61 protein-coding genes (1 of these 61 running past the window's edge) are annotated in these 57,671 nt (G+C 36.3%); 4 read left to right on the forward strand and 57 right to left on the reverse strand.

Translation table 11 applies throughout. The features are described 5' to 3' along the window. Positions 1 to 174: 174 nt before the first annotated feature. The 7 genes from A5819_RS19125 to pfkB all read right to left on the reverse strand — a co-directional run bounded on the left by A5819_RS19125 (position 175) and on the right by pfkB (position 5,550). On the reverse strand, positions 175 to 315 hold the full coding sequence (locus A5819_RS19125) for a putative metal homeostasis protein (RefSeq protein WP_176271332.1): 141 nt from the start codon (positions 313 to 315) through the stop codon (positions 175 to 177). Between the two features lie 35 nt (positions 316 to 350). Beyond that, a complete protein-coding gene (rpsN, locus tag A5819_RS01135; RefSeq protein WP_086280857.1) occupies positions 351 to 620 on the reverse strand; it encodes a 30S ribosomal protein S14 in 270 nt (89 codons plus the stop codon). Positions 621 to 742: 122 nt separating this feature from the next. After that, positions 743 to 1,615: an AraC family transcriptional regulator gene (locus tag A5819_RS01140; protein WP_086280854.1), complete on the reverse strand. Its 873-nt coding sequence runs from the start codon at positions 1,613 to 1,615 to the stop codon at positions 743 to 745. Between the two features lie 119 nt (positions 1,616 to 1,734). Further along, a complete protein-coding gene (gene lacD, locus A5819_RS01145) occupies positions 1,735 to 2,712 on the reverse strand; it encodes a tagatose-bisphosphate aldolase (protein ID WP_086280851.1) in 978 nt (325 codons plus the stop codon). 9 nt (positions 2,713 to 2,721) lie between these two features. Further along, complete coding sequence (locus A5819_RS01150) at positions 2,722 to 3,177, reverse strand: PTS sugar transporter subunit IIA (protein ID WP_086280848.1); 456 nt, start codon at positions 3,175 to 3,177, stop codon at positions 2,722 to 2,724. 17 nt (positions 3,178 to 3,194) lie between these two features. Beyond that, on the reverse strand, positions 3,195 to 4,610 hold the full coding sequence (locus tag A5819_RS01155) for a PTS fructose transporter subunit IIC (RefSeq protein ID WP_086280845.1): 1,416 nt from the start codon (positions 4,608 to 4,610) through the stop codon (positions 3,195 to 3,197). A gap of 1 nt (position 4,611) precedes the next feature. Beyond that, positions 4,612 to 5,550: a 1-phosphofructokinase gene (gene pfkB / locus A5819_RS01160; protein ID WP_086280842.1), complete on the reverse strand. Its 939-nt coding sequence runs from the start codon at positions 5,548 to 5,550 to the stop codon at positions 4,612 to 4,614. A gap of 160 nt (positions 5,551 to 5,710) precedes the next feature. Here pfkB and A5819_RS01165 point away from each other — a divergent pair, with 160 nt between their 5' ends. Then, positions 5,711 to 6,454, forward strand: coding sequence for a MurR/RpiR family transcriptional regulator (locus A5819_RS01165; RefSeq protein WP_086280840.1), 744 nt, complete (start codon positions 5,711 to 5,713; stop codon positions 6,452 to 6,454). A 102-nt stretch (positions 6,455 to 6,556) separates the two neighbouring features. Here A5819_RS01165 and A5819_RS19130 read toward each other — a convergent pair whose 3' ends face one another. From A5819_RS19130 to A5819_RS01250, 18 genes are all read right to left on the reverse strand, one after another. Further along, a complete protein-coding gene (locus A5819_RS19130) occupies positions 6,557 to 6,712 on the reverse strand; it encodes a hypothetical protein (protein WP_176271333.1) in 156 nt (51 codons plus the stop codon). A gap of 181 nt (positions 6,713 to 6,893) precedes the next feature. Then, on the reverse strand, positions 6,894 to 7,895 hold the full coding sequence (locus A5819_RS01170) for a sulfate/molybdate ABC transporter ATP-binding protein (RefSeq protein WP_086280838.1): 1,002 nt from the start codon (positions 7,893 to 7,895) through the stop codon (positions 6,894 to 6,896). After that, positions 7,892 to 8,563 (reverse strand): molybdate ABC transporter permease subunit, encoded by a 672-nt coding sequence (gene modB, locus A5819_RS01175; protein ID WP_086280834.1) that lies wholly within the window; start codon positions 8,561 to 8,563, stop codon positions 7,892 to 7,894. Before modB ends, A5819_RS01170 begins: the two co-directional genes overlap by 4 nt. A 9-nt stretch (positions 8,564 to 8,572) precedes the next feature. Continuing rightward, entirely contained in the window at positions 8,573 to 9,391 is an 819-nt protein-coding gene (modA, locus tag A5819_RS01180; RefSeq protein WP_086280830.1) for a molybdate ABC transporter substrate-binding protein, read from the reverse strand. 200 nt (positions 9,392 to 9,591) lie between these two features. Then, the gene (locus tag A5819_RS01185; RefSeq protein ID WP_086280827.1) at positions 9,592 to 10,566 is read right to left on the reverse strand and encodes a molybdopterin-binding protein; all 975 of its coding nucleotides are present in this window, start codon (positions 10,564 to 10,566) and stop codon (positions 9,592 to 9,594) included. Between the two features lie 15 nt (positions 10,567 to 10,581). After that, positions 10,582 to 11,055 carry a molybdenum cofactor biosynthesis protein B gene (locus A5819_RS01190; RefSeq protein WP_086280824.1) on the reverse strand — a complete coding sequence of 158 codons (474 nt, stop codon included), beginning with the start codon at positions 11,053 to 11,055 and terminating at the stop codon, positions 10,582 to 10,584. After that, complete coding sequence (locus A5819_RS01195) at positions 11,048 to 11,482, reverse strand: MOSC domain-containing protein (protein ID WP_086280820.1); 435 nt, start codon at positions 11,480 to 11,482, stop codon at positions 11,048 to 11,050. The genes A5819_RS01190 and A5819_RS01195 overlap by 8 nt, the downstream gene beginning before the upstream one ends. A 5-nt stretch (positions 11,483 to 11,487) precedes the next feature. After that, positions 11,488 to 12,453: a GTP 3',8-cyclase MoaA gene (moaA, locus tag A5819_RS01200; RefSeq protein WP_086280817.1), complete on the reverse strand. Its 966-nt coding sequence runs from the start codon at positions 12,451 to 12,453 to the stop codon at positions 11,488 to 11,490. Positions 12,454 to 12,476: 23 nt separating this feature from the next. Then, complete coding sequence (gene moaC / locus A5819_RS01205; protein ID WP_086280814.1) at positions 12,477 to 12,977, reverse strand: cyclic pyranopterin monophosphate synthase MoaC; 501 nt, start codon at positions 12,975 to 12,977, stop codon at positions 12,477 to 12,479. 334 nt (positions 12,978 to 13,311) lie between these two features. Continuing rightward, complete coding sequence (locus tag A5819_RS01210) at positions 13,312 to 14,514, reverse strand: molybdopterin molybdotransferase MoeA (RefSeq protein ID WP_086280812.1); 1,203 nt, start codon at positions 14,512 to 14,514, stop codon at positions 13,312 to 13,314. A 15-nt stretch (positions 14,515 to 14,529) separates the two neighbouring features. Next, positions 14,530 to 17,250 carry a formate dehydrogenase subunit alpha gene (gene fdhF / locus A5819_RS01215; protein WP_086280809.1) on the reverse strand — a complete coding sequence of 907 codons (2,721 nt, stop codon included), beginning with the start codon at positions 17,248 to 17,250 and terminating at the stop codon, positions 14,530 to 14,532. A gap of 1 nt (position 17,251) precedes the next feature. Then, a complete protein-coding gene (locus A5819_RS01220; protein WP_176271334.1) occupies positions 17,252 to 18,550 on the reverse strand; it encodes an NADH-quinone oxidoreductase subunit F in 1,299 nt (432 codons plus the stop codon). 11 nt (positions 18,551 to 18,561) lie between these two features. Beyond that, positions 18,562 to 19,050: an NAD(P)H-dependent oxidoreductase subunit E gene (locus A5819_RS01225; RefSeq protein WP_086280806.1), complete on the reverse strand. Its 489-nt coding sequence runs from the start codon at positions 19,048 to 19,050 to the stop codon at positions 18,562 to 18,564. Then, a complete protein-coding gene (locus A5819_RS01230) occupies positions 19,047 to 19,640 on the reverse strand; it encodes a hypothetical protein (protein WP_254907182.1) in 594 nt (197 codons plus the stop codon). Before A5819_RS01230 ends, A5819_RS01225 begins: the two co-directional genes overlap by 4 nt. Further along, a complete protein-coding gene (locus A5819_RS01235; protein ID WP_086280800.1) occupies positions 19,618 to 20,427 on the reverse strand; it encodes a formate/nitrite transporter family protein in 810 nt (269 codons plus the stop codon). Before A5819_RS01235 ends, A5819_RS01230 begins: the two co-directional genes overlap by 23 nt. A 26-nt stretch (positions 20,428 to 20,453) precedes the next feature. After that, positions 20,454 to 21,029: a molybdenum cofactor guanylyltransferase gene (locus A5819_RS01240; protein WP_086280797.1), complete on the reverse strand. Its 576-nt coding sequence runs from the start codon at positions 21,027 to 21,029 to the stop codon at positions 20,454 to 20,456. Between the two features lie 224 nt (positions 21,030 to 21,253). Then, positions 21,254 to 22,579, reverse strand: a complete 1,326-nt coding sequence (locus A5819_RS01245; protein ID WP_086280794.1) for a DUF438 domain-containing protein — start codon at positions 22,577 to 22,579, stop codon at positions 21,254 to 21,256. 3 nt (positions 22,580 to 22,582) lie between these two features. After that, entirely contained in the window at positions 22,583 to 22,810 is a 228-nt protein-coding gene (locus tag A5819_RS01250; RefSeq protein WP_086280793.1) for a DUF1858 domain-containing protein, read from the reverse strand. Positions 22,811 to 23,031: 221 nt separating this feature from the next. On the opposite strand from A5819_RS01250, the gene A5819_RS01255 reads away from it, so the two are divergent. Beyond that, positions 23,032 to 23,730 carry a TIGR00266 family protein gene (locus tag A5819_RS01255; protein WP_086280790.1) on the forward strand — a complete coding sequence of 233 codons (699 nt, stop codon included), beginning with the start codon at positions 23,032 to 23,034 and terminating at the stop codon, positions 23,728 to 23,730. Positions 23,731 to 23,829: 99 nt separating this feature from the next. Here the strand turns inward: A5819_RS01255 and A5819_RS01260 are convergent, their stop codons facing one another. From A5819_RS01260 to A5819_RS01365, 22 genes are all read right to left on the reverse strand, one after another. Beyond that, a complete protein-coding gene (locus A5819_RS01260; RefSeq protein WP_086280787.1) occupies positions 23,830 to 24,777 on the reverse strand; it encodes a DUF975 family protein in 948 nt (315 codons plus the stop codon). Between the two features lie 176 nt (positions 24,778 to 24,953). After that, complete coding sequence (locus tag A5819_RS01265; protein WP_086280784.1) at positions 24,954 to 25,880, reverse strand: hypothetical protein; 927 nt, start codon at positions 25,878 to 25,880, stop codon at positions 24,954 to 24,956. Positions 25,881 to 26,346: 466 nt separating this feature from the next. Beyond that, positions 26,347 to 26,595: a hypothetical protein gene (locus tag A5819_RS01270; protein WP_086280780.1), complete on the reverse strand. Its 249-nt coding sequence runs from the start codon at positions 26,593 to 26,595 to the stop codon at positions 26,347 to 26,349. Beyond that, positions 26,592 to 27,134, reverse strand: coding sequence for a hypothetical protein (locus A5819_RS01275; protein WP_086280777.1), 543 nt, complete (start codon positions 27,132 to 27,134; stop codon positions 26,592 to 26,594). Before A5819_RS01275 ends, A5819_RS01270 begins: the two co-directional genes overlap by 4 nt. 712 nt (positions 27,135 to 27,846) lie before the next feature. Further along, positions 27,847 to 29,316: a sucrose-6-phosphate hydrolase gene (locus tag A5819_RS01280; protein WP_086280773.1), complete on the reverse strand. Its 1,470-nt coding sequence runs from the start codon at positions 29,314 to 29,316 to the stop codon at positions 27,847 to 27,849. Further along, a complete protein-coding gene (locus A5819_RS01285) occupies positions 29,313 to 30,749 on the reverse strand; it encodes a PTS transporter subunit EIIC (protein ID WP_086280770.1) in 1,437 nt (478 codons plus the stop codon). Before A5819_RS01285 ends, A5819_RS01280 begins: the two co-directional genes overlap by 4 nt. Further along, the gene (locus tag A5819_RS01290) at positions 30,739 to 32,418 is read right to left on the reverse strand and encodes an alpha-glucosidase (RefSeq protein ID WP_254907291.1); all 1,680 of its coding nucleotides are present in this window, start codon (positions 32,416 to 32,418) and stop codon (positions 30,739 to 30,741) included. Before A5819_RS01290 ends, A5819_RS01285 begins: the two co-directional genes overlap by 11 nt. A gap of 74 nt (positions 32,419 to 32,492) precedes the next feature. Further along, the gene (locus A5819_RS01295) at positions 32,493 to 33,491 is read right to left on the reverse strand and encodes a LacI family DNA-binding transcriptional regulator (protein WP_086280765.1); all 999 of its coding nucleotides are present in this window, start codon (positions 33,489 to 33,491) and stop codon (positions 32,493 to 32,495) included. 259 nt (positions 33,492 to 33,750) lie between these two features. Continuing rightward, positions 33,751 to 33,981 (reverse strand): hypothetical protein, encoded by a 231-nt coding sequence (locus A5819_RS19605; RefSeq protein ID WP_254907183.1) that lies wholly within the window; start codon positions 33,979 to 33,981, stop codon positions 33,751 to 33,753. A 178-nt stretch (positions 33,982 to 34,159) separates the two neighbouring features. After that, complete coding sequence (locus A5819_RS01305; protein ID WP_086280763.1) at positions 34,160 to 34,348, reverse strand: hypothetical protein; 189 nt, start codon at positions 34,346 to 34,348, stop codon at positions 34,160 to 34,162. 151 nt (positions 34,349 to 34,499) lie between these two features. Next, on the reverse strand, positions 34,500 to 35,180 hold the full coding sequence (locus tag A5819_RS01310; protein WP_086280761.1) for an amino acid ABC transporter permease: 681 nt from the start codon (positions 35,178 to 35,180) through the stop codon (positions 34,500 to 34,502). Next, positions 35,181 to 36,026 carry a transporter substrate-binding domain-containing protein gene (locus tag A5819_RS01315; protein WP_086280759.1) on the reverse strand — a complete coding sequence of 282 codons (846 nt, stop codon included), beginning with the start codon at positions 36,024 to 36,026 and terminating at the stop codon, positions 35,181 to 35,183. A gap of 15 nt (positions 36,027 to 36,041) precedes the next feature. Continuing rightward, positions 36,042 to 37,496, reverse strand: coding sequence for an amidase (locus A5819_RS01320; protein ID WP_086280757.1), 1,455 nt, complete (start codon positions 37,494 to 37,496; stop codon positions 36,042 to 36,044). A gap of 101 nt (positions 37,497 to 37,597) precedes the next feature. Beyond that, entirely contained in the window at positions 37,598 to 38,113 is a 516-nt protein-coding gene (locus A5819_RS01325) for a GNAT family N-acetyltransferase (protein ID WP_086280756.1), read from the reverse strand. 37 nt (positions 38,114 to 38,150) lie between these two features. Further along, on the reverse strand, positions 38,151 to 38,474 hold the full coding sequence (locus tag A5819_RS01330; protein ID WP_086280754.1) for a hypothetical protein: 324 nt from the start codon (positions 38,472 to 38,474) through the stop codon (positions 38,151 to 38,153). Between the two features lie 120 nt (positions 38,475 to 38,594). Beyond that, positions 38,595 to 39,074 (reverse strand): hypothetical protein, encoded by a 480-nt coding sequence (locus tag A5819_RS01335; RefSeq protein ID WP_086280752.1) that lies wholly within the window; start codon positions 39,072 to 39,074, stop codon positions 38,595 to 38,597. A 142-nt stretch (positions 39,075 to 39,216) separates the two neighbouring features. Continuing rightward, positions 39,217 to 39,990 (reverse strand): carbonic anhydrase, encoded by a 774-nt coding sequence (locus A5819_RS01340; RefSeq protein ID WP_086280749.1) that lies wholly within the window; start codon positions 39,988 to 39,990, stop codon positions 39,217 to 39,219. A 375-nt stretch (positions 39,991 to 40,365) separates the two neighbouring features. Continuing rightward, positions 40,366 to 41,091 carry a tyrosine-protein phosphatase gene (locus A5819_RS01345; RefSeq protein WP_086280747.1) on the reverse strand — a complete coding sequence of 242 codons (726 nt, stop codon included), beginning with the start codon at positions 41,089 to 41,091 and terminating at the stop codon, positions 40,366 to 40,368. A 17-nt stretch (positions 41,092 to 41,108) separates the two neighbouring features. After that, positions 41,109 to 41,888: an ABC transporter permease gene (locus A5819_RS01350; protein WP_086280745.1), complete on the reverse strand. Its 780-nt coding sequence runs from the start codon at positions 41,886 to 41,888 to the stop codon at positions 41,109 to 41,111. A gap of 14 nt (positions 41,889 to 41,902) precedes the next feature. Next, the gene (phnE, locus tag A5819_RS01355) at positions 41,903 to 42,694 is read right to left on the reverse strand and encodes a phosphonate ABC transporter, permease protein PhnE (protein ID WP_086280743.1); all 792 of its coding nucleotides are present in this window, start codon (positions 42,692 to 42,694) and stop codon (positions 41,903 to 41,905) included. Next, positions 42,687 to 43,499: a phosphonate ABC transporter ATP-binding protein gene (gene phnC, locus A5819_RS01360; protein ID WP_086280741.1), complete on the reverse strand. Its 813-nt coding sequence runs from the start codon at positions 43,497 to 43,499 to the stop codon at positions 42,687 to 42,689. The genes phnE and phnC overlap by 8 nt, the downstream gene beginning before the upstream one ends. Next, the gene (locus tag A5819_RS01365; RefSeq protein ID WP_254907184.1) at positions 43,499 to 44,413 is read right to left on the reverse strand and encodes a phosphate/phosphite/phosphonate ABC transporter substrate-binding protein; all 915 of its coding nucleotides are present in this window, start codon (positions 44,411 to 44,413) and stop codon (positions 43,499 to 43,501) included. Before A5819_RS01365 ends, phnC begins: the two co-directional genes overlap by 1 nt. Before the next feature lie 340 nt (positions 44,414 to 44,753). Here A5819_RS01365 and A5819_RS01370 point away from each other — a divergent pair, with 340 nt between their 5' ends. Then, a complete protein-coding gene (locus A5819_RS01370) occupies positions 44,754 to 45,314 on the forward strand; it encodes a hypothetical protein (protein ID WP_086280739.1) in 561 nt (186 codons plus the stop codon). Between the two features lie 166 nt (positions 45,315 to 45,480). Here A5819_RS01370 and A5819_RS01375 read toward each other — a convergent pair whose 3' ends face one another. Continuing rightward, entirely contained in the window at positions 45,481 to 45,612 is a 132-nt protein-coding gene (locus tag A5819_RS01375; protein WP_086280738.1) for a putative holin-like toxin, read from the reverse strand. Between the two features lie 1,171 nt (positions 45,613 to 46,783). Between A5819_RS01375 and A5819_RS01380 the strand changes: the two genes are divergently transcribed. Continuing rightward, on the forward strand, positions 46,784 to 47,068 hold the full coding sequence (locus A5819_RS01380; RefSeq protein WP_086280736.1) for a hypothetical protein: 285 nt from the start codon (positions 46,784 to 46,786) through the stop codon (positions 47,066 to 47,068). A 43-nt stretch (positions 47,069 to 47,111) separates the two neighbouring features. Here the strand turns inward: A5819_RS01380 and A5819_RS01385 are convergent, their stop codons facing one another. The 9 genes from A5819_RS01385 to A5819_RS01425 all read right to left on the reverse strand — a co-directional run. Then, positions 47,112 to 49,661 (reverse strand): helicase C-terminal domain-containing protein, encoded by a 2,550-nt coding sequence (locus A5819_RS01385; RefSeq protein ID WP_086353012.1) that lies wholly within the window; start codon positions 49,659 to 49,661, stop codon positions 47,112 to 47,114. Positions 49,662 to 49,689: 28 nt separating this feature from the next. After that, complete coding sequence (locus A5819_RS01390) at positions 49,690 to 50,019, reverse strand: nucleotide pyrophosphohydrolase (RefSeq protein WP_086280734.1); 330 nt, start codon at positions 50,017 to 50,019, stop codon at positions 49,690 to 49,692. Beyond that, positions 50,007 to 51,740, reverse strand: coding sequence for a DNA/RNA helicase domain-containing protein (locus A5819_RS01395; protein ID WP_086280729.1), 1,734 nt, complete (start codon positions 51,738 to 51,740; stop codon positions 50,007 to 50,009). Before A5819_RS01395 ends, A5819_RS01390 begins: the two co-directional genes overlap by 13 nt. A gap of 407 nt (positions 51,741 to 52,147) precedes the next feature. Further along, positions 52,148 to 52,606, reverse strand: coding sequence for a YrhA family protein (locus tag A5819_RS01400; RefSeq protein WP_010764281.1), 459 nt, complete (start codon positions 52,604 to 52,606; stop codon positions 52,148 to 52,150). A 12-nt stretch (positions 52,607 to 52,618) separates the two neighbouring features. Continuing rightward, positions 52,619 to 54,127 (reverse strand): T7SS effector LXG polymorphic toxin, encoded by a 1,509-nt coding sequence (locus tag A5819_RS01405; protein ID WP_086353013.1) that lies wholly within the window; start codon positions 54,125 to 54,127, stop codon positions 52,619 to 52,621. Between the two features lie 354 nt (positions 54,128 to 54,481). Next, positions 54,482 to 54,736: a DUF3130 family protein gene (locus tag A5819_RS01410; protein ID WP_086281421.1), complete on the reverse strand. Its 255-nt coding sequence runs from the start codon at positions 54,734 to 54,736 to the stop codon at positions 54,482 to 54,484. 113 nt (positions 54,737 to 54,849) lie between these two features. Then, complete coding sequence (locus tag A5819_RS01415) at positions 54,850 to 56,364, reverse strand: hypothetical protein (RefSeq protein ID WP_086280725.1); 1,515 nt, start codon at positions 56,362 to 56,364, stop codon at positions 54,850 to 54,852. A gap of 494 nt (positions 56,365 to 56,858) precedes the next feature. Next, positions 56,859 to 57,107, reverse strand: coding sequence for a helix-turn-helix transcriptional regulator (locus tag A5819_RS01420; protein ID WP_086280723.1), 249 nt, complete (start codon positions 57,105 to 57,107; stop codon positions 56,859 to 56,861). A gap of 484 nt (positions 57,108 to 57,591) precedes the next feature. Then, positions 57,592 to 57,671, reverse strand: the 3' end of a protein-coding gene (locus tag A5819_RS01425; RefSeq protein ID WP_086280721.1) for a DUF2200 domain-containing protein. It continues 277 nt past the right edge of the window; the window shows 80 of its 357 coding nt (coding positions 278–357); the start codon falls outside the window, past its right edge — the gene reads right to left on this strand; its stop codon occupies positions 57,592 to 57,594.

The raw sequence follows: 57,671 nt of genomic DNA on the forward strand, positions 1-57,671 counted from the left end.
ACTCTTGAATCACCAAACTCTTCACACAAAACTAATGTTAAGCAGTACATAACAAACAAAGAAAGAAAAGTTTCCTTACTCTTGAATCACCAAACACCTCACACAAAATAAAAAAAGCCCTTCCCTTCTATACAAAAGGAAGAACTTCACACTCTAATCCGATCCCTAAAACACTCAGCCAACAGTACCCGCAGCCATCGCACGATGTCTTTGCTCCCGCTTAGATTGCTGAATGATTTTTAACGCTCGTTTTCTTGTTTTGCGATTTGTACACTTCAATCGTCTCCGTGCACTTGAAAGATCTTGTTTTTCCATCAAATCACCTCATTACTAGTATTTATTAGTTACTGTTACCAACTTGCTTTATGCACGCCAGGAATTTTTCCTTGATGTGCTAAGGTTCTAAAATTGATTCGTGACATGCCAAATTTACGCATATATGCTCTTGGTCGTCCATCGATCAAATCACGATTTTTTAAGCGATTCGGGTTAGAATCTTTTGGCAATTTTGCCAATGCTTCGTAATCGTTATTTGCCTTTAATTCCATGCGTAGTTCCGCATATTTTTCGATCAAGTCTTGTTGTCGTTTTGCTTTGGCAATTTTTGATTTTTTAGCCATATTTTCTTTTCACCCTTCCTAAATCGTAATGATTACTTTTTGAGAGTAATAAGAATAACATTAACTAACAGAAAATACAAGTTTTTATTATTAAAAAAAGCCCTAAATTTTGGGCTTTTATACTATATTTCAAAAAAATTCTTCTGATATTTTAAAGGTGATATGCCAACCTGTTCTTTAAAAACATGGTGAAACGTCTTCACACTAGCAAATCCTGATTTTTCAGCTACCTCGATCATGGGTACTTTTTCATTTGCCAAAATAAACTTGGCTTGATTAATTCGATATTCCGTCAAAAAGCTCATAAAGGTCGTACCAGTATTCGCTTTGAAAAAGCGGGTGAAGTAATAGGAGCTAAAACCACTATACTTGGCAATTTCTTCTAGTGTTATCGATTCTTCATAATGATTTTCAACATACGTAAAGATCCGATCTAACTGCTCTAAATTTCCTTTGTAGTTAATTGTCGATGACTTAGCACCCTTTTTTACTTTTACCTGAGTTTGAGGTAACCTTCTGTAAAAGGTTGTAATCAGTTGAAATAGTAAATGAAACAATGCATAGTTTTTCCCTGGAGCATCTTTTTCAACTTCCTCGAATAACTGCTGCAATAGTTTTTTCATCTCCACTATTAATGACTTCGACCATTTTGAACTATGCTTTTCTCCAGTTTCAAATAGTTCGATCAAGGAACAATCCTTTGCTGATTTTACGTTTTTTTCATCAAATAAACTCAAGTCAAACTGATAAACAATTCGTTCACTATCTGGCGAAGCTAGAAAATAATGGGGTTCTCCACTGGCAAAAAAATAAATTTCCCCTTCTGAAACGGAAACAACGTCATCCCCTACACCGATGTTGACTGTTCCTCGTATTGAATAGATGATTTCAATTTCTTTATGCCAATGAGGATAAACAATTGTCATACCGTCATTGATAAAAGCTCTAAATAGGAGATTTCCTTCAAACTCTGGTCGTTCTAGGTATACGCTCATCTTTTGCCTCCAAGAATTTCTCTTCTCTTTTACTTTATCAAATTTTTGGTTTTTTACAACTGATTTTATTGAAAAAAACAATCCCTACTGAGTAGCAGATTGCCTTTTCCAAGTTCATTTTATCTGTTCATCCATGGTGTTGCTGTTTCTTTCAAGACACGATTTAATGATTCGATGTTCTCTTTCCCAACAGTTCTCATCCATTGCTCCGCTGCTATTTTTCCTTCTTGCGCAAACGGTATCACCCCATCTTTCCATGTTGCTCGACCGCATAATACGCCATTAAACGTTGAACCAGCCTCTTTTGCAAAGTACAACGTTTCTTGAAAACGTTTACTGCTAACACCTGCACTTAGAAAAATAAATGGCAGATTCGTTGCCTCACTTTGTTCTTTAAATAATTGCTTTGCTTCTTCTTTTGAAAAACAAACGTCTGAACCAAAACCTTCTACAAACGCCATATTCACAGGTACCTCTACTTTTAAAACATCCACATTATAGCGTGGTTTACTAAATTCTTTCATCATTTCAATGACTTTGTGCGGTTTGATTTTGGCATATTCTTTGCTTGATACATCCGTTATTTTTGCATCATAGGATACTAATTCTAAGAAAAATGGCAAACCTTCTGCATCACATTCCGAACCGATTCGTTCCATAAAAACTTGTTTTTGTTCATTGATCTCGCTTGGCTCATCTACATCATAATACAATAAAAATTTAACAGCATCTGCCTTAGCTTCTTTCAACCGTTTAACTGACCAATTACTTAATAGATCAGGCAAACGTCCCGGTTCACTAGCGTCATACCCTGTTTTTTCATAGGCAACCAGTAACCCTGCTTCTTGATCTCGCACTTTTGCTGCAGATAATCCGTATTCTGGATCTAAAAGAATCGCAGAAGCATAAGGTGTCAATTCACGAGAAACAATTTCTTTAAACGAGGTAATAGCCTCTTCTCCTACTTCTGTCACACTCGCTGTTTCGATCATTTTTTTTAATGAGCCTCGCTGGTCGATGGCAAGTGCTCCGATCAACCCGTCTTTGTTACTCATTCGTTTCATTGCTGCTAATTTAGATTCTGTCATTTTTTTCATAGTTTTTTACTACGCCTCCATTAATTGTTGATTTATATATTCTGCTATTTCTGTTTCTGAGTCTAGTTGTTTTATTTTTTGCTTAAACTCACTTTTCATCAATAAACGAGCCACTTTTGATAATAGTTTCAAGTGCGTCGTTCCAGCTTCTTGTTCGGGAATCAGTAAGGCTATGATCACTTCAGTAGGGATACCATCTAAACTATCCCAATCAATGGGATTCTTCGTTTTTACAATCAGCACACTTGCCTCAGTAATAGTTGGATTTTTGGCATGTGGTATGGCAAAACCGTCCATCATGCCTGTGCTTCCCTCTTTTTCACGATTATGAAAACTGGTTAGTACAGCTGAACTATCTGTGGTAAGCCGTAACTTTTGTGCAGATTCTGCTAAAAATTGTAAAGCACTCGCTTTTGTGTCCAATGCTATATTTATGAAAACGTTTGTTGCATTTACTAAAACCATTTCGCTTCAACCTCTTTCTATTGTTTAGATTGTTGCCTTTTTTTTTCAACTCTGCGTTTTTGAATCAGCCCCAGTAAAAATCCACCAACAAGTGAACCAGCTAAAATGGCTAATACCCAAAGCAACCCGTGTGTCACAACAGGTAAGACTAAGAATCCGCCATGTGGTGCAGGGACTTGAACTTTAAACATATAGGTCAAAACCGCAGCAATCGAAGAGCCTAACATCATCGTCGGCAATACTCTTAATGGATCTTTTGCTGCAAAAGGAATCGCCCCTTCTGTAATGTGAGTGGAACCTAAAATAAAGTTGACCAACCCAGCATTTTGTTCATTCGTATCAAAATACTTTCGGAAAAATAAAACAGCAAATCCTGTGATCAATGGCGGTGCAATACAGGCGGCCGAAACCCCTGCCATAAAGCTGGTATTTCCTTGTGCTAAAAGGGCTGTCCCTGTAACATACGCGGCTTTATTCACTGGGCCACCCATATCAAAGGCACACATGCATCCAACAATAACTCCTAAAACTAAAGGACTTGAGTTTTCAAAACCTGCTAGAAAATCCATCATACCTTCATTGATTGCTGACATCGGTCCTGCAATGCCATACATGATCAATCCAGTGATGGCAACACCTAAAACGGGATATAAAAAGATTGCTTTTAACCCATCTAATGATTTTGGCAAAACGTTGAATACTTTGACTAAGCCTAGAACAACATATCCAGCTAAGAAACCAGAAACGATTCCACCTAAAAATCCTGTTCCGCCATTAGTTGCCACTAATCCACCCACAAAGCCAACAACTAAACCTGGACGTTTGGCAATCCCTTCTGCAATATAGGCTGATAAAATTGGTACCATCATGCCCATTGCTAAACCACCGATTTCTTTTAAAGTTGCTGCAAATTGATTGAATTGCGTACTTTCTGGATCTGCTGAATAAATCCCCCATAAAAATGAGATAGCAATCAGCACCCCACCACTAACGACAAAAGGCAACATATGAGAAACACCGTTCATTAGATTCTTATAAATACTATGTCCGATACCTTTTCTTTCATTCTCTTTTTTCTCTAGTACAGCTACAGAAACGGATTTATCACCACCAAGAACTTTTCCTTTTCCTGCTAAAGCATCATCAATCAATTGACTAGCTTCTTTGATTCCTTTGCTGACGGAAACCTCAATCACCCGTTTTCCAGCAAATCGTTCCGCATGAACATCTTTATCTGCCGCAATAATGACCGCATCCGCTTCTTCGATTTCAGCTTGTGTTAATTCATTTTCCACACCGATTTGACCATGGGTTTCCACCTTGATCGTCACGCCTTTGGCTTTTGCAGCTTGCTCTAATGCTTCTTGTGCCATATACGTATGGGCGATCCCAGTAGGACAACCTGTTGCTGCGATCAATTGATACTTTGTCATATCAGATCTTCCCTTCTATTGTTTGAATTTGAATTTGTTTTTCTAACTCTTTGATGTCACTAAAATCAGTCAGTCCTTTTCTAAAAGCTGTTGAACTGCCAGCAGCAATACTATGTTTTAAGGTTTCATCTAATCTCTTTCCCCTCAGCAAACCACTAATGAAAGTAGCAAGTAACGTGTCGCCTGCACAAGCTGTGTTCACTACTTTTCCTGTCGGAGCATTTCCATAAATAAGATTCTCTTTATCAGCATAGAAGCAGCCTTTTCCGCCAAAGGATAGCAAGACTCGTTGTGCCCCTTGATCGATCAAACGCTGTAAGTATTCAGGACTTTCGTTTAATGAAATCTCTGTTTGGTCAAACCATCTCGCCAATTCTTCCTCATTTGGTTTTAGTAAATAAGGCTGATAGCTTAAACAATCCATTACGCTATTGTAACTACTATCTAAAATTAAGTTGACCTGATTTCTGTGAGCGATTTGACTAATTTTAACTAAAATCATTTCAGAAATCCCTTGAGGCAAACTACCTGAAACACATAGATAAGCCCCAGCTTCAATCGTTTCTATCATTCTTAATAACTCACTGATTTTTTCACTAGGAATCTTAGGTCCTTTATTGACTAGCTTATATTCTGTTTGTTCTTGATTGACTTGCGTAAAAACATTGATTCGAGTGTTCTCTGAAATATGAATAAATTCGGTTGCTATCTTTTTTTCGTAGAGAAATTCTTCAATATACCGACCTGTGAAACCACCACTAAATCCAATTGCAGTACTATCTATGTCTAATTTTTTTAGAATCAGTGATACATTTACTCCTTTCCCATTCGCTTGAATATCATCATCAAGCGTTCGATTGACAATGCTAGGCTCCATCGTTTCTGTTTCGATAAATAAATCGATTGCTAAATTCATCGTACAAGTATATAGTTGAACCATTTTGCTCCTCCTTTCTCACACTTGTATTATCGGATAGTTTACTATGTAAATGTTTTCATAATTATAATAATTACCTGAAAAACGATACAATCCTTATTTCTCTCTTATGAAAATGGTATGATAGGAAAAAGAATAGGAGCAGATTGGGGGATTTTTCATCATGGAAAAAGCATTAAGTGACTCAGAAAAGTATTTATGGAATTTTATCGACAATCATCTTGTTGATATCCCTAATTATTCCATTGTCAAATTAAGTGAAAAAGCCAATGTTTCTACCGCAACGATCGTTCGTGCCATGAAAAAGAAAGGATATGAAGGCTTTACTTCGTTTAAGCATTATCTAAAAGATCAATCAAATACGACAATCAATTTCTCTGGTGTTGAAAAAATCGATGCTGAAATCAAACGTGCGATCTTAAAAAATGAACAAGAAGTTATTCGTACAATCAATAGACTGGATAGCGGTAGTATTGAAGATGCCATTCAAAAAATCAAAGCAGCACAAAAAATCGTCATTTTTGCTCGTGGTTTTTCAGAATTGATTGCCCAAGAAATGACGGTTAAATTCCAACTTTTAGGAAAATATTGTGAGATGCATGCAGATCCCAATATCATTACGAGCATCAGTAAAAAAATGACGAAAAATGACATCGTCCTCTTGATTTCTTTAAATGGCGAAACAGCTGAGTTAGTCACCGCAGTAAAAAATTGTTTAAAAAATGAAGTCAGCACGATCACATTAACCGCTAATTCAAGCAGTTCGTTAGCACAATTATCTGAAATCGTCTTCACGGGATTTAAATCAGAAGGTTCTTATTTTCCAGAATATGAAGTTCGATCAAGATTACCACTTTCCGTTATGGCAAGAATTTTGCTTGATTCTTATGCCATCCGTACAAATTAAGACAAAAAAGGAGCGAGACAAAACAATAGTCTGCTTTGTCTCGCTCTCCAAGTTTGGATAAATACGTTTTTATCCACCTGCTTAAACTCATGGCACAATGTGTTACTTTATCTTATCTACTTTAGCTTTAATCTCCTCAGTAGAATATTGTTTGATCAGTCTCTTTACCTCCCCTTCAGCATTAAGAATACCCGTTTTTGTATAGCCTAAATTTTTAAGTGCTACAGTCAAATAATCAATAAAGTCACTCTCTTTCATCCCAACGAATAACCTCCTATTTATATTTTCCAACGATGAACATTTTTCTTAAAGCAAAAATAATTCAAAGTCAGCAACATTGTACTTCCACAGCTCCATACAAAAAGCACACTCCAAAGATTGATTTGTCCACTGCTTCTTTTCCAATTGATTTCCCCTCATTAAATAACATCTTGAACGCTTAGTTTAAAACCATGATGGCATCAGGTGACACACTGAATCTTTTGACTTTGCTCATTTCGATTTGTTTACTTCCCTTCCACCAAAGATCAAGGTCATTACATACAAACCAAGCGTTCTGTTCAAACGGAGTTTGCTGACTACTAACATAATCTACATCCAGTTGGTTGCCTTCAGCACCGTTTACCAATAAATCATGAGCTCGAATCCCGATATAACGACAAGTAACAGGCACCTCTGCTGTGACAATCATTGGCGTTTTCCACCCTTTAACTTGAACTGTATGAGCATCGATCCGTTTAATAGGAAAAATGTTTTTACAACCAGTCAAGCGAGCGGCAGCTTCAGTTTGTGGTTGCTTAAACAACTCAGTCGTTTGCCCCTTGATTAAACCTGCTTCTGTCATAATCAGGAGCTTAGGACATAGTCGATAAAGTTCATCTAGACTATGACTGACGATCAGGACATTTCCTTTAAAGTCGGCTAAATGGTTTTGTAATTCTAGTTGGAGCTCCTCTTTTAATGAGGCATCCAACGCTGAAAAAGGCTCATCCAATAACAATAATTCAGGCTGTGAGGCTAACATCCGAGCTAAAGCTACACGTTGTTTTTGTCCACCTGAAAGCTGTCTAGGGTAGCTATTTTTAACATTTTCTAAATGAAACATACATAACAACACCGTGATCAGGTTTTGATCTTTGGTCACACTGCTTAAATTTTTAAACACTGTAAAATGTGGAAAGAGCGCATACTGCTGAAACAACAGTCCTACTTTACGCTGTTGCGGTGGTAGATCGATCCTTTTTTCCTGATCAAAAAGCACTCGATCACCTAATTGAATCTTGCCTGAATCTGGCGTTTCGATTCCAGCAATGCATTTTAGAAGCATACTTTTGCCACAACCAGAAGCACCTAAGACTCCTAATGTGGTTGCTTCGATTTCAAAAGTGGCACTCAACTGATGATCACGCAATTTTTTTTGAATATCAACAAAAAGTTTCATCCATGTGTCCTCCGCGATTTTCTGCTGAATAGCTCCGTTAAAAATAAGATCAACAGACAAATAAGCACAATGATCGTCACATATTGTCGCGCTAATGACCAGTCACCTGCTGCAACCGCTGAGTATATAGCTAACGGCAACGTTCGAGTCTTTCCTGCAATATTGCCTGCTAGCATCGTTGTTGCCCCAAATTCACCTAGCCCACGAGCAAAAGCTAACACGCCTCCGGCTAAAAGCCCATTGATTGCCAAAGGAAACGCAATTTTAAAAAATATTTTTTTCTCCGAAAACCCTAACGTTTTAGCAGCAGCTAATAGATCAGGGTCAATTTGTTCAAACGCTGCGATCCCAGAACGATACATCAAAGGAAATGACACTGCAACTGCTGCAATCACTGTTGCTGCCCAAGAAAAAACTACCTTAACAGAAAAAAAATCCAATAAAAATTTACCTATTGGCTGTTGAACACCAAATATATCCAGTAAAAAGAAACCAAAAACAGTTGGTGGCAACACCAGTGGCAAGGTAAATAAACTGTTAAGCAGAATTTTAAGTCCTTGATTTTTCTGACGAAAAACAAGATAAGCAATCAAGGTTCCACTAAAAAAAGTAAAAAATATCGCTATGATCGCCGTTTGAAACGAAATAATGATTGGACTTAAATCCATCACATTCACCTACTTATTCATAATAAAACCTGTATCTTCAAAGTACTTAGCCACTTCTTTACTTTGCAAAAAGAGGATAAAGTCTTCTGCGCTTGCTTTTTCTTTCGATTTCTCAACTAAACCAATTGGGTAGATGATTGGATCATTCAGGGTATCTTCTGGTAAAACAGCTACAACTTTGACTTTATCCGTAGAAGCCGCGTCTGTAGCATAAACGAGACCAGCTTGAGCGCTTCCTTCAGCGACCCAATTTAACACTTCTGTTACATTCGTTCCAAAACTAGCATGCTCTTTGACCTCATCCCATAAACCCAACGCTTTCAAGCCTTTTTCAGCATACTGTCCTGCTGGAACACTTGCAGGGTCGCCTACTGCAACCATCTCAGCTTTTTTCAAATCACTAAACTCTTTCCAATCAACATCAGAAGAGCTTGGTACAATCATAACTAATTGATTTTGTAATAATGGAACAACACTTTTCTGATCCACTAAATTTTGTGAAACCAACGCATCCATTTGCTTAGTTGCAGCTGAAAAGAAAATATCCGCTTCTAATCCTTTTTCAATTTGTGTTTGTAATTTTCCAGAACTATCATAATTTCCTTCTACTGTCGTTCCAGGATTATTTTTCTCAAAAGCTGGTATGATTTGCTTTTCCATGACTGACTCTAAACTGGCTGCCGCTGCGATCAATAGGTGATGTTCCTCTTCTGAACTGCTAGAACTGGTTGAAATTGTTGCCTTCGTTTTTTGAGATGTACACGCGGTTAAAAATAGAAATGCTAATACCAGTAGACAAATACCCTTCACTTTGTAATGTTGTTTCATAATTTCTCCTCCTAAAAGTTAAAAGCGTATCGAGTTCTTTCAGACTTGACTGGAAAATAGGAAAATTTGATTGAGACGCTCTTTGTCTCACTCCATTTTTATCTTTTTCTCGAAACCTTCAATCCTTGGAGCTTTAGCTCTTAGGAATTGATGAGATCGAAGCAGAGCATAGTGCTAGCCTGTGCTGCTCGATAACTAATTTATAAATAGCCACCATACCCTAAGGCGTTGATTTCTTCTTTCGTGATTGTGTCTTGCGCAATGATCCTTGGCAATAGCAAATCAAATACCGTCCGTTCAGAAAACATCACACCGCCAGGCAACCCCATAATTGTTTTTCCATCTAAATAAGCTAACAACAACATTGAACCTGGTAAAACTGGTGTACCATAAAAAACAATCTTTGCTCCTGTTTGTTTTATTGCTAGTGGCGTGCGGTCATCTGGATCAACACTCATACCTCCAGTGCAAAAAATGAGCTCCGCTCCAGCTGCCAGCATCTTTTCAATCGCTTTTGTGATCTGTTGTGGATCATCATTGACAATTTCGTGAAAAGCAATCGTAGCATTTGGATAGTGAGATAATTTCTCCTTAACAACAGGGGTAAAAGAATCTTTGATCAATCCTTTGAATACTTCACTGCCCGTCGTCACGATTCCTACCTTTACTGGCTTAAAAGGGATTAAAGTTAAGATTTCTTTATGACCAATCAATTTTTCAGCTTGAAGCAAGTTTTCTGGTTCAATTTCTAACGGAATGATCCGTGTTCCTGCTACTTTTTGTCCAGCCTTAACCTTTTGATTATTTTTCAGTGTTGCAACTGCAACTTTTTCAATCGAGTTTAAGGCAAACAACCTGTCTTGATCGACTTTCAATAAGCCGTCTACTTCAGCTACTACTTCGATTTTCCCTTCTGAAATCGGTGTTGGTCGCATCTGTTCTCCAGCAATCAAATGATATAAAAAATCAGCTGCATCATTTTCGTGGATCAAGTTTGATTCATCTGATTTTAAAAATAAGTGCTCTTTTCCTAATGCCAGCAACACGGGAATATCTTCTTGTTTAACTTGATAGCCTTTTGAAAAAAGAGCTCCTTTAAACTCACCTTTTACGATTTTGGTAATATCCTGATACAAAATCAACCCTACTGCATCGACTGTCTTTACAACTTTCATCCTTGTTTCCTCCGCTTAATGCTCTGTTTTTCGATCGGTTAAAATATCTAAGGCATGAGGTAAAATCGGTAGTAAGTAACTTAGATTTTCAGTCACCCCTTTAGGACTTCCTGGTAAATTGATGATCAAAGTTTTCCCCCGCTGTACCGCAACACCTCGGCTCAACATGGCAAAGGGCGTTTTTTGAATACTTTTCATGCGCATTCCTTCACTAATACCTGGAATCTCTTTTTCTCCAATACTTAAGGTTGCTTCTGGTGTGATGTCTCGGACACCTAGACCAGTACCACCAGTCGTTAAGATCAAGTCGCAAGTTCTACACCATTCAATCAATAATGAGCTAAGCTCACGCACTTCATCTGGTAATATAGTTTGATTCACCAGTTCAAATTGATCTTGGATCAGCTCTTTTATGATCCGACCAGATTCATCTTCTCGTAGTCCCTGAGCCCCTTTATCACTTAATGTAATGATCCCTACTTTATACAACTTCTAGTTGATCTCCTTTTTTGATATGACCTTCTGCTACGACAACAGCAAAAATACCTTCTCTAGGCATAATACAATCGCCCACTCGTGCATAGATTTGACAATGTTTATGGCATTCTTTCCCAATTTGCGTCACGACTAATTCCGCCTGACCAATCCGAATTTGACTGCCAACAGGTAATACACGCAGGTCAATTCCTGATACAATAATATTTTCGCCAAAAGCACCATTGCCTACACGAGCTCCCCGCTCATTAAACTCGGTGATTTTTTCAAAAGATAACAAGCTGACTTGGCGATGCCAATTGCCGCCATGCGCATCATTTTCTAACCCAAAACCTTTGATTAAATCGACTTCTGGAATTTCTTTTTTCTGTGTCCCCCGTCGTTCACTAATATTGATCCCAATAATTTCTCCTACTGCCATACTCTTTACCCTCCAATTTGTGACATTAACCGAGAATCGCCCTGACTCTCTAAAAAATGATGTTTCGCAGGTTTACGTTGAATTGCTGAAAAAACCTGTTTTAACAGTAATTCTTCATCTTCTGCCTGCAAAGCGCCTTTTAAATCACAGCCATCGTCCATATGCAAGCAGGTTTTCAAACAGCCATCTGCTGTAATCCGGATTCGATCACATTCAGCACAAAAACAATGACCTAACGCGCTAATAAAGCCAATTTTCCCTTTAAAATCTGGTAATGAAAAATAACTAGCTGGTCCATTTCCTAAACGCTGTTCAAAGGGTCTCAGCTGGCCATAGTTTGATTCTAGTATAGAAAAGAGCTCTTCTTGTGTCTTTCCAGGACAGCCTTTGCCTAAACCGATCGGCATCAACTCAATAAAACGTACATGGATGGGGTTCATTTTAGCAAATGCTGCAATTTCGCAAATAGCCTCTTCTGTCAGCTCTCCTCTGGCAACTGTATTCACTTTAATATTCGGTAAACCTACCTCGATGGCTTTTTCCAAACCAGTTAATACTCGTTTTAACTCCCCTACTCGGGTAATTGCACGAAATTCGTCTGGATCTAATGTATCAATACTAATATTAAGTCCATCTAAATTCGCCTCTTTTAAAGCCTCAGCATATCTTTCCAACTGAATACCATTGGTTGTTAAGGTCACTTTTTCAATACCGTTGATAGCTTTTATCGACTTGATCAATGCGACAGTATCCCTGCGAGTCAAGGGTTCACCACCTGTGATTTTAACTTTTTTAATTCCTTGTTTAGCTAAACTCTTGATCAAAAATACTAGGTTATCAAAACTTAAAACCTCATTTTTTTTTAGAAAACACATTCCTGTTGCCGGCATACAGTACGTACACCTAAGATCACAACGATCTGTCACAGATAGCCGCACATAATCAATTTCACGATTAAAAGAATCCTTCATTTTAAGTCCGCCTTCCTACAACCTTATTCGTTGATCTCCTGATTTGTTGAAATAAAATGTCCGCTATTACCACCTGATTTTTCTAGTAAACAGACATTCATGATCTTCATCTCATGATCCATTGCCTTGCACATATCATAAATCGTTAGCAGGGCAATATTAGCGCCAGTCAAGGCTTCCATCTCAACACCTGTAACCCCCACTGTTTTTGTTAAACAACGAACGGATAAAATTTGAGCTGTCTTCCAGCTAAAATCGACCTCACATTTCGTTAAGGCTAAGACATGACAAAGTGGAATTAATTCAAATGTTTTTTTTGCCGCCATAATCCCTGCCACTCTAGCCACTTGCAGCACTTCACCTTTTTTTATCGTCTGATTTTTGATCCCTGATGCAACCTCTTGATTCATATGAATCTCTCCGTAAGCGACTGCGGTTCTTTCTGTTGCTGCTTTTTTTGAAACATCGACCATCCGAGCTTGTCCTTGTTCATTGATATGAGTAAATTGTAAAGTTTCTTTCATCTAAACACCTCGTAAAACGCTTTCATCATTCACTAAATTGTTAGTAGCGTTCGCTATCTTTTCCTTAAGTTTAGCACTCTGGCTAAAAAAAAACAATCTGATATAAATAAATTTTTTTAGCCCCAAAAACAAAGAGTGTGGGACAAAACTCTTTGATTCATGTCCCAGTCACTCAAAGTCCAAATAAACAGTGTGAAAAAATCAGGATCTTCAGCAATAAGCCAGCATGCACAAAAATTTGAAGAACAATTTTCATGAATGCTGGCTTATTGCTGTAAAACACAGCGAGGTACGGGCTGATGTTACACAGTACCTCCTTGTCATAACTAAATTGTTAAAATTTCCAATAATAAACTGTTACATAGTCTCCTTTTTTCAATAGCTTTTTAGCTGGTTGATCGATCATACAATTGGTTTCAAGAGTATTATGAAATACTGAAGAATAATGTAATTTTGCATTTAAAGACACCATACCATTTTCTTCATACGCCCGAATAAAGCGGCGAATATTAGAAGGCGTTAACTCTTCTAGTAATTGAACTTGACGTTGTTCTAGCTTTAACTCAGAGCAGTTTAAAAAATGAGCCAGCGCTGACCAATAAAATAGATGCAAATTGACCACAGCCGCAAAAGGATTGCCAGACAAGTTTAAAAGTAGTTTGTTTTGATAGCTACTTGCCATCATTGGTGTTCCTGGTTTCATATTTACAAAATGAAAGAGCGTCTCTCCACCTAAAGATTCGATAACTTGAGGAACATAGTCCTTTTCCCCCACTGAAACACCGCCTGTCGTGATCAATAGATCCACATCTGCCACTCTTTCACGAATGATCTCAGCAATCTCTTTAGGATCATCTGAACAATGCTCTTTGAAGATTATTTGACTGCCACTAGATTGAATGAACGAAGCTAGCGTATATAGATTGCTGTCATAGATTTTGCCTGAAGTGAGTGTTGCCCCTAAAGAAACTAACTCACTCCCAGTCGCTAAAATTCCGACTTTCATTGGCGCTAAGACTTGAATCATTTCAATTCCTTGGGCTGCTAAGATACCAACTACACGGCTATTGATCAATTGATATTTTGAAAAAATCTTTTGTTCAAGCCTCACATCTTCACCCACAACACCATAATTACGCCCCGCTTTGATTTCTCGGTAGATTTTGACCTCTGTTTGGCCATAATCGGTCCATTCTTGTTTGATCACCGCATCAAAAGGGGCTGGAATCGGTGCTCCTGTCATGATTCTAACAGCAGAACCAGATTCATTTACTCGATCTGGCTCTGAATCTCCAGCAAAAATCGAGTTACTGACGTTTAAACAAATTGGTTTTTCTAAACTTGCACCTTGTGTTTCTTCAGCAATAACGGCATAACCATCCATACCAGCTCTAGGAAAATGTGGTACAGCGATTTTAGCAAAGATATCTTCTGCGCAGACTCGTCCAACAGCTTTTAAAATAGAAACATGCTCCACTGCTTTTTGCTGAGCGAAAAATTGGTTGATTTTTATTCTTGCTGCTTCGACTTCAATCATTGAAACAACTCCCTTTTACCTGACAGGTGTAATATCAACAGCACATACTTTATATTCAGGAATGATTGCGATATCATCAAATTCAGCATTGGTCAATTCATTGACGTTTCCATCTGGAAAATGGAAAGTCATAAAGACTTCTTGTGGAAAAACGCGGTTTCCAACAGCCGCATAGGTTTCAATGGTTCCCCTTCTGGATTTCACGTTGACTTTGTCGCCTTCTTTGATGCCTAAACGCTTGGCATCCACTGTGTTGATTTCAATATAGGAACGATTCGCAAGCTGATTGATTCCTTCCGTTCGACCTGTCATTGCCCGGGTGTTGTAATGATAAAGCATTCGGCCTGTTGACATTAGATAAGGATAACTTTCATCAGGTAGTTCTCTAGATTTTTTATAGGGAATTGCCATAAATAATCCCTTACCTCGGGTAAACTCGCCAACATGCATGATTGGTGTACCTGGATCTTCTGGTGTGCGACAAGGCCACTGCAAACCACCGGTTACTTCTAATCGGTCATAATTGATTCCGCCAAAAGTTGGTGTAAGACTAGCAATTTCATCCATGATTTCTTTAGCCGAGTCATAATGGCTTGGGTAGCCAAGTCGGGTCATCACATCGCAGAAAATCGCATAATCTTCTCTCGCTTCACCTTTCGGTTCAACTGCTTTACGCACTCGTTGAACACGTCTTTCAGTATTCGTGAAGGTTCCATCTTTCTCAGCATAACTAATTCCTGGAAGCACTACATCTGCGTATGCCGCCGTTTCCGTCATAAATAATTCTTGGACAACAAAAAATTCTAAATTCTCTAGTGCTTTCCGTACATGAGTGGTATCAGGATCGGTTACGATTGGATCTTCGCCAAAAATATACAACCCTTTGATTTTTCCTTCTGTCGCAGCCGGTAAGACTTGGGTCGAGGTCAGCCCAACATTTTTATTTAAGTTAACTCCCCATGCTTTTTCAAATTTCGCCATTACTTCTGGATTGGCAACTTTTTGATATCCTGGAAAATCATACGGCATACATCCCATATCACAGGCTCCTTGAACATTGTTTTGCCCGCGCAAAGGATTAACGCCACAACCTGGCTTCCCGATTTTTCCAACGAGCATTGCCATATTCGACATGCTCATAACCCCTTCAGTTCCAGTAGAGTGTTCGGTCACACCTAAACAATAAATGATTGGCGCTTTTTCTGCTTTCGCATATAATCTAGCCGCTTTGATCAAGTCATCTGCTTCGATATGGCAAATTTCTGCAACTTTTTCAGGTGTATACTCAGCAACAAGTTGTTCCAGCGCTTCAAAGCCTTCTGTCTTTTCTTTGATAAAGGCCTGATCAGCCAGACCTTCTTTTAAAATCACATGCATCATGCCATTGGCGAAAGCTACATTGGTTCCAGCTTGAATTTGTAAATGAAGTTCACAATTTTTGACTAAATCGATTTTACGAGGATCGACCACGATCACTTTTGCTCCGCGCTGCATCGCTTGACGAATTTGTGAACCAATCACTGGATGAGCTTCTTCTGGATTTGAACCAACTAATAAAATCACCTCAACATCTGTCGTAATATCTGCAATTGGATTTGTCATTGCACCTGATCCTAATGTGTGGGCCAAACCATGGACAGAAGCAGAGTGACAAACCCGGGCACAATTATCCACACTATTCGTACCGAAAGCCGCCCGCATCATTTTTTGGAAAACATAATTATCTTCGTTGATCGACCGTGAACACGAAAAACCAGCTAAAGAATCTGGACCATGATCGGCCTTCAATTGATTAAATTTGTCCGCAACTAAACTCAATGCTTCATCCCAGGTTGCTGGTTCAAAAACACCATTACGTTTAATCAACGGCTCCGTTAAACGATCACCAGAACCTACAAATTTATACGAAGCAAACTTACCTTTCACACATAAAAGATTTTTATTTGCAGCGCCATTGATTGGTTCAACACCAACTAATTTATTTCCTTTCACCACAAGATTCATTTGGCAACCAGTCCCACAATGCGGACAAGTGGTCGGAATTTTTTTTGTCTCCCACTCCCGATAAGTTTTATGATCTTTACTCACTAAGGCACCTGTTGGACAAGCTGAAACGCAATTTCCACAAGACTCACAAAGTGACTGATCAAAAGCAGCTCCGTAACTAGGGGTCATTTTCGTATCAAAACCGCGTTTAGCAATGCTAATGACATCTCGTCCTTGGCGTAACTGACAGACCTTAGAACAACGCCTACACATAATACACTTTTCTGGATCATAATCAAAAAATGGATTACTCGTATCTTCTTGATGACAAGGCATTCGTTTACCATCCGTGAAGCTCGTATCATCGATGCCATAATCCAAACAATAATCTTGTAACTTGCAGTCCCCATTTTTCCCACAAGAAAAACAGTCTAATTTATGATTACTCAACAATAGATCTAAAACAAAGCGGCGGGAATCATTAACTCTTGGAGAGTTTGTGTGAACCACCATGCCATCTTGGCAATGAGCAGTACAAGCAGTGGTCAACCCACCTTTTCGGCCACCCTCGACTTCAATTGTACACATCCGACATGAACCATCTGGCGCTAATTCCTTCAAATGGCACAGTGTAGGGATTTCTATATTCAACATTGATGCCGCTTCTAATACAGTTATTCCTTTTGGTACAGTAATCTGCTGATCATCGATCGACATCGTAATGGTTGCTGTTTTTAATTTTGTTTCCATCTTACCAAAGCCCCCCTTTTACTGGTGTAACTGCTTCACGGATACCAGCCTCAAATTCCTCTGGAAAATAAGCTAAACCGCTTTTCATCGGATTGGCAACAGACTGACCTAATCCACACGCGGAAAGGTTCGTCACATGCATCAACATTTTTTCAAGTCGTTCAAGATCACCAACAACAGCCGTTTGGTTATTGAATTTTGTCAGAAGCTCCAAAATTCGTGTTGTGCCTAAGCGACAAGGTGTACATTTACCACAAGATTCGTGTGCAAAAAAGGCAGCGACCTGCACTAAATAATCAACGATGCTCACCTGATCATCCATCACAACGATCGCACCAGAACCAATTGATAAATCCTTATCCCACAATCCTTCATAGGAATAGATACAATCCTCAAGATTTTGAACTGCCCCAATCGGTCCAGATTGGCCACCAAAATGAATAAATTTCAACGGTCGGCCTGTTGAAGAACCACCACCGTATTCTTCAGAATAAAGAATATCTTGCAGCGACGTGCCAAGATTTACTTCATATAAACCGCGATTTTTGATATGACCAGACAAACAAATCAGTTTAGTGCCGCCACCATCTTCGGTTCCAAGATCACGATAAGCTTGCCCTCCTTCACGTAAAATCACAGGAATCCCTGCAAATGATTCAACATTATTCACTAGCGTTGGCTGCAGATATAAACCAACATCTGCTAAATGGGGCGGTTTAACTCTTGGTCGACCCGTTTTGCCTTCAATCGAATTTAAAAGAGCTGAATTTTCTCCACAGACATACGCTCCAGCACCTGAAATAATCGTGATATTATAGTTAAAACCTGGAATTCCTAAAATATTTTCTCCCAAAAAACCAGCTTTTTCAGCATTATCCAAGGCTTCTTGAAAAATTTTCTGAATGCCTAAATATTCCCCCCGCATATAGATATACCCTGCTTTAGCGGAAAAGAGATAGCCAGCGATCACCATGCCCTCAATGACACTCAAAGGATCATGTTTTAATAACGCTTTATCCTTAAACGTTCCAGGTTCCCCTTCATCGGCATTACAGACAATGTATTTTGTATCGCCTTTGGCCCCATATAAATGTCGCCATTTTTTTCCTAATGGAAACGCCGCTCCACCGCGTCCGCGTAAATGCGCTAAATCTAGTTCATCCAAAATAGCCTCTTTATCCATTTCAATTGCCTTTAACAACCCTGAAAATCCTTGGTATTCTTGATATTCACCAACATTTGTCGCCTGCCTCATCTTATTAACACGTTCTAATAATACCGGTTGATTTCGTTTGATCATTTTTCTTCCTCCTATAGCTCTTGATAACATCCACGCTGGAGGTCATCGATCAATTGATAAACCTTCGCTTCCGTCAAATCAGCAAATACGGTATCCTTGATTTTGATTACAGGTCCTTTATCACAGGCACCAATACAAGGAATACTATGATACATAAACAGTCCATCCGGTGTTGGCTCATCTGCTGGAACTTCTAAAATCGTCTCCAAAACCTCTGCTAACATCGCTCCACCTGTAAAAAGACAGGGTGTACTATTACAAATTTTTAAGACATATTTTGCTTGCGGCTCTGTTTTTAAAATAGCGTAAAAACTTAAAATCTCGTACACTCGGGCTTGGGATAAATGCAAATGATCCCCAACTAGCTGCGCAGTTGCTTCATCAATATACCCTTCTTCGGAGCCATATTGAATGGCAATCAACATATTTAGGATACGCTGTGGGTCAGAATCATTTGCTAAAATAATCGCTTCCTTTTCTGCTAAACTTAATGAACTCATACTTTTTCTCTCCTATTTTCCACGTCATTCTCTGAAAAGCGAACACCGTTTTTTGCTTTGATTAGATTAAATGAACGAACTAACTTAGGCGTTTCCAAAATAATATCGGCTTGATCGATCACCTTGGCTGCCGTTTTTTTTAAGCTTTTTTGATTATTCATCATTACAAACAAACCAGGTTTAACCACTTCACGAATGGAATTCGACTCGCAAACGATTAAGGTATCTCTAGGGACATACTGTAGAAAAGTTAAAAAGCCTTCTAACAAATGATCATGAAAAACTTTTAATAGGTAAACCTTTTTGCAGCCTGCTTTTAATAATTGCATCGTATCCTTTGAACCAACACTATTCGATTCTTCAATCAACTCATATCCTTCATCAATACTTGTACAAATCCCGCATCCTGTTTCGCCACGCTGACATTTGCCACGAGCACCGCTAATGGTTATGATTTTTAAACCATAGATTGTAAACCGTTGATAATTTTCAGCAATAACCTTTTTAGCCATTGCCGTCTTGCCACTATTACGTCCCGTCGAACCAATTTGGATCATATTGTGGACCTCAATACTTTTCGTAAATACCATCAGGCTCACTCGCTTCCTTTTTTTCAGCCGTTACAAACATCAATGGAACTGCCAAAAATAAACTACCGCCAACCGCATTTCCTAAAAAAACAAAAACTGTATTGACAAGATAGTCCGACCATTGAATCCCACTCGCATTTGAAAAAATAGCTGCTGGTATGATAAAAGCATTTGCGACCACATGTTGAAATCCGCAAACAACAAAAACCATCACTGGAAACCACAGACCAAACATTTTACCAAGATACGTTTTGCCCATCGCACCAAGATAAACGGCTAAGCAGACAAAAATATTACAGCCTATACCCGAAATAAATGCAACAAGTGGCGGATCTGCGATTTTTGCTTGAGCAACTGAAATAGTCTTTTCTAAAAATGCTCCTTCCGTCAACCCAACAACATGACCAAAGAAATAAGCCACTAAAAAGCCACCAATACAATTTGTGAGCAAAACAATCAGCCAATTATAAAGCAACTCTTTACTGTTGATTTTTTTTTGCAAAACACCTAGCGTCATAACCATCATATTCCCCGTTGCCAATTCACCGCCAACAAAAGTAAGCGCTACCAATCCAATTGGAAATAAACACCCACCTAAAAATGTTGAGAAACCTCCCCAACTTTTCGGCATCGTTCCTGAGATTCTAATAAATGATAAATATCCTAGGGCGATAAAAAAGCCCGCCATGATTCCTAAAATACTCAATCGAATAAAAGATAACTGAGTTTTCGCTGCTGCTTTGTCTCCTAAACTTGTGACTACATCTTGACTACTCTCAAAATCCATCTGAAGCTCCTTTCATATAGACAATTTCATTGATTCCATAACATTAATTCTTTAGGCGAATTGACATTCTCCAAGCCAAAAGACGATTCCAAGGTAACTACTTTGACCAAAAAGTGCTCAAACTCTTTTCTAATACGCCAATCATTTGTCTGAAGTTGCTGTTTTAAAATAGTCAAACAAGTAACATGATAAAAAGCAAATAAAGGTTCTAAACGATTTTCTTGCTTACAAATAACTATGTCATATGACTCCATAGATTTTGCCATTTTTCGAATCAAATCAATATTCAAGTTAGGAATATCACAAGCTAGTAAAAATAAATAGTTTGTTTTTATATTTTCTAATGCCGTGACTAAACCACCAAGTGGGCCTTTTTCTGGATAGTGATCTTCTAGTATTGCAACATGAGAAAAAGCAGGTGGAAATTTACTTCGTTTGTTTGTCACTAATAAACTCTCTGGAAAGATTTTTTTTAACTGCTTCACCGTTCTAAGCAACATAAACTCTCCATCTAGTTGCAGCAAGGATTTGTCAAAGCCCATCCGAGAACTTTTCCCGCCACATAAAACGACGGCAGTACAATTGGTTATCTGGTTTATAATGCTTCACCTCTCACTTTAATACTGATCTAAAAACTAAATTTTTATAATGACTAAAAAATATTTTTTAGCAACAACTTTTATTCTATTATAAAACATCCTACCAACAAGTCAATTATTATTTTAGTATTTCTTACCTTGAATTGAATTTTTCTGTTTTTATTCCACAAAAAAATGCCTGAGCACTCAGTCTCAGACACTAAAAGTTATAGTCTATTTTATTTTTCTTAATCTAAAAGACGATTTTGTCCACTGATTGTTTGAATATCTGTAATATCCTGCGTGACTTCCAAACAACCTAAATACTCATCTTGATCATTTTTTAAAGCAAAGTAACGAATATAAATTTTTCTATCACGCATATCAATCCAAAAATCAGCGTCCGTTCTTTTACCAGCACGAAAATCATCTAAAATTTGTTGGACAATGTGCATGCTCTTTGGCGGATGACAATTGATGACTTCCCGCCCAATCACAGAAGTTGTTCGAGGGAAGACTCGGTTCTTTCCTTCTGAAAAGAAGCGAACCCGATCATTTTTGTCTACGAATGTTAAATCAACTGGTAAGACTTGGAACAACGAAACTAGCTCTTCAAGATTTAATACGCCTGTTGGCAAAACTACGTTTGCCTCAGATCCAGTACTTTCCCAATCAAAATACTGTTCATTTTCTTCATGAATGGACTCGTTTTTTATCTCCATTCCCTCTTTGATTGCTGCTGTATTGGCTTGTGCTTGTTGAACAGCTGCCAAGCGCTGCGGTTCTCGTTCTTGTTCACTTGCCCTCGCAGCTGCACTAGCTTTCCAAGGTAATGGCTCCGCAATAAAAGCATAGCCAATATCTTGACTATCGCGAGCAATTTTTTCCCAATCCTCTAATGTGAAAACATCCAACGTCATCGGGGTCATGATTTCTTCTTCTTTAAATATCATTTCTTCGATTTCGGTTTGGATATATTCAAGTTTTTCACGTAATGGATTGATAGCTGCTTTTTCATTTTTTAGATAGTCGATCACTGACTTTAGGGCTTCACGGATACTATCATCCACACCCCACATTACTTTAGGAGGTGCCGTAATGCCATATTTTTCCATATAAGAAAAAATCAGTGTTTCCTTTCGCGTATAATGGCGATTGATATTCTGCAAATCTTCCAAAGCAGCTAAAAGTCTTTGTCGTAAGCTCCAGTCACCTGTTTCGATTTTACTAAAAACCCACATAATTTCATCAACCAATAGCGATTGAATAACTTGATTTTCCAATTTTAATGTGTGGATAGGATGACCTGGCTGTTCATGCTCATAATTAGAGCGATGAATATCATTGATTGCCCCTTTAAACACCGCTGCATGAACATTACACAGGCTTTGAATTTCACTTGGATCTAAGCCACTGGAAATCAACGCTTTCTCAGCTGCTGTAATTTCTGAAACATCGATCCCATCAAATGATTGATCAAACATCTGTTTAGCTTGTTCAAATGAACCTCCCTGATGCAATAATGATAGGATTTCAACAATTTTTTTCTGACGCTCAACAGTCGTCGTAGTCATATATTATGCTCCTTTCAAAATAAATCCGTTGGCAGCAAACGCTGCTTTGATTGTTTCCATAGGAATTTTTTTCATTTTTGCCCCTTTTACTAAGGTCATATATCGTCCCGCAGTTTTCAACATACCTGGCTCTAAAATACTTTTGAAGCCTAATTCATACATGATTTGCGCTGTTTCTGGATAAGTGGTTACCATTTGCTGAACAGACTGATTCAAGTCAATCTCTTTCATGTTTGTTCTCACTCCTTCGCACTTATTGAGAACGATTCTCATTTAAAATCATTATACTTCATTTGTGATAAAATGCACGATATTTTTGAGATTATTTTACAAAAACAGGATTATTAGGGAACTCCCTTAGTTGCTTCTTTTAGAAAAATCAACTAATTCTGAAGAAATCCTACTGTATATAAGGTATACTAATAAAAGAAATAGCTTAGGAGGTTGGTATTATGCAGTACAAAATGACAGAAAATACTGTTTTTCCATTGGTTGAAGTGGATTTACGAACAAGAGAAAGTATTCAATTAGAGAGCGGTGCAATGGTCTATCACAATGGTGAGATCAATCTTGAAGGAAAAATGAACAGCAACGGAAAGTCAGGTTTAGGCGGCGCAATTCGTGCCTTGGGGCGTTCAATGTCCAGCGGAGAAAGCTTCTTTATCACAAAAGCATCCGGTTTAACGGATACCGCAAAAGTGGCTTTAGCACCAGCAACTCCAGGCGCCATCAAAGAACTCCAAGTAGGCTCTGAACATTGGCGTTTAAACACAGGTGCATTTTTAGCTTGTGATGCTAGCGTGTCTTACAATATGAAACGTCAAAAACTTAGTGGTGCAATCTTTGGTGGAACTGGTGGATTATTCGTGATGGAAACATCTGGTTCCGGATCGTTGTTGATCAATAGTTACGGGGATATCGTCGAAATTCATTTAGATGGTACCAAGCCTTTTGTAGTAGATAATCAGCACGTTGTTGCTTGGTCAGAATCCTTGGATTATAACATTAAAGTCGCTTCAGGTATTTTTGGTTTTACAACAGGTGAAGGTGTCGTCAATGAATTTCATGGCACTGGAACAATCATGATCCAGACAAGAAATATTGAAGGGTTAGCTGGTTTGATCAGCCCTTTTGTTAGTACCGGTTCATAAAAAAATAGAGCCTGGGACATAACTCAAAAAGTTATGTTTCAGGCTCTTTGGATCCGAATAAACGCTTCTTTTCCAACCTCTTCTTTTTTATTTATTCTTCTAGAAATCAGCAAATCCCGCTTCTTTTTCTTGTGAAAACAGGTGGTGTTTCTCTGCAATGATCTGATCGAAAAACAACACTTCCGACACACCATAATAAGGAATAACATAGACACTAGCTAATCCAAAACTAAAGAATGTTGCAAATTGCCACAAAACAAACGAATAAGAAAAAATTAAATATTCTAATTTATAGCCTTGCATCAAGGCTTGACTAAGTTGCATTGCTTCTTTTGCTGTTAATTCAGGGTCTTTTTTCAATAAATAGTTTGTCATGCCATAAGATAATTGTTTAATTACACCGGGAATTACAAATAATAATGACCATAAAAAAACATAGATCGTTACGAGTAGATTAGCACTCACTGTTCGTTTACCATTTTCACTAATAAAAGTTGTAAAGATCGATTTAAGGTTAAATTTACGACCTTCCACATTATCGATCGCTGCCCATTGCACCATACCACGATACAAAATAGTGACAAGCAATAACAGTAGCCCAAATAAAAAGACGAAGAAGCCGCTAAAACGTGTTTCAACTGTTGTTGTTTGTGTATAGGTAACCGTTCGTGTCGTATTCTTCACTGGTGATAAACTTGATTTATAAGAAATAGAGTCCAAATTTTTTCCATCATAAACATTTTCGTCATAATCATCCTCTTGATAAAGTCCATCATCATAACCTTCATCGTAACCATCAAAATAGCCGTCATCATACCCCTTTTGGTACTCAGTATTCGAGCGATTTGATTTTGCAGAATAGTCATCTTGCCAAGATTGGTAGTTATTTGACTGGTTCACCGTATTTTCTGGCACTTGGATCAGAGTCATTATAAAAAAGAAATAGATAAATAAGGCAACACTTGGAATAATAGCTAACAAGCTCCAGTTTCCATAGTAGCCATGCAGATGTTTTTGGGCCTTCTTTTTCAACTCACTTCGAATCATATTTCATTCTCCTTTTAACTTCTATAGAAGTTACTATGTATTTTATCGCTTTTTTAATTATACCTTGTAATCTATTGCCGTGCTCACTCAATTCCTTGGATCATTGTTAAAATTTCTGAGAAATAATGTCACCATCTAAAAAACTCACTGCGCTTGTCAGTGAGTTTATATGTTGGTTATTTCCAACGAATTGGGATTTGTCCTTCGCCAGCATAAGAAAAGTTTGGGCCTTTCTCTATACGCCAACTAAATGCCAAGTATTGTTCATCTCCGTTTAAATTATTCCATTCCAGCCATTCATCACTTTCACTATCCGAAGAATACTTCATTGTAGCTCCTTCAAATTGTTTTGATGGTACGATTGGATCAAATAATTGATAGGAAGTTGTCCCTTTTTTTAATGTGACCGTAGCCATTCTGCCGCGAGCACTGATTTCTATCTTGTTTAGCTTATCCAAATTAGATAAGGCAGAAATATCAGTTGGTAATGCTTGTGTGTACACTCGACTACGTTGTTCTTCATTATCTTCATAGCCATCAAACAACAATCGAATTGTTTCTAAATCTTTTAAATTTTTAAAACTATTTAACGTTAGTTGATTATTCGCTTCTAACATAACAGTCTTCAATTTTTTTAACGCTGCAAGTTCCCTAAAGCTATTAAAGTTCCCACCTTCTCCCTGAATCTGTTCGAGCGTTGTCATTTGCTCCATTCCAGCAAGGGAAGAATACTCTTCAAAATCTGTATCAAAGTGCGTTATATTTTGGATATCTGCTTTTTTCACTAGTCCGTAATGATCAAATAGTGTTGCTCTTTCAAGTAGATTTTTTTCATCTGATTCAGTTAATTGCTCAGATAACTTATCGAATTCATCATCAGAAATCAAGCCCTTTTCATGTTTCTCCATTAATTGTTCCATTTCAGCGCGATAACTTTTAGAATAAAAGGCGTCGACATCAGAAAATAAACCTTGCCTTATGCCATAATCATTAAAATAAGAATAAGGTGACTCATACATCGCTTCTGCTTCTTCAGATGAACCAATCGACAGTCCTAATCCTAATGCCAACACAACCATTGATGATTTCACTATTTTTTTCATCTTTTGACTCCTCCTTGATTTAACCCTTTTTGTACCAACGTTATAATTAACAATGATAACTACTATGTTATATAAAGTATTTAACTTTGTCTATATTTTCTGACAAAAAAATAAATGGCTAGATTTATTAAGTTATTTTAATTGTCCTACTAATGAAATAAAAACTGGAAGCGATGATTTTTCTTGAGATTGTTTGAATCGAGTCTCATTCTAAATCGAGTGAGACTCTACGTTGACTGTTGATACTTCAGAAGGTGCATTATTTCAATCTACTCACCCTAAACAGAGTGAGACTTTCCGCTTTTACTCCTTGGCCATATTCCCCCATTATTTCAATCCACTCACTTGATTTCATGGTCACTTAGGGTTCGCACCACAAAATAATGATTATCTATTAAAACATCAGCTTCTTGATCGTATCTGCAAGAAGTGTACTTGCTAAATTACTGAAAATATCAGAGCTAAATTACGCTGCATGCTTTTTCAAAAATGCCGCAACCTTTCCTTCATCCTTTGAAGTCGATTCCATTAATAACTCTGAACAAGCTCGAAACTCTTTACTATCTTGTGGAAGTTTTGTAAACGTTATCATAACCTCTGCAGAGAATTGCTCCCAATCGATTTCCTCATTCGTTCCATTTGTAACCTTATTATTATTGCCAATCACAACAGTTGAATTGTTGATACCACCAAAATCATTTCCTCTTATCTTCATTTCTTCACCTCATTATTATCACCAGATACGACTGTGCTATCATTGATACTTTGATCCATATTTATGACTTGATTATCGATCTGAATATTTTCTTGTTTCATATTGATCACTACTTTTTCTTTACTATACACATCATTGATACAATTTTCGATCACACCACGCGCTCGTTCCGCAAATGCCTCATTTTCACAATGGATCAAATAAGTAAAACCAGAATTTAAATTGACATAGATATAATATCCTTTATTTAAGTTACTCATAATAACTAAAAATATATAAAAACCGGTGATGATCATTCCTAATATGCCCCAAAAATAACCTTGAGCAAAGCCTCCTGTAAAAAAAATAAACAATAAAGCTGCTAGCCAAGGTATTTTTGAATCTGGTTCTGCCACAAATAATTGCGAAACATTACTAATTTGAATCGTTCGATCGTCAAATGCAATAACATTTTTTTCTACTGAAATCTGAGTAGGATCTATTTTATTCTTTGTGCTAGAGCTCAAATTCAGTTTCCCTAACATATCTACCATTTCCATTCAATTGCACTCCTTAAATTAATTTATTTTTTACAATTATACATAATAATAGCACAAAATAAAAAATTTTAGAATAACCTGCCAAACTTAAAATGAAATAATCACGAGTCCAAACAAAAATGTGGCTAGGACACAACTCAGCGAGTCATATCCCTGCCACATGGCATCTAAATAAATCATAGCTTATTAATTATAAAGTAACTGATTTCTTGATAAAATACTAGCCCTATATAATTTTTCCCCTCTTGATAAGCCTAACTTTTGGGGGGCGGTTCAAAAGTTAGTTTTCTTTTTGTTAAACACGTTAATCCCGAATAAACGACGGGAGCAAACGGTCTTCCATGATTCGAGGATCGTAGTGAAACGAGAACCGGAGATGCAAAAGCAACTACTACACTTCGTTTCGATCACATTGTTGCAAATTGCTGTGAATCACGAAAAATGAAGTGATTCGATGATGCACAATACAAGGTGTTTGAAGGACATCTTGCTTCCTTTATTTTCTAAGTGCTGAAACACTAAGATTTAAAGGCTTCGGAAACAATAAACCAGCATTCACAAAAATTCGGGGAACACCAAGTAGGTACTAATCATCATCAGTTCATAAACTTACTGTGATTCTTGGCAATTTTCGTGAATGCTGGCTTATTTATCGAGACTAGACACTTCTGTCCCAACTTCCTTTGTTCGCTTAACAATTTTCTTAATTTTTTTACGCATAACACCATTGTTTTATCTCTATCTGAGCCGTACCATTTTCTGCAAACACATCAAGGTAACGACTGTCCTCTTTTGGAAAAATCCGACTGGAAAAAACGGCTTCTCCATCGTTTACAAAGACTTCAATTGACGATTGATCCAGAAAAACAGTTAGTTGAACAACTGATTGCTGGTAAGTCATTTTTCTCACTGTACCATAATCAGTGGCCACAGGGATTCCTGAACGAGTACGATCTAGACTAAAATACTCAGCTACTTGATCCAATAAACACACTGTTTCTTCATCATCCCCCACTCTAAAAGCAATTCCTACCCGTTCTGCCGTCCCTACATTGATTGAGATTCGGTATTCTCCAACCTCAGAATAGATTGTTTTTAATCGTTCACGACTACTCACTACTTTTATCTGGTGCTGAGTTGTTTTTACTCGTTTTTGCTTTAATTCCTGAAGTGGCTGTTGCTGAATTTGGCCATTTTTTATAGATAATTCCCTTGGAATCGTTAAACAGTTTGCCCAGCCATCATGATCACTTGGATACACTGTATCAGGTAAACCCATCCAGCCAATCAAAATTTGTCGACCATCAGGCGTTTGTGTGGTTTGAGGTGCATAGAAGTCAAAGCCTTTATCCAACTCTTGAAACGAATCTGTATCAAAATAACCTACATGCTCATCAAACTTACCAATAAAAACACCCGAATGATAAATATTCTGAAAATCATTGCCTTTTGGTTTTAAACCTTGCGGTGACAATAATAGCACCTCTTGACCTTGAAGTGAAAAATAATCTGGACATTCCCACATAAAGCCAAACGAATCATGATTTGTTTTTAGTTCCTGTTTAAATTTCCACGCCTTCAAATCATCTGACACATAAACGAGGAGACAGCCTTCCAACGACTCTCGCTGTGCACCAACTAGCATGTAATAGTGATTGCCTTTTTTGAACACTTTAGGATCTCGAAAATTATGTGTGTACTGTTGCGGAGGTCCACTGATAACTGGTTCCGCTAACTTTTCTATTTTGCCATCGCTTGAAAGAATCGCTAAGCATTGAGAAGAACGCCGTTGCCACTTTTCATCTCGATGATTTCCTGTGTAAAATAAATACAATTGATTATCATTCACGAGACCAGTTCCAGAAAATATTCCATGGGATTCATGAGGAAATTCTGGCATTAAGGCCACACCTTCCTCTTGCCAATTCACTAAATCGGTACTGGTTAAATGATACCAATGCTTCATTCCATGGACGGCTCCAAACGGAAACCATTGATAAAATAGATGGTACTTGCCATTATAATAGCAAAATCCATTTGGATCATTCAACAAACCATAATTAGGCTGAATATGATACTTTTGCCGCCAGATACTCTTTGCGACTTTTGCTTCTAATACTGACAGTTCCCCATCCTTGGCATCCGTTATCGCTCGATAGCGTTGTGCATTGGTCCAGCTCATTGTTCTGCTCCTAGATACTCATCATCTGACATCATCACTTCTTTTGGCACACCAAATAGATACGTCAACACAAACGACAAGAAAAAGATAAAAATCCCAACCACAATATAGGTCACTAATTGATAAGAGCTATAAATATACATCAATGGTGACAAAATTACCGCTAACCCATATGAATTCGCTTGCACGTTTAGCAACGATAAAACAGCGCCGCCTAATGCAGAACAACCTAACATGATCCCAAGAGGTTTCATCCCATAGCGAATCGTGATCCCGAATAGCGCTGGCTCACTTACACCTAAAAGTTGTGTCACACCAGCACTCGTTCCGATCACTTTTACATTCTTATCTTTGGCCTTCACACTCACAGCAAAACTCACAGCTGCATTGGCAAAGCCATACATCGCACAAAGTGTAATCAGTGGATTAAAACCAGTTGTTGCTAATAAACTTGTTTCGATCATAATAAACAAGTGATGCATCCCTGTCATAACAGCTAGCGGATATAAAAAGCCAATCAGCAAACCACCAATCCCAAAAGGCAATTTGATCAATCCTGTAATCAAGTAAACTAAACCACTTTCAACAAAGTGTAAAATTGGTCCTAAAACCAATAGCCCTGTCAACAACATCACCAAAATGACCACAAAAGGTGTAAACATCAAATCTAAGGAATTTGGCATTTTTCGACGTAACACTTTTTCCAATTTCGCACCTAGTAACCCAATAACTAAAGCGGTTAAGACACTTCCTTGATATCCTACAATCGGAATAAACCCAAATGCGATCAACGGTTCAACACCACTATTGATGTCTGCCACAGAATAAGCATTCGGCAACATTGGCGACACCAACATCAGCCCAATCACGAATCCAATGATCGGTGTACCACCAAACTTCTTAAACGCTGACCAACAGATCAGCGCAGGTAAAAAAGCAAAAACAGTATCCGTCAGAACGCTTAAAAGAACCAACACAAACTCAGGGATTTTATCGGTAGATGTTCCAAAAAAAGCTAAAACACTTTCGTTTAAAAAGACGCCTTTCAACCCTAAAAATAACCCAGTTGCCACGATTCCTGGAATAATCGGTACAAAAATATCAGAAAGCGTCCGAATCGCGTGTTTGATTGGATTGTTTGTTTTTTTCATTTCTTCTAAAGAGGTTTCTTTTTCCAATAAATCATGATTGTTTTGAACCAGCGAATCATAAACTTTATTCACGATGCCAGTACCTAAAATGATTTGGTATTGTCCAGCATTAAAGAATACTCCTTTTACTTGATCGATTTTTTCGATTTTTTTATCATCGATTAATTCACGGTCTTTTACTTCCAGACGCAAACGTGTCGCACAATGGGTGATCCCTGTAATATTTTCTTCCCCGACAACATCGATGATCTCTTCTCCGATTTGTTTGTAGTTAATTGCCATTGTCACTCACCTCATTTATTTTTTTAAATAAAACACTTTGATAAGGATGGAGCTTTAATTCATTTCCCTCAACTGCTAAATCATCATGGGAATCTAAAAGTAAATCAAACATTCTCTTTTCGAAGGGAATTAGTTCCTCCGTATCACTTAAATTAGTATATGAATATACCTCAGTTTTTTTAAATACACGTTTATATGCAACAATATTATCTGGCACATTCTCTAAGAAAATAATTGTCCCCTTTGTTAAAGTATCACTTACTATTCCTTGTTGTCTAAGTTCGATCATTTTTTTGTAATGTGCTAATACTTGGTTCTGCTGTGCATTTCGACTTGGATATTCTTCTGTCATCGCAAGCCATGGCGTCGTCGTTGAAAATCCTCCGTATTGACTATCATTCCAAGGAAATGGCGTACGTGTATTATCCCGGCTCCGTTGATTGACAAACTCCATTGCTTCTTCTGGCGTAAAGCCTTCTTGAATTGAACGATGATAATTATCGATACTTGAGATATCATTAAATTGATCGATCTTGTTGCGTTCCGCATTTTGCATTCCAAGCTCTTGGGCTTGATAAATAAATGGCGTTCCTCGTAAAAAGAAATAGAGCATACCTAACGCTTTAGCAGCTTCATCCGTTTGGTACTTAGGTTTGATAAATTTAGAGACAGCACGCGGTTGATCGTGGTTTTCAATGAAATTAGCACCCCAACCATTGGCTTGTAAGACTTCTTGGGATCGTTTCAATTTCTCTTTAAATTTCTTCGTTGTCCAATTCGTTCGTTTAAACCAATCAGAACCAGATTCCACATCAATATCTGAATAATTAAAATCAAAGATCATCGAAAAATAGCCATCATCTCCAATAAAATCCCCATATTCCTCATAAGGAACACCTGGCGCTTCCCCAACTGTGACACAATTGTATTTCTCAAAGGTTTCTCTTTTCAGTTCATTCAAAAACACGTCAATCCCTGGCCGATTCCGGGTTTTACTTTTACAAGAAGCTAAACCATCTACCCCATCAGCTGGTAAACTGGCAAAATCTTGATCCTTCTTGATAAACGTAATCGAATCGATCCGAAAACCAGCAATGCCTTTTTCTAGCCAACGATTAATCATTCCGTATAGTTCTTGACGTAATGCTGGGTTCTCCCAATTTAAATCGGGCTGTTTTTTATCAAAGGCATGGAAATAATAGACCTCTTCATCTGGCAGCTTTTCCCAAACTGAACCGCCAAAAATCGAGCGCCAGTTATTTGGTGCAGTTTTCCCTTCTTTAAAAATATAATAATCTCGATACGGACTTTCTTGGTCTTTTAATGCTGCTTGGAACCACGGATGTTCATCTGATGTATGATTGATAACTAAATCTAAAATCACTTTGATTCCCAGTTCATTCGCCTCTTCTAACAATTGATCAAAGTCAGCCATAGTGCCAAATTCAGGATTGATTCCTTCAAAATTAGAGATATCATAGCCATTATCCACCATTGGTGACGTAAATATCGGACAGATCCAAATCATGGTAATCCCTAATTCTTTCAAATAAGGCAACTTCTCTCGAATCCCTTGAATATCACCTATTCCATCATTGTTTGAGTCCTTAAAACTTTTGGGATAAATCTGATAAATCACTTCTTTTTCCCACCATTTTTCGTCTTTCATTTCTATATTCACTATTTATTCATCCTTTCACCATTTGTGGTATCGATATCATATTTTCGCAAGAATAAATCCACCTAGGTGGACTTACGCTCAATTAGCGATAAAATAAGCTCTTGTTTATTTACTTTGTAGGTTGTTCCCTCAATCAACGCAACTATTAATTTCGTTGATTCGATTCCTAAAGCGGTTGTTGGCTGATTGATGGTAGTTAGCGGGACGGCAATAATACTTGTGCTTGGCTGATTATCAAAACCTAATACCGCCAAATCCTCTGGTACACGCAATCCTTGCTGAAGTACTTCTTGGATAATTCCAATCCCAACCTCGTCACTTCCACTAAACACAGCATCTGGCCGCTCCTTTTTAGGTAGAGCCAATAATTCTTTTGCTACTTTTTGACCATCTTCCATGTTATGAACTTGTTTAAAAATCCATTTGTTTTTGATAGGTAAATTATGTTCAGCAAGTGCACGTTCAAATCCCTTCGTTCGACGCTGACCATGTCCACCAATGGTTAGATTCCCACCGGTACAATAAGCGATTTTACGATACCCTTTTTGAACCAGATAATTGGTTGCTTCATAACTGATTTCTTCTTGATTAGTAGAAATGTTTGGAATACCTGTTCCATCTAGCTTTTCATTACACAAAACAATTGGGCCATATTTTGAATACCCATCAATTACTTGTGAATCGCTTTCAATAGAGGTCATGATAACACCAGCAACAACTTGTTGTTTTAAATACTCCAGCATTTTCAACTCTGCTTTTGGATCATCATACGTTTGCATGATCAACAGCTGGTAACCATATTCTTTTGCTTGTTTTTCGATTGCATCCACTAAATAAGAAAAAAAGGGATTCGTGATTCTTGAAATCAACACACCGATCGTCGTACATTTTTTTGAGCGAAGTTGTGTTGCAATCGCACTCGGCGCATAGTTTAGTTCATCCATTGCTTGTTGTATTCGTTCTTTTTTATCATCTGAAATATACGGATGATCATTCAAAAAACGTGAAACTGTCGAAACCGATAAACCAGCTTTTTTTGCGACATCTTTGATCGTTGCCATCTTTTTCTCCTTTTATGATATCGATATCATAAATATAGAGTATCATTTTATTTTTGTCAATGCTAAAAATGAAAACCTACTGTTTTCGTATAATTGGCTTCTTACTTTTGTACCTTTTCAAATAGCCCCTTCTGCAAATCGTCATTTTGATTCTCTCGCGTATTATCTCTTAAAAATAGGTCAAACTCACGCAAAAAAGCTTGCATTGTAGCAAGCTAAAAAAAATTGCACCTTTACTTCTATCAGTAGCGTACTAAGTTTATTGCTTAAAATCTAAACTCTCTCTTAATGCTTTTTCTCCATTCATATTCCCAAAGGTTTTCATATCGATATCCTTAAAAGGAATATCTAAAGGTGAAAGTAGTTTTTGTAAACTTGCTGTTTTATAACGAACTTGAGGACAAACAAATACACCATCCACATATGGTTTAAAGATTGGTTCTAAGCTTACTTTATTAATTTCGCCTTCTCCGCCATATGCAATCAACATAGAATAGGTGTTAGATAAATTCTGAAAATCAGCAATTACATCATGCAGAGCCCCAAAATAAACCTCGTTAGGATCTGCCGCTTTTGCGATTTTTTTGGCAAAACATACTAGATGTCATCCCACCTGCACAGCAAATATAAACAAGCATCCTCTTTCCTCCTAAAACATTACTACTCGATTATTTAGTATTATTTTTAACTTCTTGCTCCGCTTGATTTAATAATGGTCGCAAATAGGCTTCCACTTTTGGCTCTACGTTCATGCGCATCATAAACTGACTAGGTGTTTCCACAAATCCGTTGATCAAGCTATCCTTATATTCCGTTACCAAAAATTGACTTGTCTCTTTTATTTCCTTCTGATCCATTCATTTTCCAACTTTCTATTTAAAATGATTTGCTATAATAATTATACTCGGTTTTTGTGAATAAAAGAATAGTAATCCCTATTTGTCTTTACACCCTAACAACAATAAAACTGTGCAAGTAGCTTCTCCTTAACTACTTACACAGTCTATTTTACGTTCTAACTTCTGTTTTTCCTTTATAACGATTGATATAATGTCTTTCCAACCAGCTTTGACCCCAACCAATTGCAACGCATAGGAGCCAATACATGACCGCTACTAAAATATACATTGTCATATAATCAAAAGTTCTTCCACCCACGATTTTGGCTTTTTGAAAAATATCAGGAATCGTGATCATCGCAGCTAAAGACGTGCCTTTTAACAAGTCCATCGCTACATTCCCTAAAGCTGGAATCGAAATCCGAAACGCTTGCGGTAAGATAATTTTGCGCATCACTTTACCAAACGGCAACCCTAATGCATACGCCGCATCCCACTGTCCTGCATCCACTCCGGAAATCGAGCCACGATAGATTTCAGCAATAAACGCACTGCTCGTCAAACTAAAACAAATACAAGCCGCAGTTAATGCACTTAATTGATAGGGCAGACCAAAATACAAAAGAAACAACAAAACTAAACCTGGAACGCCACGTAAAAACGAAATATAAAATCGGACAAAACCTTTGATCAATTTTGAAGGTAACATTCCTAAAACTGTCAACAGAATACCAAGAACATTCCCCATCAAAAACGTCACGATACTGATGCCAATTGTATAAGGTAAACCAGTCAGCAGAAAGGGAATCGAGTCGATCATTAACTGAAAATCAATTTTTGGTATATACATCTATTCAGCTGAAACACTTTCTGTCACTTTTTCTTTCGGCTCCACTGAAACATCTGTTTGGAAATACGTTTCAGAGATTTTTTTCATAGTTCCGTCATCAGCCATTGCTTTTAATGTTTCATTAATCTTTTTACTTAAGGCAACACTGTCTTTTTTCATTAAAAAGCCAGTAAAGTTCGCATTGAAATACACATCTTCTAAGATTTTAACTGGAATATCAGGTAACGCCCCCACTGACATTTTTTGTAAATAATAATCGTTTAAAATAACATCTGTCCGACCATTGGCAACATCTGTTAAGTATTGGTCATTTGTCGCGTTATCATACGTTACTAATTTTGCTCCATATTTTTCCGCGATTTTCATGTAGCTGGTATTGGGTTCGCCAGCTGCTTTTTTTCCTTTTAAATCCTCAAGAGACGCGATCCCGGAATCATCACTTTTTCTGACGATCATGCTGTCAAATGAATACTTGATTGGAGAAGATAAGATGAATTTTTTGCCTCTATCCCCTGATAACCCAAAATCATTCGCTGCTAAATCCGACTCACCTTTATCCACTGACGTGATTTGGCCATCTACATTGTATTCTTTAAATTCAACATCAATATCCAACCGTTTGGCAACTTCGGTGATGACATCCACATCATAACCCGTTAATTTGTTTTCATCATTATAGTAAGATGACGGGAATAGCGTTCCTGAGGTTGCAACTGTTATTTTTTTTGCTTCTTCGACTTTTGTCCAGCTTTCATCTTTTCCAGCGGTCTGCTCTTTTGTGCCACCACACGCAACGAGCACTAAACTTAGGGCAACAATACTAAAACTAGCGAATACTTTCTTCATTTGAACCTCCTATGATTAACGATAATATTTTGGTAATAAGAATTTTTGCTCTTGTTCAAACATCTTTCCAACTTGAAATAATATATCTTCTCGACCTTTGGAAGCCATAAATTGAATACCTATCGGTAAACCTGATGCTGCTACATGAGTAGGTAAACTGATTGCAGGTTGTCCCGTTAAATTAGCCAATTGAGTATATGGCGTGATCGTCAGACTTTTTTCAAACATATCATAGATTAAGTGTTGCAACTGTATAACGGAAAGTGACTCCGCTTGTGATAAATCTTTACGAATCTGATCACTCTGCAGTTCTGCCTCGATTTTAGGTGCTACATCAGCGGCGGTCGGCATTAATAATAAATCATATTCCTCGAATAATTGCTCCATTTTATATGCCGCTTGATCCCACAGTTGAAGTGATTTCGTATACTGACTTGCAGGGATCTGTAAACCATATTGGTAAATGCCCCAAGTCATTAATTCCATATCAGCTTTTGTAACGGGCCGCTGAATCGCTTGCTGTATCCCTTCAAACATAGCTGCCGTTTCTGCGCCATTCATTAAATAGTAACTGTCGATCAATTGACGTCCATTGACTGGATACGAGATTTCGGTGACCTCGTGCCCTTGTTGCTCTAAAAATGTTGCTGCATTGTGTGTTGCTTTTATTGCTTCCGCTGAAACGGTCGTTCCGACGGGTGATTCCGTTAAAAAGGCGATCTTCAAAACTGGTTTCCTTGTGGCTGATTGATGTTCCCATTCCGCTTTTGGTGCTTGATAAGGTGCTGCTTTTTCGGTTCCGCGTAAATGATAGAATAACGTTTCGGTATCTCTCATCGAAATGGTCAAAGCAAAATCAATCGAAGCTCCTTGCCAACCACGCCAGCCATCAGGCCCAACTGGCATACTGCCACGTGTAGGTTTTAATCCAATCAGTCCACTAAAAGAAGCAGGAATTCGAATCGAACCGCCGCCATCACTTGCTCCAGCAATTGGAAACAAGCCACTAGCAACAGCTGCCGCCGCTCCACCACTAGAACCGCCAGGTGAATAATCAAGATTCCAAGGATTTCTCGCTGGTCCGTAAATCGTCGGATCAGAAATATTTTTGAAGCCAAACTCTGGCGCATTGGTTTTCCCTAATGGAATCAAGCCTAATCGTTCTAACCCTTTCACAAAATTATCGGTTGAACTCGCACGGTTTTCTGTAAACAAACGAGAACCAGAAGTTGATTTCATTCCTGCTTTGTCTTGGCCTAACATTTTCAAAGGAATAGGTAAGCCAAAAAAAGGACCCGTTTCAGCTCCTCTAGCTTCGTATTGTTTTTTTGCTGATTCTGCATCCCAATCGACAAATGCATTGAGTTCAGGATTTAACTTTTTTACTTGCTGCGCTCGTTCATCGATCCACTCTAGTACACTTAGCTTTTTTTCTCGAAATTGTGTTGCGTAGTATAGGCCGTCTTTCATGATCATCCCCCTTACAATCCATATGTTTTTATTATACAGGTTGTTGGGGGATTTTTAGGTTTATTTTGCTTGAAAGAATATCGTTTTCAACATCAAAATGATTAGTTTAGCTTCTTCTTCATAATCAAATCCGTCTGTTCATCTTCTCCCATATAAAAGGAATGCTCTCCAACCAGAGTAAATCCCATCTTATGATAAAATTTCATCGCTGAAAAATTACGCTCCCAAACACCTAACCAAATAGCGGTCTTGTTTAACGCCTTCGCTCGCTCTATCGCTTTACTGTAAAGCATTTTGCCAAGTCCTAGTCTTTTAAAATCTGAATCGATATAAATTCGTTCGATTTCTAGCGCATTTTCCTCAATCGTTTCAGTCTGTGCATCATTTACATTGAGTTTTAAATATCCAGCAAGTTGATCATCTGAATAAATAAAATAGAACTCTGACTGTTTATTTTGAAGCTCACTGGTTAATTTTTTTTCTGTATACGCTTGATCAAGATAGTCTTTTAAATCTTCTGGCGTATTGTCTTTCGCAAAAGTATCTGTGAAAGTTTTGATGCTTAATGTTTGTAATGCTACTAGGTCATTTAGGCTAATTTTTTTTATTTCTATCATCGCTTTTCCTTCTTTCTCATCTTTTTTGGAACAGAGATCAATCTAGCAACATAAGCAACAAACAAACGACTAATCCAAAAGCCACTAAAGTAAAATGAAGTAACTGTTGTTTAGTACCACCGATATAATCTGGTTTTTCATGTTTGTAACTTGGATTAACTGATTTTATGTTGTAATCCAATGTACAACTAAAAAAAACATCTGACGGGAACATAAAAACAAGCATGATGCCATAAAGGATCGCTACGATAGTTCGAATTGATACTTTAATCCAGATGCTTGCTACTGCACCCAATATCAATGGAATCAAGATGTAGAGTAAGCAACTAAATAATTCTTTTTTTAACCGTTTCTTTTGCATATATGTATTCGTCACCATCCTATCAAGGTATTAATGTTCACACCTAAAACTCATTTTTTGTATAACCTTAAACATCCGTCTTATCTAGTAAAAAACCGAGCCCATTTGCCCGTTAGTGAACTACTCTAACGAACTATCTTTTGCTGCTAATTCATCTATCTTTTCTTTGTGTTTTAGAACTAAATCTTTAAGCTCTTTCACCGTTATACTATTTTTATCCGTATTAGAATCAACGTTCCTACCATTTTCATCTCTAATTTGCCCCGTTATTATCGTCCCATCCGTCGTTACTAAAATTCTATCTGAATCATCATGATCCATTTCTAAAAGAGTGATAATCTCATCTGCATTCGGACCATTAAAAGTTTCGTAAAGTCTTTCTGCACTCGCATTTTTCAGATCTAACGAGAATGAATCTGCATTCCTTTCGCTTAATTTCTTATTGGATGATTCAATTGTTTCTTTGCTTAACGCCTGATTTTTACGCTTCGTTGCTTCGCTATTTTGCGTCTGAGCTTTTGTTTTGTTACAGGCAGTAACTATTACACAACTGATTATTAACAGTAGTAACAAACAGACTAGATAACCCTTCTTTTTCATTTTGGTGCCATCCCTTCTTTGTAAAAAATAAAAACAACTGTTAAATTTCCATTAGATTATTCACTCTAACATAAAAAACCATGATGATAAACACCATCATGGCTCGTTCTTCAACTTCTAATTATTGCAAACCACATTTCATTTATTCATCATGCTCTAAAATTGATCGATCATTCAACGGTTGAACTTCTCGATTATTATGAGAATATAATTTTTTGAATTCTTCGATTTGAGCTGAAGATACTTCCACAGGTTCTTTCATCACATACCATTCTACATTTTCATTCAATGGAGGTGTCGTTAATGAACCTAGATAATGATAATAGCTTCTATTGGATGGGATCATATCATCTAAGTCAGTAATTGGATCCTTTTTATCATTGTTTACGTCATCCAAAACCTCTTGAAAGCCTTTATTTTCAGCGCCTTCCTTAAAGAATACTCCAATAACTGCAATTCGTCCATCTTGGGCAGTATTCACAAAATGCGCTTCGATTGGATAATGTTTACCGTCGACAGTATGTTCACTTTCCGCATGGAAATGAAATTGACTTAAGGTAAAGTTTCGTCCATTAATCACAGATGTACCACCATCAGTGATTTGGATACTATGGCCGTTATTTTCAGCTTTTGTAATATCTTTTCCATAATCAATTGTGATTGTTCCAGTATCTGGTGTCATCACTTCAGCTTTCTTAGTAACGATATCAATCGGTGACTGCATCTTTCCAGCAGAAAATTCCCAATCTTCTTGATCATCATAATCAATATGTTCAGATTTTTTTGCCTGTGTTGTTGATTCAGTTGTAGCGTCTTTCTTTTCTGATGTGTCACTAGCACTTTTATTTGATGTACAGCCTACGGCTAAAATAGCTGTAAACGTCAAAAGTGATACTGAGAGTGCTGTTCTTTTCATTTTTTCATCCTTCTTTCTTCAAAATACAATATATTATATCGCATTTTTCATGAAAAATAAATATACTTTTCATGTTATCAACGTAATAAATACAAAAAAATACTATCTGATCTATCTCCATAAAAGATAATACTATTTATTTTGTTGATCCTGTTGATTGATAAACATCTATTAACACCAAACCAACAATTAACAGGTCACTATAGCGCTCCTTATATTAGTCCTTGACTTTTAGTCGTTGCCATTGAACATTTTCGCTGTTCTATTTTCAAATAAAATCCAAGATAAAAACGCTGAAAATCAGCCTATTACGGTTGATTTCAGCGTTTTTTCTCTTGGCAAAACATGAATAAGTTTAAAAGATAATGGTCTATATTAAACACATTGTGTATAGCGTGCCCGTATTTCTAATAACATCTGTTCAGATAGGCCACATTCCTGTAAATAATCATAAATAGTCCCATATTTTTTCTTTATCTCAGGTAATAAAGTAGCTATATTTTTCTTATCTGATTCCATTAGGTGTTCAAATCCTTTTGGTGGTACTAATGCTTGGTTTGCGGATAAAAATGTATAAGAGGTTTCATAATTAGCTATAATATCCGAATCCTCGACATCTAATAAGCCTAAAATCAAGACGGCCAAAATGCCTGTTCGATCTTTTCCAGCGGCACAGTGAAATAAAATACCTTGATCAGAACTATTGTAAATAATCGTAAACAATTCTTTGATAACCGCTTGTTGTTCAAAAATAAATGTATTATATAGATCATACAGCGTGATCTCTTTCGCTACTTTTTGTATTTGCAACGCGTTCTGATTCACCAAATTTTCTTCAATCATAAACGGAATATGATACGTTTTAATAAACGAGTCTTCTAAAGAATAGTTTTTTTCTTCTCGTTCACGATGGCTACGTAAATCTATTGCAACCCCTACACCGTATTCTTCTAAAAATCGCTTATCAGTAGTGCTTAACTGACTTACATCATCGCTGCGAAATAGCTTTTTCCAGGTAACCATTTGACCATTTTTTGTTGGTATGCCACCTAAATCTCTCGTGTTATAGGTTGTTTCTAAAGGCAATCGTTGATAATACATGCGTTGTCTCCTTTTCTTTAAATAGCTCTTTTGGCTCGTGTCACAAACATTTCTATTGTAAACATTGTCCCAAAAATCACTAAAAATATAAATGTGATTTTTCCATACTGATACCCACCAATGGCTCTTGTCAGTAGTGTGCCAATTCCTCCAGCTCCAACCATTCCAAGTGAGATTGATTCAGCTACATTTCCTTCAACACGAATCGCTAACCAATTGAGGAACGATTTCGATACATTCGGTAAAATGCCTTCTTGTATCAATTGAAACCAATTCGCGCCTGTTGACCGCATGGTTTCAATCACCTGAACTGGAACTTCTTCTATACTACTGATAAATGATTTTGTTAAGTACCCAACGGTTGGAAACATCATTCCAATCACACCTGATAGTGGACCAAAGCCTAAACTTGCAACAATCATTAAAATCCACACAAGTGCTGGGATCGCCCTGATAATGGATATGGCTGCTTTTATGCCCACTGACACAAAGCGTGCTGGCGCAATGTTATCTGCACCTAAGCAAGCAAATATCAGGGACAAAATTGCCCCTAAGATCAGTGAAGCTATGGCCATTGATAAAGACAATACTAACTCACTCAAAATACTCCCAATATCCGAAATATCCAGTGTTAAAAAATGACGGATTACCTCACCTGATTGACCCAATCTCGATAAAAAAGTGCCCATGTCCAAATCTAATAATGACGCACTAATTCCAAATAATAAGAGCGCAGCTACCCAAATCACAAGGTTTCTGATTTTATCTTTTGGCTTTACTAAAGGAATTCTATCCATTCGCCCATTTCCTCCTATAAAATCCACTTTCTAAGTTTATTTACACAAAATTCCGTTAATAATACTAGTATGACTAGAATGATAATCAGTGCCATGGCTTCTTGGTATTTAAACAAACGAATATTCGTTTGAATCATAATACCAATCCCTCCAGCACCTACCATTCCTAAAATACTTGATGCCCGGATATTGATTTCAAATGAAAAAAAAGTCCAATTGATCCAAGCAGGAAAAAAAGCAGGAATAATACCATGAACAAGTAATTGTGCAGGGGTTGCCCCTGTTGCTTTTAATGCTTCTAGTTTACTATCTGCAATATTATTCATTTCTTCTGCATATGAGCGCGTCAAAAAACCAAATGTGGCAAGAATCAACGCAATTAATCCAACCATGTTGCCAATACCAAAGATATACACTAACAACGAGGCCCAGACTAATATAGGGATATTTCTAATAAATGAGACAATAAATCGAATAGCAATTCTTACAGGTGCAATTGGATTGATCGATTCAGCCATTAGCAGTCCAAAAACAAATGATAAAACTGCGGAAATATAGGTTCCAACTACTGCAAATAACAATGTTTGTACGATCAATGAGATATAGCTAGAAAAACCATTGAAGTTTGGTGGAAAAAAATTTTCACCAAAAAACAGGAACACATTAGGCAACGTCAAAAGCGGTGTTATAGGATCTACTTGCAAATAAACGAAGGAATATATTCCGATAACACTTAATAGTGCCACCGTTACACGTTTTTTTAAGCTTTTTTGTTGTGCTAAGACGACTGATCCTGGATTATCCATACACATGCTCCTCCTGCTGTGCTAGGATCATAGCAGGGCTTTCCATACTGATTGCTGGAACAGACTCATTGTTATAAAGCTGTTCGATTTTTTCTTCTGTCAACTCAACTGGCGTTCCGTCAAAAACAATTTCACCTTTTTTTACGCCAATAATGCGCGTCGCATACTTTTTAGCAACATCCACTTGATGTAAATTGACAATCGTGGTCATGTTTCTTGACTCGGTTATTTCTTTTAATTGAGTCATCACGATTTCTGATGATTTTGGATCAAGAGAGGCAATTGGTTCATCTGCCAAAATCAACGCAGGATTTTGCATCAATGCTCGGCAAATACCCACTCGTTGCATTTGTCCCCCGGAGAGTTCATCTGCCCTTTTATAAGCTTGGTCTAGTAACCCGACTTGTGCTAATAATTCCATCGCCATTTGCCGATCTTCTTGTGAGTATCGACCAAATGCACTTGTAAAAAAAGAGACCTGTCCTAGTTTTCCGTGAAGGACATTTTTCAGCACATTTGTTCTCTCCACTAAGTTGTAGTGCTGAAAAATCATCCCGATATTTGAACGTAATTCTCTTAGTTTCTTTCCTTTTGCTGTTGTGATATTTTGTTGATGAAACAAGACCTCCCCCGAACTTGGAGAAACCAATTGATTGATGACACGGATCAGTGTTGATTTTCCTGCTCCAGACGGACCGATGATGACAACAAATTCACCTTTATTGATTGAAAGAGAAATGTCATTTAATGCTTTTTGCCCTGTTTTGTATTCTTTGCTAACATTTTTAATTTCTAATAATGTCATTATTTTTCTCCCTCTATTCCCAAGACCTTCATCATCTCTTTTACTGATTCATAGTCTGTGTCATGAGCCTCAACAAACTTCACTGAATCATCTTTGTAGAAAGCTTTAAAGTATTCTTTATCATCATAATTTAAATAGAAATCTTTGATTTTTTTCTTCAATTCTTCTGGCAAATCTTTTCTCATAACATATGCTGCATTTGGAATTTCTTGCGTTTCACCAATGATTTTCAACTCATCTTTTTTGACTAAGCCTGCATCATCCATAGATTGTAAGACTTGTGCAGCAACTGCAGCCGCTTCATAATCTCCTTTAGCAACCCCCATAACACTTGAATCGTGTTTGCCTGAGTAGGCTACTGTTTTAAAGAAATAATTTGGTTCTTCGACCTTTTCCTGCTCTAAATCAAGTTCTTTGACCAATTCATACTTTGGATAGAGATAACCAGATGAGGAAGCAGGATCAACAAAGGCGAAATTAGTTCCTTTCAAGTCTTTTAACTTATTGATTTTGTCATTGTCTTTTTTTGTGATAAAAACCGTACGATACGCTTCCTTTCCAGCAGAAGATGTTGTAACGATTGGTTCTATCTCTACGCGTTCTTTGGCTTGATAATAACTCATTGGGGATACTAACAATACATCTAGCTTTTTATTTTTCATCGCTTCGATCCCTACTGCGTAATCTGCACCTTCCATTACATCCACTTCAATACCTAATGCTTTGCTCATATCTTCTTGAAATTTTTTATTTTTACCGCCAGCTTCGGGATTATTTTCATCTGGCATTGTAACAATCGTTATCTTTTCTGGCATACCATCTGCTTTAGCAGAAACTGCTTTGTTCGATCCGCAGGCAGTCATGAATCCAATTGAGGCTAATAGTGTGAGTCCAAATAGAACGTTCTTTTTCATGTGAATTTTCTTCCTCCTTTTTGTTATTACACTGATAATACTACTTATTAAATGTAAATTTATCCGCACTTTTATGTAAATTATAGGTTAATTGATGTTAAGAAATGGTATGGAATCTGTGGATTTTGAGTGTGGATGATAGGATTTCAACTTAAAAATAGAACGTTCGTTATGTTAAAATGAGATGTATCAACCTTTATAAGGAAAGAAATTTTAAAACAAGAGTATAGATTTATTTTAATTATTTTCTCGTCTCTTTTTTCTCTTTCAATGTTTTGATAAAATAGAAAAGAAGTAATGATTCTATAATGGCAAGTTTAAAGAAAGCTGAGTGAATGATATGGAAAATTTAAAGAAGGTTATTCAATTATTAAGTGGACGTTTCGATAATAGTGAGCAGTTTCAGTCTCTATCGGAAGAAGAACAAGCGCAGTTTCCCTTTGCAGTACACAATAATACGCTTCTAAATGATCTGATTATGAATCGTCCAAAGGATTTCGATGGGGTATTTTTGCATGAAGAAAGTTACTATACGTTGAAAAATAAAGAGAAATTCAAATCAGATATTTTTCTGTTTTCAACGGATGAATCTGGTGATGTGGTGTTAAAATCAATCACTGTGCCAAAAGAATTAATGAACGCGAAGTTTAATGAGCTGAAAAACATTGATTTTTCTGATCTCTCAGTATCTGACAAATTTGTGCCATTGCATTATACGGAACAAGATGGTATGTTTACTGGCGAATCACATAGCATGTTTACAAAAACAACAGCGTTTATCTTAAAGCAAGAGCTATCTGATGAGGCGTTGGTCATAAAAGAGGAACTGTTTAATGGTGCTAAACGAGTGTTTGGATTTGATAGACCGATTATTTATAAACGGATTCTAAGTAAGAATTAGAAAAACGCTTTTAAGTGGATATGGAAAAAAAATAAGTTGTATGCTATAATGCAAGTGATAAGAGAGATATGCGCTAACATATCTCTCCTATGTAGAGCCGTTTAAGACGGTAGCGAAGTTTTTAGGTAATGAAATAACCAGTTAACCTGCTAAAGTTAATGACTGGTTATTTCTTTTTGTCGTTTTTAAGCAATTCTACAACTAAACGAATTAAAGCGATGGTAAACATACCAAAGCTTAGGATCAGTTTAATTGTATCCAATGCTGACAAAAGGCTTTCTCCTTTCGTAGATTTCAGTACTTATCTCCATAAGCACCACCACCTCTCGGAAGTCGCCACCGTCATAACTTCTCTACAATGAAAAGTATATCATACCTGAAAGACTTTTTGAACGAACGATTTTACTTTTATATAGCTGTCATTTGAGGATAAAAATAACCTGCTGAAAAAAATTTTTTTGTTATTTTTCCTTATATATAAGAGAGCATTTTTTTGTGTTATTTAATCGTATTTGTAAGAAAAATTATGTTGCGTGTTCGTATTCTTTTCGGATATACTTAAGAGGTAGAATAGAAAAAAACAGTTCATATCAACATGAACTGTTCAAATCAGAATATAAAAATAAATTGGCACTTCAAAGCCTGGCAGCAACCAAGCATTTGAAGCCTTGTAAAGACAGCAGAAACTGCCCAAACAAGTTGCCAATAGTGCTAGCAACATGTACTAGCTTCTTTCATTGTACCTAAAGTTTGCCTATTTTTCTATAGGTTTCTTGGATTCTCTTTGGGTTACTTTGAAAAAGTGGTAGATAATTCTTTGGACTATTGTGAACGATATTGGGTGATGTTACCTGATATCGTTTTTTTCTATTCTACAAATCTAGTAAAAGGAGGTTTCGTTCAAAGTAAAGCAAATGATCCATTATAGATATAAGACAAGGAGAAAACGTTCACTTCGTTCACCTTGTACTTTGCATCATCCACTCTAGCCCTTTGGTCAGTTGTGGTGGTGCAAAGCAAAAAGGCACTTCACCCTCTGACAGCAATCAGATGATGAAGCCTTGCATAGACAGCAGAAACTATCTATACAAGTTGCCAATTGCTAGCACAAAAGCACTAGCTCTTTTATTGTACCTAATTTTACTGGGATTTTCTAGTCTGTCTGGAAACTTTTGGTTGGGATTTTGTATTTTATGGAGGGTTTGGGCTTTATCTAGGGGATTGATGACGGTATTGGTAGTTCACGAAAACTACAATAGCGTTTTTTGTTTTGCTTTGAGAAGAAAGTGATAGGAATACGGACAGGCTTAGAAAAATCATCCATAAGTCGTTTTTATCACTGGTTTGTTTCATCGTTGCCTTAGTCAATGCGTAGATAAATGAGTTAAGTATTGGGGCGTTGGATGATGTTGTTCAGCGCTTCGTGTTACTGGTTTTAAGAGTACTTTTAAAATGGGAGGAAATGGGTTATGAAAAAAGAAGGTCAGAGTTTAAAGGTGATTCCTTATCAGGATATTACGGATTTGCAGCATACGTTGGATCGGTTGCAGTCTTGGGAGGAGCCGCTTGCTGTGTTGGATCATTTTTTTCAGTTTCGGAAAGGGCCGATTAATAAGAAAAAGGTTGTGAAGGAGTATTATGCTTGTGGGCACTTGTTTCATGCTTTTTTTGAGGAGTTTATTAGGTTGATGGAGATTGAGGAGGAAAAGGTGAGAAAGTTGGATGGGGAGAGGAAGGTAAACGGGTTGTTCTAATAATTATAAAAATAGGATCACTTATGAGTGATCCTAAGAAATTTTATTTAACTAAGTCTGTTAATCTATCGGTTTTAAAATAAGCAATTAAATCCAAGTTGAGCATGTGATTAGCTTTCATTTCAGAATATAAATATAATTTTGCTTCATCTTTATTTGTTCGTTCTAATTTGTTAATAGTTTCCAAATAAATAGATTGCATTTTTAAAAATAGTTGATGGATTTGAACCACATCTTTAAAGAAAACTCCTTCAGCATATGTAGAAAGTTCTTTTTCAATAAACATGCTAGAACTATCTAACATCATTGAGATTATTTCATCATTTTCATTTATATTTTCGTTAGCTTCTAACCATTTAACATGCCTACTTGGTTGCTCTATATCATCAAGTCCCATGCTTTTTTTCTTATTGTTTCGTGCATTTTTAGCTTCAAAAACTATCCAATAATTAGCAAACTGCCAGATTCCATCTGGCACAGCTTTTCCAACTGGACTTTCAGTTCTATAACCTAAAAGTTCGCCAAATTCTGCTAAAGCTTTTTCAAATTCTGAAGATGTTCCCCTATCTATTCTATCATTAATATTCTTCATTTTTTTATTAAATTTACTCATTCTTGAAGTATAGTTTTCTAACATTGACAATATAGTATCTATCTGCTCTTCTTCACTTTCAGTATAAACAGAATCAATTTCTTCGCCATATGAGTAATCAAGATTTATCCAGTTCTTATTAGACGAAGCTTTGATTGAATTTTTTAAATATTCTTCACTTTTCGTTTTATTATTTTGCAAATTATAAATTACAGATTTATTATAGTTCCACCATGCTCTATAACCATTTAAATTACTTTGCTTAGACAAGCTTAATAAGATATCTTCAACATTTTTATGTGCTTTTTCGTATTGCCTGTCTATCAAATTATATTGAAAATCTAGTTCTGACAAATAGTCTATCACCGAAGTATTTTCTGATTGAATACTTGATAACTCACGCGTTTTCTGTTGCAAATAATCTTCTGCTTGTTTCCATTCACTACCTTGTTCAAAAAATCCATTTATTGATGCTGACCATTTTTCTAAATCAGTGAAAAATTCAAATTGTTCTAGAGATAGTTCTAGCTCAGCCTGTAATTCAGCGGGCAATTTATTGGTGAATTCTTTCTTAAATATATATTTTCTAATTTCATCACCAATAATCATCACTGCAGCGTAATCATTTGATGATCTTGTACACCTTCCCAAAGCTTGTGTGAGACGCGTAGCAATCTTGTCATTTAAAACAGCATTAGCATTCAATTTATTCTGTAAAAACAATTCCGTACTACCAATACTAGTTGGAAAACCATACAATACTTGTAATCGACACTCATCGTCTTTTAAGTCAATACCTTCATATCGATTTGCCAAAATAAGAACAGCTTTTGAGCTCTCTTTAAAATTATCTAATGTTTCTTCTATATCTTCTTTCTTAAAAATTCGATACTTTGGTAAATATTCTTCAACCCATTTTGAAGCCTGACTAACTTGATCTTCAGATGAAGTTAAAACAAGGATTCTATTTTGTAATTCTAAAGTTGTTTTTATGACATTTTCAACTTCATCTTTTCCAAAAGTATCTTCTGGAAAAAGTAATAATCTCCTACCTGAAACTCTACTCAAACCATCACTAAACTCTGATATTTTTTGGATATCTCTTACTCCAAATATTCTTTCTAAATCACCATTAACTCCAACTGTAGCGGTCATGTATATACGCTTTGTTGCATTTTTAAATGCAGCATGTCTTTCATTTGGATAATATGTAGGTTTCACAATAATTTCTTTATCACTAACATATATCTGACACATATCAAAAAATTCTCTGATTTTTCCCCATGAATACCATAAACTTGTATCCTCTACAACTGAATCTAAATAACTTCTAATATTATCAGAGATTTGAATCCATAAATTATGAGGTACAATATCTATTGCTTCCATATTTTGACTATATCTTGAATATTCTATTTTATCTTGTACACTTTTCGTTAGAAAATCTTTTATCATTTCGTACATATCTTTATAGATTTCATGAGTTTCTTGACTATATTTTTTTATACTAACTGTCCACAAACTGGTTATCGCGTACTCAGTAGCATGTGCATCATCAAAAATAATGACTTCAGCATCATTAAAGAAAGGATGAGAATTAAATATGTGACTATAAGTGGTTATAGCGACACTTTTAGACCTATTGTATTTAGTTTTGCTTATATCTTCAAATTTTTTACTTGAATCTACTAGTAAAACATTATCAATCCCATAAGTATCTAGTAATTCTTTAGTTTGATTTGCTAATTGTCTGGTGGCACAAGCGTAAACAGTTCTTTTTTGATTTTTCAAATTTTCATAACCTGCAATATAGCCGCCTACTAAAGTCTTTCCACTGCCAGCAGGCATTTCAATGGATATATCTTTTTTTTCTTCATATTCCATATAACGCTTTAAAGTTTCTCCTTGTTGATAGCGGAGAGTCTCTACCTTCTTTAAATGGTTAAATAGATCCAATGGACTTTTCGGTTCAAAGTTCGAACTACTTGGTATTTTAAACATAATTAATAAACTCCCTTATAATTATTTTTTAAAGTTGCGTATACTTCTCTTTATTCCCCTTGCTTTTCTCAACTGTATACTTCCGATTATTCAACTCCAACTTCTTTTCAATAATCCCTTCAACATCCAATTTCAAATCACTTGCCAACATCAAACTATAAATCAGCACATCCGCCAATTCCTGTTCAATATTCTCTTGATTTTTCTCTTTCGCTTCCTCACTCGTTTTCCACTGAAAATTCTCCAGTAGTTCAGAAGCTTCCAAAGAAATCGAAATTGCTAAATCTTTTGGATTATGAAATTGTCGCCAATCGCGATCATCTCTAAATTGATTGATTTTCTTAATTAATTCGTCCATTTCGATTTCTCCTTTTGAATTGTCATTAACTTCTCTCTCAGTTTATCATCACTTGCGTAAATATATAAACCATTGATTCCTCGTTTTAACAAAACATTGATCGAATTCAAAATGATTTGCTCTTTCACTTTGTCTATATTTTCGATTCCTTTACGACTTTTGAAGGCTTCTGAATCTTTGTATTTTTCAATATCGATTTTTAACTCATTCTTTTCCGTATCGTAACCAATCGAAGGTCCTAAAATCACCCCTACATAATTCAAATCAAATCCTTGTATTGTATAAATCGAACCAACTTCGTTAATCGTTTCCTCTTCTTCTGCCCAACTTTTTTTGTAATCTGTACGATTCCATGGAGCTGAAAAATTCCCTTCTTCAACTAGATAATCTTTGCCATCTTTTTTATGTGTATAGTCAAAGGTTGAAACGATTCTGCTTAAGCCAAATTTCTGGTTTCTTGCGTTTATTTCCATCCTCATATCTTCAGCACTAGAGAAAAAGCGGAAATCAAACTCTTCATCACCAAATCTTTGTTCTGCTTTAGTCTTTTCTCGTTTTATCACTTTAGGAAATGGCAAAATTTTTCGATCTACAAATGAATCTACCCAATGAACGATTTCAGGAGCAGCTTTCATTCTAAATTGAGTCGTTAAATGATATTCTTCATGAATTGGGTACTTATCTTTTATTTCAACAAGACTATCAACATTCCAATGACTTTTTAGCTTTAGAACTTGTTTTTCATCAAATACAACAATCGTGACTTTACTTCTTTTGATAACCTCTTCCAGTTGGTTCTCATATTCAAAGCTATTATATTTGTCTTTTGTAGAAAGTAGTAAATGAGATTCATCTACTAATACGATGTCTGCTTGTTTTCGTTTTCCCTTGTCGATGTCATTGATAAAACTAGTTGGTTTCATAAAGTTTTTCTTTTTTAAGTTAGGCAAACTTTCGGCGATACTCTTATACGTTTTCAACATCTCATTATGGTTGACCAAAAGATAATTATTATCCTGATTAAAGTCAGAAAACTCGTTGTTTTCCTTCTTTTCAGCTAAGTCTTGAATCGTTTTAAATATAGCACTCAAAACAACACTTTTACCTGTACCAGCTTCTCCTGCAATAAAAAAGACATGATGTTCATTTTTCGTATCAGCTAAACTTCGTTTACAAAAATCGATGACTTTTTCTTTTAAGTCTTGTTGTTCAGGTGATAATCCGCGAAACGGTGATAATTTGAAGGTATCCTTATTTCTTAAAAAATCAGCACTGTGCTCAACAATTTTTTCATCTCTAAGACGAGTCCAAATTTTTGGAAACAACACTTCATCATAGTATCTTTTATCATAATAGTTATGTGATTCGCTGCCTTTGATTTGGCTTCTATTTTCAACTTTGTATTTTTCATCTGCGATAAAACAACTGATTAAATTCGTTTCAATATTCAATGCTGCAGATACGTTCAATGTGTCATGTCCAATCATGACAATTTTCTTCATCATTGCTTTCTTATTACTTTTTAGATGTTCAGACATTCGTTTATCAAAGCGGTGACTTTGTCCCACATATGCTTCTGGCATCTTCTTTTTATCCGTATTATATAAAATATACAAAATAGGGTAATTGGTTTCAAAAGGATCTTTTAAGTTTTCAACCTCTTTTTCACAAAAATCATATTCTTTTAGTTGGATTTTTATACTATCATCTTCATAATTCATAAACGACACTCTCCCAAACACATTGTAACAATTATTTTCAAAATAGGGAATCTTTTATGCAAGAAAGTTTTAATTTATAAATAGAAAAAGGCTAATTTTGCGTAATGAAAAGCATCTTATAATTATTAGAAGTAAAATCTAATAATTATAAGATGATTTTTTGTGTTGCCATCCAAAAATATTTCAAAGTCTTTTTCCACTCAATTGATCCATTTCGAATCTTCACTATTTATAATAAGTTTCATGTATTCTTTCTTCCACATGAAATTATCCTTAATATACTTATACAAATTGGGAGTATCTTCAATAGCATCATCACATATCTTTCTTTAAATCTCTTCTGTGAAGTATTCTTCCTGTGAAGGAAATTCCTAAGATAGTTTAGCTAAATAAATTAGCATTAAATATTATTCCAAAGCATTTTTCAACATTTTCTCAAGCAATTCTTCAATAGTATTGAATTTTTCAATCAGCTCGCCAGAAGGATTATCAAGTTCACAAAACATGTTTGAAGACTTTTCGTAAACAAACCAGCTAATATTTGATTCTCCTAAAAAAATAAATTGTTTGTTCGTTTCAACTTCATACCAGATTTTATTATATTCAATTAATCCATATATCCTCTGTTTGATGCCATCATCACTGTCTAATAAGTATTCATCAGTACCATATAGAATTGTTCCATTGAATTCTAAACCATTAATTTCTTTTAACACATCGGTGAAACTAACTGGAAACTTAAATGCAAACTCAGTTAAACTTTTTTCATTTAAACTTGATAATTCATTATCAGTTACGCCTCGATTTACAAGTTCTTCATAGTTCTTTTTTTCTCTTATTATATCTTTCAGTAACTTCTTCCACATTTATATTCTCTCCTATTTTCCTAAAGGATATATTTCACCCTCAATTATTGGCCAGTCCACCATTTTAGACTCTCCAGGCTTCATTTGTTTGGTTATGTTGTTTTGATGATTTGTTATTACTTTATGTGAAGGTTCATTTTTTATCAAAACTAAATTATCAAAATCATTCGTTCCACTATCATCTAAAGGTAACTTATGATGCACTTGCCACCCATCAGGTACCCGACCATTTTTTATTTTTTCAATATCTTTTTTACTAAAACCTGCATTTTTCAATTTAGTTTCATTTTTACTAATTGACTCCAAAAAGTTTTTACGAGATGAGCTATTAAACTTATTTCTCAAAGTTATTAACTCTTCCTTACTTCGTTTTACATAATTAACTGTCTTAGTTTTCACACCTTTTAATAGATACTCTTTTCCTCTTAATTTACCTGTAAAATCTGCTGTTGCTTCACTACTCTTCTCCACTATCTTAACCCGTTCACCAGATTTTTCCAAATCCCTTAACATTTCCAACTCTTTAGCCGTCAACTTCACGCCATCTAATAAATGATCCCCTTTTTTCATCAACTTCGCTGCTTTAATAACGTCCTTCACTTTATCAACCGGCGTAACTGCTAAAATAAGAAAAATACTCGACTTCACTTTTTGCCCAGTACTTGATCCATCATCCAGCAAAACTTCAACATCATCTAAATTAAGCAACATCTTGATTGTCTCAGGTCCAAGTTTCTTCAACATCTCCCAATCTTGTTTCCCTAATAACTTATTATAATCAAGTGTTCGGCCTTCATCCAGTTTTCCATTTTTATAAATCGCAAACTGTTTTCCATCATGATCTTCATGAATCACAACGATCTCATAGTGGTCTTCTTTATTCTTCTCATTAAATGCTTGAATGGTTTTAAACCAGTCTTGGTCTTTCCATGACATTTTCTTATACCCATTGACACCACCAATAAAATTGCCTGCGTTTCCCAGGACTGCTAAGCCTTGCTCAATCGAAGAAATCACTGTTTGAACCTCTGAAAAATCACTTCCGTGTGAGGCTTCAAAGGTTTGATACTTTTCTAAAATCTCAATTTCTTTTGCTTTTCCTAGCATACTTCTTTCCATGAAAAACTTATTGATAAACGGGACATTTTCAAACGCTTTTGCTGCTGCTTCCATCAAGATATCATTCTCGGCTTGTAGGCTTCTTAATTCTGATTTTAATCGTTCTAAATGATCTGTATCCAACTGATTTTCAGCTGCACCGACTTCAGATGTAAAAGCCGAGACATATTCAGTTGTTGCATCATCGACTTCATAGAGTGCGTTAAAGATCGCATCTGACACCGTTGTATAACCGTCAAAATAATCTCTAGAAGAATCCCAGCCTGTCCCGGATAATTCTTTCGCTCCTTTAAATTGTTGCTGTGCTTGATTGAAAGATTTAAACTGGCTGACGATTTTTAAGCGTTGTGTAGTGATTTCACTTGCTAGTTCAGTCCATTCGCTATAATCAATTTTCGGCATCTTTTTCCTACTCTTCTTTTCGTTGAAGGAGGATGAGGTCTTATTGTAACTGCTCTTGTTTTCTTTGTTCTAATTGGCTTAGTATATGTAACCCCTCTTGTCCTTCTTCGAAATGGCGCATGATTGAATGCTGTTCTTGTTCTAAATCCTCTATGTCGATCGTAGCTGAACGTTCTGCATGTGTTCCTTTACTGTAATAGAGGATTTCATTTAAGACTTCTCTTTGTCGTTGATGTAAACATGCAATATCCTGTATAAGCTGTGTCGTTTCATTTTCTTTTTTAAGTCCCTCACACGATCTTCTGTTTCATCTGCCTGCCACCGCAATTTTCTTTTCTTGTCCTCAATCATCATCTAGCTTTTCCCTCTTTCCGCTTTTTCAATCGCTTGATGGATTGTCATCAGTTTTTGTACATCACTAGACGCATAGCTTTCAAAATTACTGATACTTGAAGATAAAGAGGTTAAACTACTTTTTAATCCAGATGCGGCAGAACTTTGAGAGAAGGAAAAGGATTTTTTCGTTGAAAAAGAGACATCTGATAAACTACTTGTAAATTGATTTGTAAGGTCACTTACGACAGCTCGATTTGTGCTGATTTCCGTCATTTCAAAAACTCCTTTTTTAACTTTTAGTTTTATAATGTTATTTATCAATAATAATAAAAAACATGTTAATAAACGAGCCAATTGAGAACTCTTCCTTTAATTACTTAGTCCATTTACTTAGCTCTCAAAACTTGCCGCAACACATCCAAAACGCCAGCTGAATATTCCTCATAATTCTTGTTCACTAAATAAGCCAGCTCCACCTTATCCTTCAAACTAAACTTAAAAAAGAACCGCCGATTCCAGCTAAGTATCCACCCAGCAAGCTGTAGTTCAATCTTATCTTTCACTAACTGGTCTGACGCATACACGTATAATGTAACCAAATCGTAAAAGTAATCCTTACGACTTTCCTCACCAAGAATGTTGATAATACTTAGTTGAGAACGTGTTTCTTTTTTCTCTTTAAATAGAGAGATCAACCACTCTTTGATACTCAATGAATAGTGTTTGATCAACTGAGCTACTGCTTTATTTCTCACATCCCTTGACGGATCCGATAAACAGTCAATATAAACTGGCAGTTGTTCATTAAAAGGTAAACAGTCTATCCAATTCAATACGGATACTCTGATTTTCTTTTCTCTTGAGTTGATCAGTGGTAACATTCGTTCTTGGTCTCTCTTATCTTGCAAAATTGCTAAACCATGAATCGCATTGATTGGATTATCCTTTAAATGTTGGAGATAGTATTCTCTGCAGTCGATTTCAGGGAACTGTTTTTTCACATAATTAAGCGCTAAATAGTTGATTGCAACGTTTTGATCCAATAATTTGGGAATCATTCGCTCCTCTTTCATTCGGTTGTTGTAACACCATTCACATGCTAATTTTCGAATAACCATTTGCGGATGACTTAATAAATAAGCAAGATACTCATTTTCCCACTGATCTTCTTTTAGTATTTCATTAAATGTCCACCTTAGAATCATTCTGTCTTTTTTGACTAGACCATTTTTTATTACCTTTACTCTATGTTGTTCTTTGAGTTGAAAACTTAACTCAAATCCATATCTTGAAATATAGATATCCTTGCTTTCTTGCGCTTTTTCCAACAAACTAAACCGATTTAATAAATTGGTATTTAATCGATCGTACACATCTAAATTTTCTTTTTGCTCTAACTCTTTTAAACGTTTGATTAAAGGGAAAGAAAAAAGAATTGTTGCTTCATTTTCCTGCATAAATCTATTGTCGATTTCTTGTTCTGCGAGTTTTCTTATTTTTTTAACGTGGTCATTTAATGTAAGAAGTAAGAAGGGGAGCGTATTTTCAAAAGATTCCATACTCATTTTTTTTAATGCACATTCTCTGACATAGCCATTTGGATGACAAACTAGCCACGACCAAAATGAAGCAGAATTATTACTGGAAAGACTAGTCACTATTGATTCATTAATATCAAACCAATTCCAGTCACTTGGCCCATATGAAAAAGCACGTAATTTCTTAAACGTCTTAAAAAAAGTTTTAGGCGTTTGCTCTTCCAGAAGCTGACTTAGATACTTTGTATAGGTTAGTCGATTTTCTTGATTGAATATGATTTTTTTATAGCAGTACTTGATTGCTGCGGCTGTACTTTTAATTTCTGATTGTTCCATTTGTAATACCAACAACGTTTGATTCATTTTATTTCCTCACTTATTTCTATTTATGAACTATCATTTTATTCCTTGCTATTATTTTAACATAAGATATTCCCTCGTTATGAGCAGCTCATTAAACAATGAACTTCTAAAGCGGAAATCAGAATATCTAATTGAAATGATGAATGATTTCATAATTCCAAGTGTTGAATCTCTCTATACTTATAATGAATTGAATACAACTATTTATTAATACATCGAACAGCTTTTAGGGTGGAAGCCATTCTATACCAATTTAGACTTGATCATTGATAGTGCTTGGCAATGGTACGCGACACATCCAAATGGATATTAAATAATATACTAAATAATTTTAAACTAAAAAAGATCTGGATGTAAGATTTTTCAACCTTACATTCAGACTTTTTCTTTATGTTTATTTATAAAATTATCGTCTTTGGCCAACTACTAAAGCTAATAAGACAATCAACTTATTATCATCCTCACTTTGATGTTGATTTATCGCAACATAAACCCTAATTGTCCAACCATTTATCATCCCTCTTGATTTCATCACTAACCATCAAATCATTTCTTTTTAAAATTTCATCTAATGAAAAATCAAAAAAGGAACTCAGTTCAATCAGGGTATCAATATTAGGATATGATTTTTCATTTTCCCAACGTGAAACAGTTTGCCTTGTTACATGGAACTTAGCTGCTACTTGTTGCTGTGTTAACTTCTTTTGTTCTCTGCGGATTTTCAACAATTTTCCAATCTCCATAATATGTCACCCTACCTTCAAAACGTTTTTTATATGTCAAACTTTCTCATGATTTCACATAAAAAACTACGTAACAAATGCCCTTGATTCTATCCCTCTCATTTCCTTTGTTGAGGAACTTCCTTGATCAAACAAGTGATTTCCTCGACAATCATAAAAAATGTATTTCTTCATAGCCACCCCTCCATTTTATGTTATCTTAAATATCACATATTAGGGCAGAATTAAAAAGCAATTTTGGTGTTACATCGTGTTATATTCATGATTTTATGAGTGTTTTTCATTATTATTTGTTATTTTTTCCACACTTATCTAATACTTACAATAGACTAGCATGATCGATTACAATTGCATGTTTCCTACAGGCCTCTTTTTAGCTTGTTCATTGTTAAAATAAAAAACAGCTCTATCGCTTCAGACTAGATGACTACTAGTAAGCACGCTGATATAGCTGTTTTTATTTTTTATATTCTATTATGATCGATTATTTTCTCAATATCTTTTCCATTGCTTTTCCTTTAGCTAGTTCATCAATCAATTTATCCATATAACGAATTTTCTGCA

This window comes from Enterococcus sp. 7E2_DIV0204, from assembly GCF_002140855.1.
Classification (GTDB): domain Bacteria; phylum Bacillota; class Bacilli; order Lactobacillales; family Enterococcaceae; genus Enterococcus_L; species Enterococcus_L lemimoniae.

Bases quoted from the DNA above. Each gene is read 5' to 3' on its own strand.
- A5819_RS19125 (WP_176271332.1), bottom strand. From the start codon at position 315: ATGGAAAAACAAGATCTTTCAAGTGCACGGAGACGATTGAAGTGTACA.
- rpsN (WP_086280857.1), bottom strand. From the start codon at position 620: ATGGCTAAAAAATCAAAAATTGCCAAAGCAAAACGACAACAAGACTTG.
- A5819_RS01140 (WP_086280854.1), bottom strand. From the start codon at position 1,615: ATGAGCGTATACCTAGAACGACCAGAGTTTGAAGGAAATCTCCTATTT.
- lacD (WP_086280851.1), bottom strand. From the start codon at position 2,712: ATGAAAAAAATGACAGAATCTAAATTAGCAGCAATGAAACGAATGAGT.
- A5819_RS01150 (WP_086280848.1), bottom strand. From the start codon at position 3,177: ATGGTTTTAGTAAATGCAACAAACGTTTTCATAAATATAGCATTGGAC.
- A5819_RS01155 (WP_086280845.1), bottom strand. From the start codon at position 4,610: ATGACAAAGTATCAATTGATCGCAGCAACAGGTTGTCCTACTGGGATC.
- pfkB (WP_086280842.1), bottom strand. From the start codon at position 5,550: ATGGTTCAACTATATACTTGTACGATGAATTTAGCAATCGATTTATTT.
- A5819_RS01165 (WP_086280840.1), top strand. From the start codon at position 5,711: ATGGAAAAAGCATTAAGTGACTCAGAAAAGTATTTATGGAATTTTATC.
- A5819_RS19130 (WP_176271333.1), bottom strand. From the start codon at position 6,712: ATGAAAGAGAGTGACTTTATTGATTATTTGACTGTAGCACTTAAAAAT.
- A5819_RS01170 (WP_086280838.1), bottom strand. From the start codon at position 7,895: ATGAAACTTTTTGTTGATATTCAAAAAAAATTGCGTGATCATCAGTTG.
- modB (WP_086280834.1), bottom strand. From the start codon at position 8,563: ATGGATTTAAGTCCAATCATTATTTCGTTTCAAACGGCGATCATAGCG.
- modA (WP_086280830.1), bottom strand. From the start codon at position 9,391: ATGAAACAACATTACAAAGTGAAGGGTATTTGTCTACTGGTATTAGCA.
- A5819_RS01185 (WP_086280827.1), bottom strand. From the start codon at position 10,566: ATGAAAGTTGTAAAGACAGTCGATGCAGTAGGGTTGATTTTGTATCAG.
- A5819_RS01195 (WP_086280820.1), bottom strand. From the start codon at position 11,482: ATGGCAGTAGGAGAAATTATTGGGATCAATATTAGTGAACGACGGGGG.
- moaA (WP_086280817.1), bottom strand. From the start codon at position 12,453: ATGAAGGATTCTTTTAATCGTGAAATTGATTATGTGCGGCTATCTGTG.
- moaC (WP_086280814.1), bottom strand. From the start codon at position 12,977: ATGAAAGAAACTTTACAATTTACTCATATCAATGAACAAGGACAAGCT.
- A5819_RS01210 (WP_086280812.1), bottom strand. From the start codon at position 14,514: ATGATTGAAGTCGAAGCAGCAAGAATAAAAATCAACCAATTTTTCGCT.
- fdhF (WP_086280809.1), bottom strand. From the start codon at position 17,250: ATGGAAACAAAATTAAAAACAGCAACCATTACGATGTCGATCGATGAT.
- A5819_RS01220 (WP_176271334.1), bottom strand. From the start codon at position 18,550: ATGATCAAACGAAATCAACCGGTATTATTAGAACGTGTTAATAAGATG.
- A5819_RS01225 (WP_086280806.1), bottom strand. From the start codon at position 19,050: ATGAGTTCATTAAGTTTAGCAGAAAAGGAAGCGATTATTTTAGCAAAT.
- A5819_RS01230 (WP_254907182.1), bottom strand. From the start codon at position 19,640: ATGGTATTTACGAAAAGTATTGAGGTCCACAATATGATCCAAATTGGT.
- A5819_RS01235 (WP_086280800.1), bottom strand. From the start codon at position 20,427: ATGGATTTTGAGAGTAGTCAAGATGTAGTCACAAGTTTAGGAGACAAA.
- A5819_RS01245 (WP_086280794.1), bottom strand. From the start codon at position 22,579: ATGACTACGACGACTGTTGAGCGTCAGAAAAAAATTGTTGAAATCCTA.
- A5819_RS01250 (WP_086280793.1), bottom strand. From the start codon at position 22,810: ATGAAAGAGATTGACTTGAATCAGTCTGTTCAGCAAATGGTAACCACT.
- A5819_RS01255 (WP_086280790.1), top strand. From the start codon at position 23,032: ATGCAGTACAAAATGACAGAAAATACTGTTTTTCCATTGGTTGAAGTG.
- A5819_RS01260 (WP_086280787.1), bottom strand. From the start codon at position 24,777: ATGATTCGAAGTGAGTTGAAAAAGAAGGCCCAAAAACATCTGCATGGC.
- A5819_RS01265 (WP_086280784.1), bottom strand. From the start codon at position 25,880: ATGAAAAAAATAGTGAAATCATCAATGGTTGTGTTGGCATTAGGATTA.
- A5819_RS01270 (WP_086280780.1), bottom strand. From the start codon at position 26,595: ATGAAGATAAGAGGAAATGATTTTGGTGGTATCAACAATTCAACTGTT.
- A5819_RS01275 (WP_086280777.1), bottom strand. From the start codon at position 27,134: ATGGAAATGGTAGATATGTTAGGGAAACTGAATTTGAGCTCTAGCACA.
- A5819_RS01280 (WP_086280773.1), bottom strand. From the start codon at position 29,316: ATGAGCTGGACCAATGCACAACGCTATCGAGCGATAACGGATGCCAAG.
- A5819_RS01285 (WP_086280770.1), bottom strand. From the start codon at position 30,749: ATGGCAATTAACTACAAACAAATCGGAGAAGAGATCATCGATGTTGTC.
- A5819_RS01290 (WP_254907291.1), bottom strand. From the start codon at position 32,418: ATGAAAGACGAAAAATGGTGGGAAAAAGAAGTGATTTATCAGATTTAT.
- A5819_RS01295 (WP_086280765.1), bottom strand. From the start codon at position 33,491: ATGGCAACGATCAAAGATGTCGCAAAAAAAGCTGGTTTATCGGTTTCG.
- A5819_RS19605 (WP_254907183.1), bottom strand. From the start codon at position 33,981: ATGTTGATTGCATATGGCGGAGAAGGCGAAATTAATAAAGTAAGCTTA.
- A5819_RS01305 (WP_086280763.1), bottom strand. From the start codon at position 34,348: ATGGATCAGAAGGAAATAAAAGAGACAAGTCAATTTTTGGTAACGGAA.
- A5819_RS01310 (WP_086280761.1), bottom strand. From the start codon at position 35,180: ATGTATATACCAAAAATTGATTTTCAGTTAATGATCGACTCGATTCCC.
- A5819_RS01315 (WP_086280759.1), bottom strand. From the start codon at position 36,026: ATGAAGAAAGTATTCGCTAGTTTTAGTATTGTTGCCCTAAGTTTAGTG.
- A5819_RS01320 (WP_086280757.1), bottom strand. From the start codon at position 37,496: ATGAAAGACGGCCTATACTACGCAACACAATTTCGAGAAAAAAAGCTA.
- A5819_RS01325 (WP_086280756.1), bottom strand. From the start codon at position 38,113: ATGATAGAAATAAAAAAAATTAGCCTAAATGACCTAGTAGCATTACAA.
- A5819_RS01330 (WP_086280754.1), bottom strand. From the start codon at position 38,474: ATGCAAAAGAAACGGTTAAAAAAAGAATTATTTAGTTGCTTACTCTAC.
- A5819_RS01335 (WP_086280752.1), bottom strand. From the start codon at position 39,074: ATGAAAAAGAAGGGTTATCTAGTCTGTTTGTTACTACTGTTAATAATC.
- A5819_RS01340 (WP_086280749.1), bottom strand. From the start codon at position 39,990: ATGAAAAGAACAGCACTCTCAGTATCACTTTTGACGTTTACAGCTATT.
- A5819_RS01345 (WP_086280747.1), bottom strand. From the start codon at position 41,091: ATGTATTATCAACGATTGCCTTTAGAAACAACCTATAACACGAGAGAT.
- A5819_RS01350 (WP_086280745.1), bottom strand. From the start codon at position 41,888: ATGGATAGAATTCCTTTAGTAAAGCCAAAAGATAAAATCAGAAACCTT.
- phnE (WP_086280743.1), bottom strand. From the start codon at position 42,694: ATGGATAATCCAGGATCAGTCGTCTTAGCACAACAAAAAAGCTTAAAA.
- phnC (WP_086280741.1), bottom strand. From the start codon at position 43,499: ATGACATTATTAGAAATTAAAAATGTTAGCAAAGAATACAAAACAGGG.
- A5819_RS01365 (WP_254907184.1), bottom strand. From the start codon at position 44,413: ATGAAAAAGAACGTTCTATTTGGACTCACACTATTAGCCTCAATTGGA.
- A5819_RS01370 (WP_086280739.1), top strand. From the start codon at position 44,754: ATGGAAAATTTAAAGAAGGTTATTCAATTATTAAGTGGACGTTTCGAT.
- A5819_RS01380 (WP_086280736.1), top strand. From the start codon at position 46,784: ATGAAAAAAGAAGGTCAGAGTTTAAAGGTGATTCCTTATCAGGATATT.
- A5819_RS01385 (WP_086353012.1), bottom strand. From the start codon at position 49,661: ATGTTTAAAATACCAAGTAGTTCGAACTTTGAACCGAAAAGTCCATTG.
- A5819_RS01390 (WP_086280734.1), bottom strand. From the start codon at position 50,019: ATGGACGAATTAATTAAGAAAATCAATCAATTTAGAGATGATCGCGAT.
- A5819_RS01395 (WP_086280729.1), bottom strand. From the start codon at position 51,740: ATGAATTATGAAGATGATAGTATAAAAATCCAACTAAAAGAATATGAT.
- A5819_RS01400 (WP_010764281.1), bottom strand. From the start codon at position 52,606: ATGTGGAAGAAGTTACTGAAAGATATAATAAGAGAAAAAAAGAACTAT.
- A5819_RS01405 (WP_086353013.1), bottom strand. From the start codon at position 54,127: ATGCCGAAAATTGATTATAGCGAATGGACTGAACTAGCAAGTGAAATC.
- A5819_RS01410 (WP_086281421.1), bottom strand. From the start codon at position 54,736: ATGACGGAAATCAGCACAAATCGAGCTGTCGTAAGTGACCTTACAAAT.
- A5819_RS01415 (WP_086280725.1), bottom strand. From the start codon at position 56,364: ATGAATCAAACGTTGTTGGTATTACAAATGGAACAATCAGAAATTAAA.
- A5819_RS01420 (WP_086280723.1), bottom strand. From the start codon at position 57,107: ATGGAGATTGGAAAATTGTTGAAAATCCGCAGAGAACAAAAGAAGTTA.